Below are 52,123 nucleotides of genomic sequence, written 5' to 3' on the forward strand. Positions count from 1 at the left end.
CTGCTATTCTTCTCCTATGACAGCCAAAGAAAAAGAACCTAAAGAAGGGAGCTATACAGCAGAAAATATTCAGGTTTTAGAAGGGCTTGAGCCGGTTCGAAAGCGTCCGGGTATGTATATCGGTGGTACAGGTTTAGATGGTCTGCATCATCTTGTTTGGGAAGTGGTTGATAACTCTATCGACGAAGCGATGGCGGGTTATTGTAATGAAATTACTGTTCATATGCTTCCGGAAAACGCCGTATGTGTTATCGATAATGGGCGGGGTATTCCGGTGGAAATTCATAAGCAAACGAAGAAATCTACGTTAGAAACTGTTTTAACAATCTTGCATGCCGGTGGAATGTTCGGCGGTGGTGGATACAAAGTTTCCGGTGGTTTGCACGGCGTCGGTGTTTCTGTTGTTAATGCGCTTTCCACAACCCTTATCGCGGAAGTGGAACGTGATGGTGGCGCCTTTAGACAAGAGTTCCAACGTGGCAAGCCAAAACATAACGTAAAGAAAATCGGCAGTTCAAAAGGCCATGGCACAACAATTACCTTTACACCTGATCCGGAAATTTTCCCGGAAATTAAGTTTGATGCTGAACGCATCATGCAACGTTTGCGACAACAGGCGTATTTGGCGCCCGGCGTCAGGATTAATTTTTATGACGAACGTGAGCTCGGAAAAGTAACGCGTTATGGTTTCTTTTTTGAAGGTGGAATTAAGTCTTACGTCGAGCACTTAAATTATGGAAAAGATGTAAAGAACGAAGAACCTTTTTATGTTGGCAAACAGACGGGTGATTCTTCTGTGGAAATTTCTTTGCAGTACACCGATGCCTATACCGAACACATGTTGGCATTCGTAAACACGATTCACACGCCGGAGGGTGGAACGCACGTAGCCGGTTTTAGGCAGTCACTCACGCGCGCTATTAATGATTACGCCCGTAAACACAGTCTTTTGAAAGAAAAAGATGAAAATATGACGGCCGATGACGTGCAAGAAGGTCTAACCGTCGTTATTTCTGTAAAGATTCCCAATCCGCAATTTGAGGGTCAAACAAAAGCCAAATTAGGTAATCCGGAAGTGCGTGGTGCCGTTGCGGAAGTGATGTATGACGGTTTTCAAACTTATATGGAAGAGCACCCGCAAGACGCGCGTGGGATTGTGGGGAAAGTTGTTTTGGCGGCACGGGCAAGGGCGGCGGCAAGAGCGGCGCGTGAAACTGTGTTGCGTAAGGGTGTTTTGGACGGCTTTGCTCTGCCTGGTAAGTTGGCTGATTGCAGTGAAAAAGACCCTAAGAACAGCGAAATTTTTATAGTGGAAGGAGATTCCGCCGGAGGTAGCGCAAAACAGGGACGTGATCGTAAAACGCAGGCTATTTTGCCCTTACGTGGCAAAATTTTGAATGTTGAAAGGGCTCGTTTAGATAGGATGCTAACATCCGAAGAAATTAAAATATTAATTATTGCTTTGGGTACCGGGATTGGTGAAGGGTTTGAACTGGAAAAATTACGTTATCATAAAGTGGTGATTATGACGGATGCTGATGTTGACGGTAGTCATATCCGTACACTTTTGCTGACGCTTTTTTATCGGCATTTTCGTCCGATGATCGATGCCGGGTATGTTTACATCGCGCAACCGCCCTTATTTAAACTGTCGCGGGGAAGCGAACAACGTTATGCCTATTCCGATGAAGAAAGAGATAAAATTATGGCGGAGTTTGCTAAGAAAAAAGCAGACAAAAAGAAAGAAAAAGAAGAAGTGAAAGAGGATGTTGAAGTTGAAGAATCTTTGGAACCGTTGGAAGGCGATGCACCGGTAGAGGGGCAGTTGGCGATGGCCAAAACCGGCGTGAATATTCAGCGTTATAAGGGTCTCGGTGAAATGAATCCAACACAGCTTTGGGACACGACAATGGATCCTTCGGTTCGCGTGATGCGTCGCGTCACGGTTGATGACGCCGAAAAAGCCGACAACACCTTTGAAACTTTAATGGGTAGTGAGGTGGCCCCACGTAAAAAGTTTATCCAAACGCACGCCAAGACGGTAAAAAATCTGGATATTTAGAGGTTTTTGTGGATCACACGCGATAATGGGTCATTTGAGGTAGGCGTAGCGATTCCTCCCTTTTTCAAAGGTTGCACACGCATCGGCGGTGTTACCCTGATGGGTTAAAGGCGGGGAGGGATTGTGAAGATAAGCACAGTCTAAGCTTCTTATCTTAATCCACCCTCGCCCTCCTTTAAATAAAGGAGGGAAACGACGGCGTCTTCTTTTTTAATTTGACGTAATTCTGCGTGTACTGCTATCCCGCTATTGCGTGTGATCCGTTTTTGTGTTGTTTATCGTAAAAACTTTGTTTTGTTGTGTTATCATATACGGATGAATGACCAACAAGATAAAAATCTAATAAGTGAACCTATTAAACCGCCAGTTGTGAATAATCCTATTCCTCAAACAAAGGTAGTTTCTGACATTATTCCGGAAGTTGATAAAAGTCTTTTGATAAAACCGAATGACCAGCTTTTGAATATAGATCTTCAGTCCAAAGAAAAGATTGCGGAAGTGAAGCAAAAAAACGACTTTAAAGTGCTAACAGCTGTGCCATTGGTTGTCGATAATAATGCCAGCTCGATACTACTGGGGATTGAAGAGAAAAAACCGTTTAATCGGTTGTTTATCATTACTCCTTTTTTTCTATTGGTACTTGCCGGTTTTGCCGTGGCTTTCTATAGCGGAGTTCTGCCGTTGCCATTTTGGGGTTTGACGCATGAACAAGTCATAGAAAAAATGTTTGACGCTATCCCCAATATTCGTTCCGGTCGTTTTGGGATGGAAATCAATTTTAAATCCTCGGCAAGACAAGCGGGAATGCAAGGATATGATTTATCTCCAATGTTGGGTGGGGCGGGAAACGGCGCGTCGGTTGATGGTGCCGGCGAAAGAGATCGTGTACGGCTTAACGCAACTAGTGATATTGCGACCGCCTTGGAAGCTTATAAAAAACAGAATGGTAAATATCCGCAATTTCTTAATGATATAAAAATCGTCACTCCTGATATTATCCTTGATCCGGCTTCAAAAAACCAATTTGGTTATCGACAAGAAAAGGGCGGAATGGATTTCACACTGCATATACAGATGGAGACCGATCAAGGAATCAATAATTTTCGAAATGCCGTGTTGGTAATTCCTTCCGCATCTCTGCAAACTGTCGAGGATAAGTTGGCGGTGGTGCATGCTGATACGCCAAAACTTAAGAAACAAAACGTATCGTCTGTTTCAGCAAATACAACACCGGCATATGACCCAACGGTTGTTCTTCAAAATTTACCGTCCGAAATTGACGCAAATCTTCGTTTTTCCGGTTTAGCTAAACAAGGTATCGCTGGTAGTGACGCGCTTTTGAATATTGACGGTAGTTTAAAATTGAGTGGAATGAGTTTTTCCGCCGGTTTGGGATTGATAAAAAAAGGCGATATTGTTTATGGGAAAGTTAAAGAGGTTCCAACGTTGGGTTTCTTTGATCTTGCTGTGCTTAGAGATAAATGGGTCAAGTTGGAGAAGGCCGATTTAAGCAAATTAGGGTTTAAAGACGCGGATCAGCAGTTACAACAGGAAAATATGGCAAAGTATCTTGTGTTGGCGAAAACATACTTGCAAATTCTAAAAGAAGAAAAAGTCTTTTCAGTTGTTAAAGAGTTGCCGAAGACGAAAGATAAAAATGACACTTATTATCATTACGCGGTGAATATTAATAGTGATAAAATAGCGGTTATTTACGAAAGATTAAACGCCGAAATAAAGAAGCAATTTGGCGGTAAAGGTGACTATATCAGCGCTGATTTGATCGCTTATCTTCGTGGTTCGGAATACGCCAAAATCAATAAAATTTCTCAACAAAACACGCAAATAGAGATCTGGATCGATACAAAGAATTTTTGGCCGCATAAATTCACTTCAAACTCGGTCTTTGTACCACCGGATAATATTCAAAAATTGAAAGACAAACAGTACCTTGCGCAGGTGACCTTTGATCTATTTGACGTAAATAAGCCAATTGTTGTCGACGCGCCCACAGAATTTATTTCTCTCGATGATGCGCAGAAACTGGTGACGGGGAAATAGGGTGGTAGATCAGTTGTTGAAGTCTTGATTAGCCCTCTTCGTTATTGATTTTATTTTTTGATCCAGATTTGTATATAGTATTTGGTATGTTGTATATGGGGAAGATGGGCTTGCTACGCTCCATATACTATATACCATATACTATATACAAAAGGTCATATCATTTTGGGGTGGGTTACAAGAAAAGGTTCTAAATGCGTGTTGACACCATAAGATATGCCTGTTATTATCCTCATGAGGTCTCACCGACGCGCAATGCTAATTTTTACCCCGGTGAGCCGAGCACACTATGAATTACATATCCAATATCACCAAACTCCCCCAAGGAGTTGTGTCCTATATTCGTGATTCACGAACGGAATTAAAGAACGTCCAATGGCCCACTAGGGCCGAGACGATTCGTTATACGATCCTGATTTTGGCTGTTTCGCTGGCTGTGGCTATTGCCACTGGTGCAGTTGATGCCGGTCTCACCTATGTTATCCAAAAATTCGTCCTTAAATAACAAACGATGCCTAAACAGATATCTAGCGGAGAAAAATCTTGGTTCGTCCTTCACACCTATTCAGGTTACGAAGATAATGTTGCGCGCAATTTAAAGCAACGTATTGAGTCGATGGGAATGGAAGATAAGATTTTCAATGTTTTGGTGCCACGCGAAAAGAAAATCAAGATCAAGAACGGCAAACGTCGCACGGTTGAGGAACGTCTTTTCCCCGGTTATGTGATGGTCGAAATGATTGTGACGGACGATTCTTGGTATGTTGTGCGCAATACGCCAAATGTCACCGGTTTCGTTGGTTCCGGTACCACGCCGACTCCCGTTTCTGAAGACGAAATGAAGCATTTAATGGAGCGAATGGGCCAAGACGAACCGAAGTACACGATGGACATCAAGATTGGCGAAACCGTCAAAATTATTGATGGGCACTTCAAAGAATTCGATGGTAAAATCTCCGAAGTTAACGAGCAAAAGGGCAAAATCAAGGTTTTGATCAATATGTTTGGTCGCGAAACGCCACTAGAATTGGACTTTTTGCAGGTTAAGAAAGTATGAGATAGTAGTCTTTGCGAGGCACATCAGTGCCGACCCTGCGAGGGTTACCGATAAAGCAATCTCCTTTCTAGTAAAGCCACTCGCAATGACGGTCGACATTGGACAAAATTAAGCAAATAATATATCTTTTAAACTCATCATGGCTAAAGAAATAATAAAAAATATAAAGTTGCAAATTCCCGGTGGTCGGGCAAACCCGGCTCCACCTGTGGCTACTGCGCTCGGGCCCCACGGTATTAATATGCAGGATTTCTGCGCGAAGTTTAACGAGAAGACAAAGGAAAAGAATGGGGAAGTAACGCCTGTTATCGTTACTATTTATAAAGATCGTACTTTCACTTTTGTTCTTAAATCGCCACCGGCTGCGGAACTTTTAAAGAAGGCCGCTAGGGTTGAAAAAGGTTCCAGTGAACCTAATAAGAATAAGGTTGGTACAGTCACAAAAGAACAAATTCGTGCCATTGCCGAACAAAAAATGGAAGACTTGAATGCTTTCGATGTTGATCAAGCAATGAAAATGGTGGAAGGAACAGCACGCTCAATGGGAATTTTAGTTAAATAATTTTTGAATCAATCTTATGACAGGAAAGCGAACAGCGGAAATTGAAAAGACTAAACCGGCGACAACTGTTTCTATTAAAGAAGCGGCGGCGTTTGTAAAAGAACACGCCAAAGCCAAGTTTGACGAAACGGTAGAAATTCATATGCACCTCGGTGTTGATCCAAAGCAATCCGATCAAACAGTCCGTGGCACGGTTTCGTTGCCACATGGTTCACCTCGATCAATTAAGGTTGCTGTTTTTACTGACAATACCGCCTTACAAGAAAAAGCTAAAGAAGCTGGCGCCGACATTGTTGGTGGTGTTGAATTGGTCAATGAAATTGCGGCTAAGAAATCTTTTGCCGCCGACGTTGCAGTGACTACTCCGGACATGATGAAGGAATTGGCGAAGATTGCGAAAGTATTAGGTCCACGCGGATTAATGCCAAATCCAAAGACCAGCACAATTGGTCCTGATCCGGCTGTCCTCGTAAAATCATTAAAGGCCGGCAAAGTGAGCTTCAAAATGGACGAATCCGCCAACATTCACGTTGGTGTGGCCAAAGCGTCTTGGGACGCGGATAAAATTGCCGATAACGCACGCGCAGTAGTAGATGCCGTCCGCCAGGCCCGCCCGCAAACAGCGAAAGGGGAATATATTTTGTCAGGGACTCTTACTTCAACTATGGGAGTAGGTCTGAAAGTCCAACTGTAACGGTATTTGAAACTTGGGCGACAGAATGCCCAATACCCAATTTCCAATAACCAATGAAATGTTCGAATGTTCAATTCGGGCATTTTTGTAAAGGAGGGCAGTCTTTGCGAGCCATCGCTCGAAGCGAGGCGAAGCAATCTCTCGCGTTTCCTCCCTTTATTCAAAGGGAGGAGGGGAGGGATTTTAGGCGAGTGTAAGGCAAAAACAACCAACACATATATTATAGTAAGCGCTCACAGGTTGAGGAAATAGCCGTAGTGGCCACATCGAAGGTGGTGCTTCAGCACTTCCTCGGGAGTGGATGCAGGTTAGCGACGAACGAACCCACACCACCTTCGAGGAAGCCGTGAGCGGCCACCTCGAAGGTGGTCACTTATCAAAATATTTTGTAACATAAACTCATGCATAAAGGTCTACTCCTCGTCAACGAAGGTCCGGATGGTTCCGGCAAAGAAACGCAGACACGACTACTTTGCGACTATTTGGAAGGAGAAGGGTATAATCTCGTAAAATTTTCGTTTCCTACATACAAGCAAGATCCGGTGGCGGACTTGATTCGGTTTATGTTGCACGAGGCCAAGGATGATTGGAACACACGCGATTGGCGTTCTAAAGCGGTTTTATATGCATCGAACAGGTTACGCTTCGCGCCAGAGATGCGCGCAGCATTAGAAGTTCCGGGGAACGTTGTTATATGTGATCGGTTTGTTTCCAGTAACCAAGGCCATATGGGCGCGTTGGCGGAAGATCCGACCGAGCGCTTACAACGCTACGCCTGGATTGATCATTTGGAATTTGAAATGATGGGCCTGCCAAGACCGGACGTTGTTTTATTACACACGATGCCGAGTGAAATGCGGGCTCAGCTTCTAATGAAACGCGAAAACGGAAATCCGGACGCGCACGAAGGAAATTCCGCATATCTAGACCTTGTCGAACAAAGTTACTACGAACTGATGGATTTTTACCCGGAAGTTTGGCGACACATTCCGGCGGACATGGACGGAAGGTTGCAGACGCCGGATGAAGTGCACGGACGTGTGAAGCAAGCACTTCTGGGACATCAAAATTGGATTGAATTTGTAGAACAACGAGAGCCGGCTGGCATTCAATTTGAAATTTGAAATTTTTAATTTGAAATCAATTTTTAATATTTAAATTTGAAATAACGACGCGCGGTTTTCAAATTAAGATATTTAACTATTTCAAATTGATTAAAAATTTCAAATTTCAAATTAAAAATTGGCAGTCAACTAGGTGACAAACCACACGTTTTCTTTTAATCTGAGCTTATGGAACTAGAACCAGTAATAGGCTTAGAGATCCACGTTCATCTCAACACCCAATCGAAAATGTTCTGCGGGTGTAAAAACGTATCTGAAGCAGAAGAACCCAACCGTTTTGTCTGTCCGATCTGTATGGGTTTTCCGGGGCAGCTGCCCGTTTTGAATGCCAAGGCGGTGGAGTGGGCAATCAAAGTTGGCTTGGCTCTAAACTGCAAAATTGCCTCGCATACGACATTTTCCCGCAAAAGCTACTTCTATCCCGATTTGCCAAAGGGTTATCAGATTTCGCAATACGACGAACCGATTTGTTATGAAGGAAAAGTAAAAGTATTCGTAAATAACGAAGAAAAAGAAATTGGAATTACACGTGCGCACATGGAAGAAGACGCTGCAAAAAACATTCATGACGGTGGAACGCTTGTTGATTACACCCGTTCAGGGACTCCACTGGTAGAAATTGTGACCGAGCCGGACATCAAAACTCCACAAGAGGCCAAGATATTTTTGGAAGATTTACAGCGCACGATTCGCTACATTGGCGTATCTAATGCGGATATGGAAAATGGCGACTTGCGGGTTGATGCCAATATTTCGATGCGCGAAAAAGGTGGCAAATTAAATCCAAAAACGGAATGTAAAAATCTGAATTCATTCAAAGCCGTGGAACGCGCACTGACTTATGAAATTGCACGTCAGACAGAACTCTGGAAACAGGGCAATCCGCCAATGAAACAAAGCACGCGTGGTTGGAATGATGCAACCCAAGAAACAGTTGAACAGCGTGTGAAAGAAGATGAAGCGGATTATCGTTATTTTCCGGAACCGGATGTACCGCCACTAAGAATTGATGAAGAGTTGATTCAACGGATGCGTGAGGCATTGCCGGAATTACCTCATGACAAAGAAGCTCGTTTCATTAGTCAGTTTCAACTTCCTGATGAGCAGGTGCGGATTATGGTGGAAGATCGAATGTTGGCCGCTTATACCGAGGATGTATTCTCAGAGATTTTGGCATGGAACGAACAACGTTCAGACGTTGAAAAGAGAGACAGTGTCCGCTTGTATAAATTGGCATCAAACTATTTACTCGGTGATTTTCGTAATATTCTTGCCGAAGAAAAAACGGATTTTAGTCATACAAAAGTAAGTCCGGAGAATTTTGCCGAATTGATTGTAATGTTGCATCGCGAGGAAGTGAATCGCAACGCGATGCCGGAAGTTTTGCGAATTATGCAACAAACAGGCGGTGACCCATCAAACATCGTTGCCGATAAAGGATTGGGGCAGGTGAGTGATGATGATCAGTTGCGTCGGATTGTTCAAGACATGTTGAACGCTAATCCTGCCGAGGTGGATAAGGCGCGAGCCGGAAAAGTCCAAGTAATTCAATTCTTGATGGGCAAAGTAATGGCAGAAACGAAAGGTCGTGCCAATCCGCAAAAAGTGCAGGAGATGATTCGCGATGAATTAGGATTGACGAATAATGAATGATGAATCGACTACGCGATACGTTCATTATTCATTAATCATAAATCATTATTCATGTCCTGAATCCAATTAAGGACTTTAGTAGTAGCGTCTTCTTCACTATCAACCCAAACCACATTTGGCTCCTTCCGTAGCCACGTCAGTTGTCGTCTTGAGTATTGCCAGTTGGCGTTGATAATTTTTTGTCGTTCCTCTTCAAGAGATTCTTCACCTCTAAGAAACGGAAACAGTTCTCGATAAGCAATTGCTTGAAGGCCCGGCGCCTGTTCGCCGTATTTTTTGATCAACTCTCGGACTTCTTCGATGAGGCCTTGTTGAAGTTGTTTATCAACACGCTTAGTGATCAATTCGCGCAAATTGTCCGGTTGCCGGCGAATGGCGAGTTTGAGAATGTTGTAATTATTTGTATTCGCAACACGTTCGTCTTTGCGAGGTGCTTCAGCGCCGAAACAATTTCCGTTCGGCAACGACGGGAGATTGCTTCGCTTTGCTCGCAATGACTCGGCGATTTCTAGTGCCCGAATGACCCGTCTTGGATTTTTCAAATCAACACGCGTGGCTAACACGGGATCTTTTTTTAATAAATCATTGGCTAAAATTTCCACCGGTTGTTGGTCTGCCCAATCACGAAATGCAAAATCCGGTGGAACTGACGCAAAATTTTTCTTTTCGGTTAACGCACGAATGTAAAATCCGGTACCGCCAATTACAATCGGCAAATGATTGTTCTCATGAATTTTTGTAATTACTTTTGTAGCGTCGTTTACGAAGTCTGCTGCTGAATAGGGTTGGTTCGGAGTAATTGTGTCGATTAGGTAGTGGGGAATTGAATTGTATTTAATCGACTCAAGTGGTGAATCTGCAATTTTTTTTCGCGAAACGATTTTATCCGTGCCAATATTCATACCAAAATAAACCTGGCGGGAATCGGCAGAGATAATTTCTCCGTTAAATTGCTTTGCCAATTTTAACGACAATTGAGTCTTTCCCGAGGCGGTGGGGCCCATGATGGCGAGGAGGGGGTTGGAAGGCATAATGAAATTTTGGTTTATCTGTGACCGACCCTGGCGTACAGGGACGGTCCCAGATATAAAGTAATTGATGTGATAGAATATGCAATATGAGGATAATTCGTTTGTTGATGTCACTTGTTGTTCTGTTTTTCCTTGTTTGGGTCATGCTTATTTGGGGGTTGCCTACGATAGTGGCCAATAGCACCTTTTTTTGTGAGCGGTGGAAAATGACCACTGGCATTTGTGCTCCTGACGCATTAAGTAAGGCGCAAGGAATAAGCAATTGGACAAAGAAGAATGTGCCACTATCGACGGATAATTTTGCGGGGAAAACTTTGAGTGATGCCTATGTCGGTTTGAATGTATTGGAGAATGCGGCACGTGACAAGCTAGGCAATGATAAAGTTAATCTGGCCTTGGATAATGTGGACAAAGGAATTAAAAGCACGGAAATTGTGTTAAATAAACAGGGCTTTGGCAGTAAACTGCAAGATATTCCAAAAAACGCGCAAAATTTACTGACTGAAGCGCGCAAGGCACTTGAGCAACTGCGCGGTATATTTGATAAAACACAACGTCGCACCGAGGATGTTACGAATGCGGTAAATAATACCAAGAAAGCACTGGATGCTTTGTCGAGTGTTTTGCCGAGCGTGGTGCCGAGTCCGGGGAAGTAGAGTACGGAAGATAATGGATCACACGCAATAGTGGGTCATTTGTAGAAACCGCAACGTTTCCTCCCTTTTTCAAAGGGAGGCGGGGAGGGATTGTGATTATAAGGACATCGTAGCTTCTTAATTTAATCCACCCTCGCCCTTTAGCCCATCAGGGCAACACCGCCGAAGCGTGTGCAACTTTGAATAAAGGAGGGTAACGGGGCGTCATTTATTTATCGGTTACTCAAACGTGATTTTCTTCTCGGCGATATTTTTGGAAAGCAGAGAAATTGTATCTTCGATCGATAACACTCCGCCGTCTTTTTTGCCGTGCATGCGTAGGGCGATTGTTTTGGCTTGCATTTCGCGGTCACCGACCACGGCAATCACCGGAACTTTTTTCATTTCATTGTCGCGAATTTTCTTGCCGATTTTTTCGTTACGTTCGTCGACCTGGGAGCGAATTCCTTGTTTTTTTAATTCAACAGCCACTTGTTTTGCGTAATCCAATTGTGCTTCACCGATTGGAAGAACTGAAACTTGTACCGGGGCGAGCCAGAGAGGGAAATTACCGGCCAAATGTTCGATGAGAATGGAAAGGAAACGCTCAATCGATCCCATGATCGCGGCATGAATCATGACGATACGTTCTTCTTTGCCCTCTTCGTTGTGGCAGAAAAGATTAAAGCGTTCCGGCATATTAAGATCTAATTGGATTGTTGCTACTTGCCATTGGCGTCCCAAAGAATCCTGGGCCATGAAGTCTAATTTTGGTCCATAAAAAGCGGCTTCGCCCAAACCCTCAAACCAGTCTATTTTTTTCTCGGTGACGATTTCACGTAAAACCGTTTCGGCATATTCCCAGCGCTTTGCATCGCCAAGGTATTTTTCGGGATGTTTTGGATCATGAATGGAAAGACGGACACGTAGGTCAAAACCGAAGACGCCGTAAAATTCATGAACGATGTCCCAAATCTTGAGAAATTCCTCTTTGGCTTGCGATGAGCGACAGAAAACGTGCGCATCGTCTTGAGTAAAACTGCGGGCACGGGAAAGACCGGAAAGTTCGCCGGATTGTTCGTCGCGATAGCACATTGTGGTATTGGCGTAACGCTGTGGCAGTTCGCGGTAGCTCCAGGCCTTGCGAGCGTAGATTTGTGTGTGGTGCGGGCAGTTCATCGGCTTCATCGCAAACTCGTGTCCTTCACGCGTGGTAATGCGAAAAAGTTCGTCCTTGAATTTATCCCAGTGACCGCTCACTTCGTACAATTCTTTTTTGGTAATGTGGGGGATTTCTACTTTTTCATATCCGCGCGCGTCGCGCAACTTCCAAACGAAATTATCAAGGAGAGTGCGTACCATCATGCCGTTTGGTGTCCAGAGGGGTAGACCACTCCCAACCAAATCGGAGAAAACAAACAAGTCCAATTCACGGCCAAGTTTTTTATGGTCGCGTTTTTCCGCTTCTTCGAGCATCGTCAAGTACGTGTCCAATTCTTCTTTTGTTGCAAAAGCCACGCCGTAAATACGCGTGAGCATTTTATTCTTTTCATCACCGCGCCAATATGCGCCGGCGGTCTTAAGTAGTTTGAACGCGTCGGGATTGATTTCCTTGGTGGATTTTACGTGTGGACCACCACAAAGATTATCAAATGTACCGGAAAGATAGAAACTGACATTTTTTTCACCTTTTTCTTTTAATCCATTGATGAGCTCTGTTTTGTACGGATCGTTTTTGTAAGCTTTTAGTGCTTCATCAAATTCGACGTTGTGTTGTTTGAATTCAATGTTTTCCGCGATCATTTCGCGCATTCTTTTTTCCAGTTTTGGAAAAATGTCTTGATTAATTGTTTCAGGAAGGTCGTAGTCTTGATAAAAACCGTTTTCGATTACAGGGCCAACACCCAAACCGACGGTTGGGTAAAGCTCTTGCACTGCCATGCTCATCAAGTGAGAGAGGGAGTGGCGAATAGGTTCGATTGGATTGGTTTCGTTTGGGTTGGATTGTTTGGAAGACATATAGGAGACTATAGCAAGTGGGAGACGATTAGAAAAGACGGACGGGTAAGGTCGGACTGCCGGGCGGTCCGACCTTAACTGGTCGCGTCGCCGTCCAATGAGGGTCGGACCCCTCGAGGAGTCCGACCCTTTCTAGACAAAATATCGTTTTGGGGGTACAAAGTGGGGTGGCGTTGGTTCTTTTCTGAAACTTTTACTTACAGGGTGACTTATGGAAACGGACAACGATTTGTGCGAGTGGCGTGAGGAGGGATTGGGACAGAACAGACGAAACGGAACGAATCGTCGTGTGGTGTTGTGGGGACTAACGGCGGTCGGGCTTAAGAACCTAGTCTGTTACGTGTTTTTGGTCGCTCTCGCCCTTTCAAGTGTGTTTGCTACCATTGCTGTGAGCAAGATGCCCTCGTCCGATTTTTGCGAAAGAGTTACGAGCGTTTTGTGTGTTGTTGGTCTAGGGCAATTTGTTTTGTCCCTACTGTCCATTATTGCTGTATTCCATTTACCAACAAGGCGTTAGTACCGCCGCTCGTCGTCTGACGCGCGGTTTTTTTTAATTCATTTTTCTTGAAAGAAAAATGAATTAATCCCTCGAAGCTCGTCTCGCGAGACGAGCGAAGTGGGATATCTCCAACTTTAAGGGTCACCCCTAAAGTAAGCGCTACTTTAGGGGTGACCCTTAAAGTTCTTCCTGTGCGGGTTCAAACTTGTGTTGAATTACCGGTTTCGCTTCTTCGACTTTGATGCAATTTGGTCCGAGAATGTTGCCAAATAGATTTTGCAGGAATGGCGTGTAAGTAATTAAATAGGATGTTTTGACGAGATCTTTTTGATTTTCCTTCTGGATTTCCAAGAAGACTGCGGTGCGGCCCTTGCCGACCTTTTCCAGAATTGCTTTCAAATCCATGAAGGTGCGTTTCGTCGCATTTACCGGAACACTGATTGTGATGCTAATCGGAGGTTTTTCGTCAAAAATAGCTTTGTTTTTTAGGGCCTTTGGTGGATTGGCCGGGTCGTATTCCGACGCGGAGTCGGCTAAAATTTTCGGTACGCCGTCCTTGTCGCTGACGCGTCCTTCAATAATTAAGACTTTATCTTCCAGCCACAGGTTTTGGGTGGTTTCCAGCAATTTTGCGAACACTAAAACCTCCAACGAACCGGAGCGGTCTTCAACAGTGGCGAAGGCCATGGCTTTTTGTGTGCGAGTGATAATTTTTTTGATGGTGGTAATTATACCGCCGATTTTCACTTTTTCGTTCGCATTATGAATGGTGATGTCGGCAATTGGGGTTGTGGCTTCCGCGAGCGCTGGGGCGATATCCATCAATGGATGACCGGAAATAAATAATCCCAACAATTCTTTTTCCCAACTAAGGCGTTGCTTTTGCGTGGCCGGTTCAACGGCTTTTAGGGTTACTTTTGGTCGCGCCACTTCGGCGGGCATCATACCAAAAAGATTGGCCTGATTAGTTAGCAATTGTTTGCCAATATCGCGGTTGAAATTCAAAAGTGTGTCGGTGTTTTCCAAAATTTGGTTGCGTTCGGCAAGTGTGTCAAAAGCGCCGGCCTTAGCTAGACTTTCGACAGACTTTTTATTCAGATCACGCGAATGCACGCGGGAGAAGAAATCTATGAGATCTTTGGACGAGCCGGCCTTCTCGCGTTCAGCGATAATTGCTTCTACAATATGTTCGCCGACATTTTTTACCGTGTGCAGTCCAAAACGGATTTCGTCTTTCGGAATTGAATCATTGGCTTTCAAGACTGTAAAACCTTTATGTGAAAAATTTACATCCGGCGGTAACACGGGAATTTCCATCCGTTTACATTCGTTGATGATGATGGCAATTTTTTCGATATCGCCGGATTCGGCGGAAAGGACGGCGCACATATACTCGGCAGGGAAGTTGGCCTTCATGTAGGCAGTTTGGTAGGCAACACGTCCGTAACACGCGGCGTGTGCTTTGTTGAAACCGTAACCTTGGAAGGGTTCGAACAAATTCCAAATCGCTTCGGCTTGGTCTTTGGTTAAGTTGCTGTTTTTTTGACACCCATCAACGAAAATAATATGTTGCTTTGCCATTTCTGCCGGAATCTTTTTTCCGATGGCTTTTCTAAACTTATCGACTGTTTCCCAGTTGTAGCCGGCTAGTTCCAGAGCGGTAAACATTAGGTCATCTTGATAAACTAAAATACCATAAGATTTGGCCAAGAAATTTTGTGCCTTCGGGTGGAAATATTTGATTGGACTGCGTCCAAGTTTACGTGCGATATATTCCGGAATGTTATTCATTGGTCCCGGGCGATAGAGGGCCACCATGGCGTTGATGTCATGTATCGTAGTTGGCTTCAGATCCATTAAATGTTTTGTCATACCTTCGCCGTTTAGTTGAAACAATCCTTCCGTTTCGCCATTCGCCAACATTTCAAAAGTTTTTTTGTCATCGAACGGAATCCGTTCGATGTCTATTTTAATATTGTGGTGAAGTTTCACTAGGCGCACCGCGTCTTCCAGTATGGCCAAATTACGGATCCCTAAAAAGTCGAGTTTGGTTAGGCCGACGCCATCTTCGCCAACGGTGTACATGTCGTACTGGGTAATGCGTCGGTTGCCGTCTTTCGGATCAAGCTGAATTGGGACGTAATTAACAAGTGGTTGGGGAGCAATAACTACGCCGGCCGCGTGCACCGAAACATGGCGCATCGTGCCCTCCAGTTTGCGAGAAATATCCAGAATGTGTTTTATTTCCGGGTCAGTGTCATATATTTTTTTCAATTCCGGTTCAATTTCCATGGCGTGGTCGATAGTCATCGGAAAGCCTTGCGAGCCCATTGGGATCAGTTTGGCCACGCGGTCACCCAGTTCATATGGTTTATTTAACGCTCTGGCCACGTCACGCACCGCACCACGCGCCATCATCGTACCGAATGTGCCGATCTGGGCCACTTTATCATCGCCGTATTTTAGTTTGGCATAGTCAATTACTTCGCCTCGGCGATTATCCGCAAAATCCATATCGATATCGGGCGCGGACGGGCGGAAAGGATTTAAGAACCGTTCAAAAGGAAGTTGGAATTCGATTGGATTAACATTTGTGATTCCGGAAAGATAAGCAACCAGTGATCCGGCGGCGGATCCACGCACGGTGGTGTAAATATCCGATTTACGGGCGAAGCGTAATAAGTCGGCAACCACTAGAAAATAGGGGGCGTAGTTTTTTTGTTTGATAACATCCAGTTCGTATTTGCGTCTTTCTTCGGAAACCTTATCTTCCGTTAGGCCATGGAAGTTCATCCCTTTTTGCGTAAGTTCGTCGAGCATTTGATCGGCGGTTTTTCCTTCTTCTAGCGCAAAGTCGGGGAAGATAAATTTGCCTAGAGTCAGTTCGATGTTGCAACGATCCGCAATAACTTTTGTATTAGTGACAGCCTCGGGAATATCGGAAAACCATTCCATCGCTTCCTCGGTGGAAATAAAATGGTATTGGCCGGTGCCGGCAAAAATGCCGGTGTCGCCCACGTCGGTGTTGGTGGAAATGGCAACGAGTGTTTTGTGCGCTTCCGCATCGTCGGGGCGCAAGTAATGAGAGTCTTGGGTGGCGACTAGCGGGATATTCAGTTCGCGCGAAAGTTCGATCAACATAAAGCGCCACTTTTCAAAATTGTCGACGTCCGGGTGGTGCATTATTTCCAGGTAATAATTTTCGGCGCCGAAAATGTCTTGATATTCACGGATGACTTCAATCGCTTTTTCTTTGCCACTGCCGGTGATGGCGCGCCCCACTTCACTTCCGATACAACCGGATAAAGCAATGATGCCCTCGTGATTTTCACGAAGCAGTTCTTTGTCGACGCGCGGTTTATAGTAATAACCTTCGAGGTGAGCCGAGGTGATTAATTTAATTAAATTTTTATAACCGGTCATGTTTTTGGCCAGTAGCGTTAGGTGGTAACGGCGATTATCAATACCGGTTTCTTTTTGTTTGTGACTACGAACGGCGACATAAGTTTCTACACCAATTATCGGCTTAATCCCGTTTTTTTTGCAGGCGGAATAAAAATCAATGATGCCGTACATCGCGCCGTGGTCGGTGAGACCGATGGCGGACATATTAAGTTCCTTGGCGCGTTTAACCATGTCGTCCACTTTCGAAAGACCATCCAGGAGGGAATAGTGGGAGTGGGTATGGAGGTGGATGAATTCTGCCATGGTCAGTAGATAGAAAATATATTTTGAAAAACAGTGTTCTGTGAAATCAATCGACACCACAAAATCCCAAATCCCAAATCCCAAATCCCAAATAATGCTCTAAATCCCAATTTCCAAAACGACACTTCGGTAATTAGTCCAATGAAATGTCGAAATGACAAAAGATCAGGGACCGTCCCTGCACGCCAGGGTCGGTCACTGATAGTAGTGTTTTTTTGTTGGTTTCTCATGAATTTTCATCTTACCAAGCCACCCAAAAATGCACTATTGACAATTTGGGTGGTTTGGAGTATAATTATGGGTTGTTCTTGGAAAACTTGTGCGTTCTGTGGTCGCTTTTTGTGAAGGAGAATGTCATGCAAGTTCGATTGTTGCAGGTTGTGATCGTGGTTCTGTGTCTGATTTCTCTTAGTCTTTGTGTTCTCAATCATAATTCGTCTGTTGCTCGCAAGAAACAGGAACAGGCGCGGCATGTTGTTGGGGTCACCAAAGAACGTATTTTGCGTGAAAACCTCGGACTCGTGACGGATCTCACTCAAAAATATGCCTCGCGAGGCGAGTATGAGTGTTTGACTTCCGAACGAGATCTTGCTCGCGATGATGTAGACTGCGCGATCGTCTATCGGGAGTGCTTGCGGATTATTTCCGACGTCAACAAGGGACCGGCGACGGACGCGAAGTACGGAGCCTTGAGACAGGAGAACAAAGATTTTGGTTTTTGCTTCAGCGTCCTTGAAGTTAAGAAAGATTTGGAAAATTTCTTGGACGGCTTGGACGAAGGTTCTCTCAGCGCCGATTTTGTCCTGAAGCATGCCGACAAGATTGAGGTGTCAATTCGCGTCAAAGCGACGGAACTCAGGAAGGGGTTTTACGAGAGTCCGTTTGATCGACCGTAACAAAATAGAGTTCGTCATTCGGTAAACTGAATGGCCACCCACCCGGGCAACGTGTCGCGGGTGGTTTTTTAATTTTCTTCGCAAAGAAAATTATCCCCCATAGCTCCGCCAGCTGGCGGAAGCGACGGGGGATACTGTTTCCATATATTGAAACAAAAACGACTTGTGTGGTGACACACAATCGGTGACCGACCCCGGCGTCCCCACTTCGCTAAAGCTACGCGGGGCAGGTCGGGGACGGTCCCCGATTGCAGTGCAAGTTCATCTTTCCCCCAATATTTGCTAAGCTGTATCTAATGCTTCTCAAACACCGCACAGTAAAACAAATAGTCATCGCTTGTATCTTTTTTGGTTTCTGGATTTCGCTGGGCGGTCTTATTTATTGGGCGACCTACACTCCACCGGACGCATTACCACCACCACCGAAAACCGCTTTGCCTTTGCAAGTGATTGCGACAAAAATTATTGCCACTACTCCCGGAAAAGGAGATTTGGTTGGAACACTGCGTAACCCAAATCCGAATGCCGGCGCGGTGCGCTTTAAATACAAGTTCACAATTTCTGCTACTAATCAAAATCCGCAAGTTGTAACGGGTGAGTCGTTTGTTTTGCCGAGTGACCAAAAATATCTGACGGCGTTCAATAATGATATTCCGACAGGTGCAACGGCAAGTTTGGAAATAAGTAGTACGGAGTGGGCGTTTGTGGATAGCGGTTTCGCACCGCCGGAAATTGTGTTGATCAACAAGCCGACGAATATTATTTCGGGTCCGACGATCGATACTTTTCAGTTGAAGGGTCTGCTCGCTAATCAAAGTAATGTTGACTATACACGTGTAGAAGTAACGGTGGTCGGCTTGGATGCGCAGGGCGAAATGATTGGTGTGAGTAAGACTTTTATGGGCTCATTCTTGTCGGCGGAACGGCGCGAGTTTACCGCGCAGTGGCCGTTGAATAAGGGCGAAATTGTTTCTGATTTCAAAGTTGTACCGGAGGTGAATGTGTTTTTGCCGGACGCGATTCAGCGGAGGCAGGGGATTCAGGATATTCGCGATTTGCAGTCGGTCGCAACACCGGCGGGGAATTAATAGCATTCCTCCCTTTATTTAAAGGGAGGCGGGGAGGGATTAAGTCAATAATCCTTTGATTGCCCAATAGACATAACCCATCCCCGCCTTCCCTTGAATAAGGGAAGGAATGCGACGTCCGCGACCCTGACGTCCTGTTCCCTGTACCCTGATTTCTTTCGCGGTTGGTCACAACCAAATTTGTGCGCTATTAATAGGGAGTGATTATTAGAGATGTTTTTCGACGAAGTGACCCCGTACTTTGGGGGAGCGCGTTACTTTTGGTGGTAATTAGTTTGGTTCTATTGGGAACGGGAAGTGATTCCGCCAATCTTGGCTATTTTATGCGCCAGGGGGTGGCAGCCGGGTTAGGAATTTTGGTTATGTTTATTATTGCGCGCACGCATTATACTTTTGCGCGTTCGTTTTCTTCCGTATTGTTTGTTGTGCTGATTTTCTTACTTTTGATTGTTTTGCAAGCAAGGATTATCAGAGGCGCCGCGTCGTGGTTGGTTTTTGGCGGGTTTCATCTACAGCCGGGCGAATTAGCAAAAGCAATTTTGGTTGTGGTATTGGCAAAAATTTTAGGTGAGAGTAAACAAGGCGTGGCATTAACACGGGTACTGTTTCGCACAATTCTCTATGCCGGTATTCCAATTATCTTGGTGATTTTACAGCCGGATTTCGGTACGGCGATGCTTTTGACGGCAATTTGGTTTGGTATGATTGCGGTGGCTGGGCTTACGCGCAAGCAGTTTTTGAGTTTGGCCGTGATTGCTGTTGTAGTTTTCGCCAGCGGTTGGGTATTTTTTCTTAAGCCTTACCAAAAGGATCGTGTCTTGGTTTTTTTAAATCCCGGTTCCGATCCGTTGGGACGTGGTTACACTGTTCTGCAGTCGGTCACGGCTTTTGGTTCCGGTGGTTTTTGGGGAAGAGGTCTTGGTTATGGTCCGCAGAGTCGTTTAAATTTTTTGCCGGAAAATAGGACCGATTTTATCTTTGCCCGTATTGGCGAGGAATTGGGGTTGGTGGGTGTTTTGGGTGTGTTGTCTTTGTACGGGGTAATTCTTTGGCGCACATTGGTCGCAGCGTCAAAGACGACGGATTCGTTTGGACGGGCGATTGCGGTTGGGGCATTTGTGGCCTTGCTAAGTGGGATTGTAGTTAACGCGGGTATGAATATCGGTCTTTTGCCTGTCACCGGCGTGCCCTTACCATTCATTTCATACGGCGGGAGTAGCCTTTTGACAATGTTTATCATCATTGGTTTGGTGGAGAGTGTGATTATTCACGGCGAAGCGTGGGAAGTTGATGATACAAGTGATGTAACGACGTTGTCGTTGGGAGGGTGAGGAAGTGTGTGGGGAAGCACAAGCAATTTTTCACTTTCAAGCGTACACTCCGGTTAATGGCGAACTGCGCCATTAACCTCGCTCTGCACGCTTTTTGTTGCGACAAAAAGTCGTGAGGCCGCTTGAAAGCGAAAAATTACTTGTGCTTCCGGTGGTAGAATAGTGCCGTTTGACAAAAAGCCACCTCTTAATTATTATCTACTCATAAACAAAGAATATGTTTGACGAAGCGAATCAATTAATCTCCCGTTGTCCGTTATGTAACGCGGGCTATCGGGTTGAGGACGCGCAAATCATCGAAACTACCGATGAATCTTCTAGCGTTTATGTAGAATGTCCGCGTTGCAAAAGTTCAATTATGGCCGTTGTGGCCATGAGTGGTATGGGTATGATTTCTCTCGGTATGGTAACGGATATGACCAGAGAAGATATAGAAAAGTTTCGCCTTACTCCAAGCGTGAGCGGAAATGAATTATTGGAGATGATCCAACTGTTGAAGCGTCAAGATAGATCCGTTGTTCGAGAATTAACTAAAGAAACCGATGTCTACTAACAAAATCCATCAAATCGAAGCGCAACCCCGTGTCAAAGCGGGGCGTAAAGCAAAAAATGTCCGCATTGGCGGAGCTATTCCCGGTATTCTTTATGGCAACGGCGTTGCCAATGTTCAAATTGCAATTAATCAAAAAGCGTTCGAAAAGATATTACCGGAGTTGACGCATAGCACGCTTATTAATCTTGTTATTGAAGGTGAAAAAGACGGTCGAGCGGTTTTGGTTTCGGAAGTACAACGCAACCCAATGACCGGCTTGCCACAACATATTGATTTTCATCAAGTTAACTTGAAAGAAGAAATTGAAGCAACCGTGCCGTTGGTTTTTCATGGGGAATCATTCGCGGTGAAAGATTTGGCCGGAACTTTGGTCAAGAGTTTGAGCAATATCAAAGTGCAAGCATTACCGCAAGATTTGCCGGAAAACATTATTGTTGATATTGGTGCGTTGAAAGATTTTGAAGCCCGTATCACAATTGCCGACTTGAATATCTCCGATAAAGTTAAAGTTTTGGATAATATGGAAGAAATTGTCGCGGTTGTCACGCCTCCTCGCTCGGAAGCCGAAATGGAAGAATTGAATAAGGAAGTGGAAGAAAATGCCGGTGAAGTAAAGACCGAAGCGGACGAAAAGAAAGCCGCCAAGGAAGCCGAAGCGGTTGCGGAAGGTACGCCGGCTGAAGGAGAGAAGGGCGAGAAGAAGGAAGTCAAGAAAGAAACGAAGAAAGAAGAGAAGAAATAATAGTTTTACCGAAATATTGAACCAATTAATCCCCGCATAAGCGGGGATTTTGGTAAAGAAAAAACCAATCTTGGGTCGGTTGGGTTTAATCTCTGGAGTGGAACTAGTTTGCAACCAGGGACGGCCCCTTTTTCGGGGCCGTCCCTGGTTGGTTTAAAGCAACGTCCATTTGCTCACAAACGGCGTTACTTCTTTCGGTTTGAATTCGGGGATAAATTCGTGCGCAAGTTCCCATAGGGCACGGCGTTGTTTTGGGTTATGCTCGAGTAAAAGATATTGTAGAGAATTTTTTGTTTGTTCAAACCGCGCGATCTGGGCAAAAAAACGGCGGAAAACGGCGAGGCCGTCTGGGCCTCCATCAAGGGCTCCTTGTGGCTCAAAAGTGAGACCGATTGTGTCTGGTTTTGTGTGTGCTTCTTGTAATTCTTTCACTGGCACGTAGGGAAGATTAGAAACAATAATATTCGGTGAAAGTTCCGAAGGAATTTCATTGAGCAAGTCGCTGGCAAAAAAAGTAACGCGTTTGGCAACGCGATATCTTCGTGCGTTGCGCGTAGCGACTTTTAAGGCGGTGCCTGATTTATCCGTGGCGACAATTTTTGCTTTCGGGATTTCAAGGGCGAGAGAAACGGCGATGACTCCTGATCCTGTTCCGATGTCGGCAATAACCGGCGCGAGGGTATGACGTGACGGATTCCTGCTCTCGGGCAGGAATGACACGACGGTTGATTGTTTAACAATTCTAATACATTCCTCAACCAATGCTTCGGTTTCGGGGCGGGGGACTAAAACACTTTTGTTGATGATAAATTTTCTCCCATAAAAATACTGGCTACCCGTTAGGTATGGAATCGGAACACCTTTGATGCGTTGCATCAGCCAGTGTCGATATTTCGCCGCCTGATTAAAGGTTAGCTTCTCTTCATTGTGAGCAATCAAAAACTCACGTGGTTTTTTAATCACTTCAGCCAACAATATTTCCGCATCCACGCCAAAACTAGGCGAGCTGGTACGCAGGTAAACAATTCCTTCGCGGAGGGCTTCTTTGATGGTTAATGATTTGGTAATTGGTTTCATGTGTGGTCGTGCGACTTTAAGGATACTCCCTAAAGTCGCAACTTTAGGGAGTATCCTTAAAGTGCTTCCCCGAGAGCTTTGTTTTCATTGGCGTCGCGAATAGTATCTATGATATCAATAATGTTTCCATCCATGATTTGGTTTAATCCGTGCCAGGATTCTTTGATGCGGTGATCGGTGAGGCGGTCTTGCGGAAAGTTGTAGGTACGAATTTTCTCACTGCGATCGCCAGTGCCAATTTGGGTACGGCGGGCCGTGCCTTCTTTGTTTTGTTGATCTTCAATTTGTTTGGCCAAAATGCGGGAACGCAGTACTTCCATTGCCGATTCTTTGTTCTGGGCTTGCCCACGTTCATTTTGACTTTGCGCGACAGTGCCCGTTGGAATATGGGTAATACGCACAGCCGAGCTGGTTTTTTGGACGTTTTGACCGCCGTGACCGCCGGCGCGATAAGTCTCAACACGTAAATCTTCAGGGCGAATTTCAACGTCTACCTGCTCTGCTTTTGGCAACACAACAACCGTCGCGGTTGAGGTGTGAATACGTCCAAGTTTTTCAGTGACGGGAGTTCTTTGGACACGGTGAACGCCACTTTCAAAACGCAACGCACCGTATGCACCTTTACCAACCATTTCGAAAATAATTTCTTTGTAACCGCCGGCTTCGTTGTGGTTTTCGTCGACCAGGTGGGTTTTCCATGCTTGGGTTTCTGCGAAACGCATGTACATTTTTAGGAGGTCGGCGGCAAACAACGAGGCTTCGTCGCCACCGGCACCGGCGCGAATTTCTACCACAACGTTTTTGTCCGCGTATTCATCTTTGGGGAGCAGGGAATGGCGCAGTTCTTTTTCGGCCAGAGTAAGTTCTTCTTGGGCTTTGGGCAGTTCTTCCAGGGCAAGAATTTTTAATTCATTATCTTCTTCCTGTAAGATGTTTTGATTTTCCTGTACGGTGGTTTTTAGATTATCCACCCGATGTTTAATATCCATGATTTTTTGGAGTTCCGAATGTCGCGATGACACGGTAGCAATTTCGGCGTGCGAAAGCCCGTTGAGATTACTCAACTTTTCAGTTAACTGCAGGTATTCTTTTTCGATATCCGATAATGATGGCATGAGTAATTAATAGCTTGAAATTACATATAATGCGAGAGGGGATAAATATAACTTCAGGTTTTAGCGTTTTTGTTAAGTTATGAATTTTCAATTATCAATTCCCAATTTTCAATTAATTATCAATGGCTCAATTATCAATTACGACGTCAAATTGAAAATTGAAGCTTGAAAATTAATTGATAATTGGTCTTTGAAAATTGATAATTAAAACTTTATAAATATGCAACAACCTCTCTTGTGGAGAGATTGTCTTGATTTTGTTCAGTTAGCTACCCTATCTTTTTAGACTTGCTTGCCTTGCTCTCGCGGAGTTTCTTTGGGGCGCCCTTGGCGATGATCTTGGCTTCCTTTTGTTTCTTGGTTTTTTCAACCAATTTCGCAAAGCGCTCGACGCGACCGGCGGTGTCCATAATTTTCTTTGTGCCAGTGTAGAAAGGATGACAGGCGGAACAGGCTTCTGTGAAGATTTCGGCTTTTGTTGAGCCAACATTAAAAGTATTGCCACAAGCACAGGTAACTTTGGCCTCTTGGTAATCCGGGTGAATTTCAGGTTTCATAACGAAATGAGTATAAAAGAACCAATGAAATTGTCAAACAGATCGAGAACAGACGTAAGGTCGGACTGCCGAGCGGTCCGACCTTGATTGGTAGCGTCGTATCGTTGTTGGCCAATGAGGGTCGGACCCCCTTGGGGAGTCCGACCCTTTCGCTTCTTGCCTAAAAAGGCGTTCTTTGTTAGATTGTCACTACTAGTTTATTAGCTAATTTATCTCACATTCGCTTGGCTCCCCTTGGGGGAGGCCCCTCATTCCTTGCCGGTTTAATCTGAGCTTGTCGAAGATTTACTGGTATTTGAGGGGACAGCGAAGAGGAAGAAAGGATCAATTTATGTCGTTACCAAGTTTAGTAGACCTATTAGAGGCCGGTGTCCACTTTGGACACGAAACATCCAAGTGGAATCCGAAAATGAAGCCATATATTTTCACGGAACGTAATCACGTCCACGTGTTAGATTTGCAACAAACATTAACTTCGTTGGAAAAAGCAGCCACTTTTGCGCGCAACATCGCGGGTAAGGGCGGAGTAGTGCTTTTTGTCGGTACAAAACGCCAGGCGCGTGCCATCGTCAAGGCCGAGGCCGAGCGTTGCGGAATGCCATTCATCACCACACGTTGGTTGGGTGGTACATTTACCAACTTTGAAACAATCTTGAAAAGCATTAACAAATTGGAAAATTTCCGTGTTACCTTAGAATCTCCGGAAGCCGAGATGCTTACCAAGAAAGAACGCGCGGTGCTGAAGAATGAAATCAAGCGTTTGGACGATGTTTTGCAAGGTTTGAAAGAGCTACGCAAAATGCCGAATGCTGTGTTTTTGGTTGGAGCGCACAATGAAAAAATTGCCGTGAAAGAAGCGGTGCGTCGTAAAGTGCCAATGATTGCTTTAGTAGATACCAATGCCGATCCTTCCGTGATTGATTATCCAATTCCGGCCAATGATGACGCGGTGAGATCCCTTGAAATTATTGTCAAAACCATTGCCGATGCTGTATTGGAAGGCAAAAGTGGGATCAAGACGGTAGATGTGGCCACTACGGCCGTTAAGGGGTAATATTATTAATAAAGGAGAAAATTATCCCAGTAATACAACTTCCAATTTGGAATATTTTAACAACTTATTTATTCAAAAATATGAATATCAATAAAACCTCATTTGTAATACTTGCCAGTTTTGAACAAACCGAGTTTGTTCAATTTGGAAGTTGATATACTGGGTATGACAACAACAATTACGACGGAAAATATTCGTCAGCTTCGGGCTCGAACAGGTGCCGGAATAATGGATGTAAGAGAAGCACTTCAGGTTTCCGAAGGCGACGAAGAAAAAGCAATTAAATTTTTGCGTGAAAAAGGCAAGATTAAACAAGCTAAGAAAGCGGACCGTTCGGCTGTCGAAGGAATGATCGGTTGTTATGTTCATAGCAATAAAAAGCTGGTGGCGTTGGTGGCTTTGCGTTGCGAGACGGACTTTGTGGCAATGAATCCTGTTTTTCAAGAACTGGCTAAAGATATCGCGATGCATGTTGCCGCGTGCGACCCGTTGGCGGTGAGCGCCGACGCTATTCCGGCGGAATTAATCGCGCGAGAACAAGAAGCGGTAGAAAAAGAAGTGAGTGGGCTTGGTAAGCCGGAAAACATCGCGCAGGGAATTATCAAAGGGAAAATGGATAAATTTAAAGCGGAACGTGCGTTGCTTTCACAACCGTTTGTAAAAAATCCCGAGATTACTGTTGGTGATCTTTTGGGACAAAAAGTTGGAGAAATAGGCGAAAATATTTTTGTTGAGCGTTTTCAAAGAATGGAACTTTAACCTATCTAAAGCATTTTGTCCGCTATTTTTCTACCAATCCTTCTCATTATCGGCGCTTTAAGCGCGATTTTGGTTGTGTTTGGGCGACATTTGCCGGCCATGGCGCGTAGCTTCCGGGAACGAAAAGAACAAAAAGAATTATCCGAATTATCCGATCAACAAATAACGGAGTTGCCGGTAAATCCGCATACTCATCAGTTAACGCAACCGCAAGAAAATACTTTTGGTTTCACTGTTTCTAAAGTGAGACAACAGGGAAAATTTATTTTGGTTAAGTTTATTTGGGTGATGATGCATTTGTGGCGGGTAGTAAAATTTTCCGGACAATTGGTTGCAAAGCTTTTCCACCGTGTACCGCGTATCAAGCCTTCTTTGGCAGTTTTTAGTCGCGGAAAGAAAGAAACTGACGCGGATGTAGATTACAAAAATATCGAAGAGTTTACCCAACCGATTATGACGACATCCGATATTAAGTCAGTGAAAAAGAATCCATTGCGTTATCCAGAACCAATATCAGATGAATTGTCCGAGTTGACGCAATCAAAGAAGTCAAAAACTACGGAAAAGCCAAAAGAGGAAATTTCGGCAAGCGTTGAGTCTCAAGTTGAGGCGATAATCGAAGAAGTTAAAGCAGAACAGCCAAAGGTGGAAGCGAAAAAAGTGGAAGCGGAAGTTGTTGTTGAAAAGCCGGCGTTTTCAGTGGAAAAAACCAAAGAAACACGCACTCCCAATCGTCGTCGAATTGTTGGTAAGATGGCGCCGAAACCAACTCCACTGCAGGAATTGGAAAAAACAATTATGGCGGAAGAACCGGAAGCGAAAGAAGTTTTTACTGTAAGGGATGTTGAGGAGGTTGCCGTGGAACCGGTTGCGCCGATTGAAGAAAAGAAAATGTCTTTTATTGACCGTGAGGCATACGCGTTGACCGATGCTACGCAAGAAATTAGCAATCAAATTTTGGAAGGGAAATATAATGTCGCGGAGTCCGCGCTCATCGATATTTTAAGTAAAAATCCTCGTAATACCGAGGCCTATCGGTTGTTGGGTATTGTCTATCTGAAACGGAAGGATTTTGAGCAAGCACGTGAGGTCTTTGAAGAAGCGTTGCGACGCGATCCTGATCATGGTGGTTTGCAAGGACCATTAGGCTATTGTTATATGTCGGTGGGAGAATACGGAAAAGCGCTTTCGATGTATCAACAGGCGCACAATATGGACGAAACAAATATCGAATATTTGGAGCAATTGCTCATAATTTCTTCGCGCATGGATCGCCGTCCACTTGTGAACATGACAGCCAAAAAAATTCTCGCGTTGAATCCCAATCACGTCGAAGCCAAAAAATATCTCGCACGAGTGGCGGTGAGATAAACAAACAGTCTCTGTAGTGTAGGGGCAATTCATGAATTGCCCTGTAATAGATCCGAAAAAACTCCTTTTGACGAAAATATTCTTGTTTCCGCTGTTCACGAATACATTTTCACCAAACGTGAAAATGTATTCGTGAACATTTTGCTTTGCGGACGGTTGAGGGTTCCTCGTGTGAGTTGCTCCGAAACTTCGCACCTCTTGGTGCAAAGATTTCGGAGTTCATTGATTCTTGTGTAAAACATCCCCACAGGGCGTGGAGATGTTTTATGTACATTTGGTTTGTTTTGCTTCGCAGGTAACCAGAGGTAGCTCCGAAATCACGCATCTTCGGATGCGTATTTTCGGAGTTCTTCGATTCTTGTGCAAAACAACTCAACAGGATGTTGAGTTGTTTTGTGTACATTGTATAGTTTCGCTAAGCGAAACAAATCTCGAGAGCCGGCGGTCGGATTCGAACCGACGGTCTTCTGTTTACAAAACAGTTGCTCTGCCTCTGAGCTACACCGGCATTATTTCGATTCTGTAATCATAAAGTTACCTTTTTTTTGGTATATGTCAAAGACGCGAAAAAGTTGTCGCGGTCACCTCCAAGGTGGCCACACACGGCTTCCTTGGAGGTGGTGTGGGTTAGTCATCGGCGCGATGCGCGAACTAACAACACCTCCGAGGAGATACTGTTCCCACTTCACCAAGGTTTCGTGGGACCAGAAGTACCATCTCGGAGGTGTCCACTGTTCTATTTTTCCGTCATCGCAATCTTTATTCCTAAGATAAGTAATAATCCGCCGAAGGTTTTATTGAAGACGTTTTGGAATCTTTCGAACACCGTGCGGATGCGTTTGTGAGAAAGTAAAACAGCCACTAATGAAAACCAAAGAATCGTATTGATAATCATTATCCCGCCGATAATCAGCATTATCATAAATGGCGTGGTGGGGGAGATGACGAATGTGAATAAGCTCAAGAAAAACAGGGTTGCTTTTGGATTAAGTACATTTGTTAGAAAACCTGTTTTGATGGCCGAAAGGGCTGAGATGTCCTTCCTTGGTTTGTACTCGCCGACATCCAATTTGGAAGATTTGGCGTAAAAAGATTTGAGGCCGATGTAAATTAAATATCCAGCGCCTAAAAGTTTGATAGTGTTGAAGATCAGGATTGATTGAGAAATGACAACAGCAAGACCGGCCAAGCAATAAAAAATATGCACGGCGATGCCGAGCCCAAAACCGACGGCCGTCCAAAGGCCGGTCTTTTTGGAGTAGACCAAGGAGTTGCGCACGGCCATGTTTAGGGCTTGGTAATTAATAAACGCCTTATCTTATGTCCACTGCATCTCCAAATACAACTGCTTCTCAATCAAAAATCTTTCAACGTACTTATAGTACGTTTCAAGATTTTGTTCAATCAAAGACAGTCGTCTTTGAAGCGCATTGAACATAATATTAAAGCGTTTATAATTACCAAGCCCTAAAAATCCGGCCCGGGGCTGATGAGGGCTAAGAGATGGACGAGCGTGGCGGTGGCAATAAGAGCGAGATAGGGCATGGGTGGAATTTAGATTATATCGTAGGGGGGAGAATCTGGAAAGACTGATAGGCGGGTGGAGTGTATTTTTTGAACAAGTGCCATAATACTGAAATTATTATACCCTGTACTCACGGAAACAATCCTTCCCTTGGGGTTGTTAATCTACCGTGAACAATTAATAATCTTCACTCTTAAAAGTACAAGTGTTAACATATTATTATGACCGTTCATGGTAGAACAACAAAGCTTGTTGAGGTGTATGAGAAATATATCAAAGGAACACCAGAAAAGGGATTAGTAGAAGAGAAAAAATTTCTTGTTTGTTTTCTTACGCAGGCTGTTTGCAAAGGAATGAATTTTAACTCAAATAAGGTTTATATTAGTACGCGGGTTTTAAAGCATATGTATGATAAAAAACCAGCAGAGGAGTTTAATTTTCTGTTGGTAAATCTGAATAAAATTGTTAGGTATCCTGATCATATATACGCCAACAAGCTTGGTAAAAGAGGAGACATCTGTTTACAAAAATGCGTCGCCGGTAACCAATATCTATGTTCTATTGAATTTGTTGGCACCGAAGAAGAACAAAAAGAAATACAAATAACAACGGCTTTCCGAATAAGAAAGTCTAATTATTTACTCGGTTATAAACTACTGTGGAGCTGGAAGGGCGACATTCCTTCATCGTAATACTTTCGTTGCCACTATTGGACTACTTGTACCCCGCAGTAGAGCCTTTCTGCGTTTCAGCCCCACAATAGTTAATAACCTAGTTTTAAATGAACCTTTTATATAAAAAGGGCGACTGTTTATACTAACTTAATTTGTTGTATGTGTCAACATATGACCATTAATACCACAGTACTACTTTGCTTGATGTATGTAAAATTACGCCAGCGGGCAAAATCTCTTGCTCCGTCATTTTGTTTATTGCGAATAAACCAAATGACGGAGTTCTTCGGTTTTTGTGTAAACACGTTTTCACGAAACGTGAAAACGTGTTTATGTACATTAGAATCTGTTTCGCAAGGCGAAACTTACCTCGAGAGTTCTTCGATTCTTGTGCCCCGCCGGTGGCGGGGTGTACAACATCTGATTAGTTTTGCTTCGCAAAACATATTCAATGAGTGGGCAGGGAAGGATTCGGCTTCAACAATTGCGACTGATGTCGCAATTGTCTAGCCACCGGCTCGTGGTTTCGCATTGGCGAAACATCACGAGCCGTTCGAATCCTCACATAACACAAGCAGTTGTGTTACTCCTGCCCGTAACAAAAAACACCAGGCGCAAGGCCTGGCATTTTTTGTTATGTGGGCAGGGAAGGATTCGAACCTTCGAAGGCAGAGCCGCGGCATTTACAGTGCCGTCCATTTGACCAACTTTGGTACCTGCCCGAAAATATTAATTTGTTAATTGTTCTGCTTCTTCCTTAATCCATTCTCTAATTTGATTCAGAAGCTTTTTGTCATAATATCTAATGTGAACCAGTCCGTGGGGCATCTTATCAATTTTATTTGGATCAAAGTCGGTGCGAATATATGGCTTTGTAAAATGGTCTATTGGGATGCCGGTTAGATTAGACCAAAAATTTGTAATTTTTGCAACATCTTGGTTTTTGTGACAATAAATCATCGCCCGAAGTTTTGTTTCGTTTATTCCGCAAATCTTTCGTAAATACATTGTGAACAATTTGATCATTTCCGGTTTACTGTTAGTAAAATCGACGTTTGTTGCTTTTTCAGATGTGGTACCTTCGCACCAATACATAATAGTGCCGGCAGTTTTAAGTTTTTTAAGTTGCATTGTCCGCTGGTTCGGGGCCAGAACGTATGAAGCAGGTTTTTTATTGAACGCCAATTTTGATAATTCCTTGTGCGTTCTCCTTTGAATTTTGTGTCTTCGCATAAATCGATAGACAGTTGTAATGCTAACATTGATTCGAGTTGCTATTTCGTTGGCGGACAATTTCTCTTTGTAATACAGATTTTCGATAGTTACTTTTTCTGAAGTTGGAATGACATATGTTCTATTCATGTGATAATTATAACAAGTACATAGAATAACCGGCAATAGTCAAAAGTCTCTAAGAAAAAACCGACTACTTGGTCGGTTTGTCGGGCTCGGTGGTGGAGATAAGGAAGATTCCTTTTTCGAAACCACCTCGTTCGTCTCTTATTCTTTTTTGTTCCGCGGTGATATCTTCCCATGAGATTCTCTGAAGTCGGGTGATTGCTTCTAAGACTTCCAGTACATCTGCGAGTTCATGGGTGAGTTTAGCCGGCTTTGCTCTGGCGGTCTCGCGCGCTTCTTCGACGAGCTTGGAAAGTAAGTGGGGAAGTCGAGCGTCGAGCGGAACTGTTTTCGTTTCACAATCGACCCCGATGCCTTTCAGGTATTTTGGAATACCATCACGGACAAGTTTGTTGTAAGTAACAGTTTTCATTTTTTGTTCCTTTCTGTGATTTTACGGTACAACAGATAACAATTAAATCAAATGGTTGTTTTGAGTATTTTTTACATGTTTCGTTTTCGCACTAAAGGTAGCTCCGAAAATACGTGTCTGTTGACGCGTATTTTCGGAGTTCTTTGACACTTGTGCAAAATAACCCAGTTGGTAATTGAAGGGCTCCGAAACTTTGCGCATCCGAGCACAAAGATTTCGGAGTTCTTCGATTCTTGTGCAAAACGACTCAACAGGATGTTGAGTCGTTTTGTGTACATTTTATAGTTTCGCAGAGCGAAACGGATAAGGAAGGTCGCTCCGAGACTCGGCGCTTTCGAGCGCCTAGAGTCTCGGAGTTCATTGATTCTTGTGTAAAACATCTCCACGGGGTGTGGAGATGTTTTATGTACATCTGATTAGTTTTGCTTCGCAAAACTTATTCAATGAGCCGGAGGTGGGAATCGGACCCACGACCTCTTCATTACCAATGAAGTGCTCTACCACTGAGCTACGCCGGCAGGTGTTTATGTTCGCTAGCATGCCTTATTTTTTGCGAATCGTCTAGAACCTTGCTTGGGGTTATACTGGGAATGTAAATTATGCGCAGATTCTTTTTGGGGATAATTGGTGGAATAATCGTTGTGGCGATTGCTTATTTTTATGGTGCGGATATTTTGCGTCAAATATCGCTCGGAGGTGAAAGTGGGACGCCGAGGCCCACGGCGACATCCTTGGTGGATGAGGCGCAATCGGTTAATCAAAATAGAACGATAAAAACGACTGGCGTTAAAAAAACGAATGATGATATTTTAATGGCGAAATATGTTGTCTCCGAACGTCCCAAAGAAGGAACAGAACAGTGGACGGACTTGTATTTGTCTTCGGACGGTATCATGCGCACTATCACACCACCCGATAACGTGGATCGGACGGTAAAACCGGTAACAGATGGTAGTAATATATATTATTTAATCGAAAATAAAAATATTCGGGAACAAGGAAGAAGTTTAGTTAGTGTGGGGATTGAAGATAATAAACAAACGCTGATTTCTGATTCAACTCCGCTTGTTGAACCGCGCTCCGTTTTTTCGGCCAATGATGGTAAGACGATTGCTTTTTATTTGGACGGTACGCAAAAGAAAATGACCGAGCTTTGGACATATTCCGCGGAAAAAGCGCGGAAGCGAGTTTCCGTGGAAAGATTGACGCAGAACGCGCAGGGTCCTTTTTGGGACGCCAACGGGGGCTTTCTGTTGCGTGACGGAGCAACTGTTTTGCGTGGATCGCCAAATAGAACCGGTGCCGATATTTTGCCGATAAAATTGGATTGGAAAAATATTTTATCGGGAAGGTCGATGATTCCATCACCGGGTGGAACGCAGATTGTATATTTGATTGGTGAAAAAAAAGGAAAAGATGTTTCTGCGGTACTGCTGGTTTGGGATTTGAAAGAAAATCAGGAGCGAGAAATTGCTTCTTTTACGACGGATAAAGTAGAAATACTTGGCTGGAGCAATAGTGGGGCATTGGTTGTAAGAGAAGGGGAAGGTGACGTAAAAATTTGGAATATTACCAAAGACGCAAAAGAAAATTATGGTCTTGAGGCCAACGCGCGTTCGGTAATATTGGCAGGGGACGGTTCGGAAATTTCATATATCTTACCGGGATCGACGGGGGAAAAGATGGTTTCACGGGTTGCGAAAACCGGCGATGTCGTAGCGCGAGAGGTTTTGCCGGCTCTCAATGATGTTTCAATTACGGGGGTTACCAGCAGGACGGATATTATCCAATTTCTACGTTTAAATGTTGTTGTGGAAGGTTATTCTCAAGCAGCAGAGTTTCCGCTTGCAAAAGAAGTGATAGTGGGTTATGTTATGCATCATATCCGAGAGATTGCCGCGGTGGGCGAAGGGGAAGCGGCTATCGCGCAACGGGTTTGGTTTACGCATGTTCCCGGCGCAATTTATGTCGATTACTTGGTCGGCTCAACGCTTTGGCGCCGTTTGATCCAAGTTGACGGAGCGGGCGGTCAGGCTTCAAAATATACGCTTATCGGGGTTTATGCGCCGGCTTCAGGGGAATGGGTGTTGGCCAAGGGGCGCAACCTGACAGACCCGAGTACAACCGAACTTTACGAATTTGATCCCGAGTCCGAGAAATGGCTTAAAAAAGATATAACGAATATTCATCCATAATTTTTAGAGAAAACCATGGCAACGAGTGACTTCAAAAAAATCAATTGCACAGTTTGTAAGCAACAAAATTATATGCGTCGCAAGCCCAATAAGAAGGGTGTGCAAGCGGAAAAACTGGAGACGTCAAAATTCTGCAAGCACTGTCGCGCGCACACGGCGCACAAAGAGTCGAAATAATATTGCTATTTAGCAATTTCATCCCCGAGCGCCATCGGGGATCCAAAACGCTGGTTGTAAAACATCCCCAATTCTAGCCACTTTTTGTTTTGGTTGTTTTTGGGTAGGATAATTCAATGACTAAAAAATTCGTTGTCGGAATTCTACTGAAAGATGGAAAATATCTGGCTGAGAAAAGACACGAACACGAGCGCTATTATCCGGGGAAAACTATATTTCCAGGTGGGCATATTGAGTTGAACGAATCATCAGAAAAAGCATTGGCAAGAGAAATGGAAGAAGAGCTGGGTATCTTTATTGAGAAGTGTGATTTTGTTGGGGAGTTTTATTATGAAGATGGTACTTCTTCAAAAGTCTATGTAATAAATCAATGGAGGGGTAATCCTGAACCCAAGGAGGCGAAAGGTCTTATGTGGATTGAGAAAGAGGATCAATTATCAAACGAGATTGATAAGCAAATGCTTAAAAAGATAAAAGATCGGTCGTCATAATTCGTTCATAATCCTGTATTATTTTAGCTCAACAACTTGTATGATTGTAGAATCGATTCGCAAATAAACGACTCAAGGAAAATTGATTCGTTTTTGGTTTGAGCTCGTTCTAGATAAGTGTAATATGCTTGTTTCTTATCACGTTTGATTGAAATTGGTGGTAAGCCGTGTCGGATAGCGATGCTGTGCATCAGTAACCGCCCAACGCGGCCATTGCCGTCCGAGAACGGATGGATATGCTCAAATTGCGCGTGGTTTTCGGCCAAGTGTGAAAAGACATTGGCAGGTTTTTTATTAGTATTCTTGATAAAATCATTCATCAGTTCTTCAATTTTCAAGTGATTGGCCGTGACAACACGGGAGCCCGCAATTCTAACGGCATGATTGCGATAATGTCCGGCATTTGGATAAATACCGTTCATTAAAATTGAATGGAGTTTTTTAATATCATTTTCCATTGTTGGTTCCTCGTAGCTATTATTTAGGCGCTGAAATAAGTTTGCCAGGGCGGCTTGATGATTTTTAGCTTCTTGGTGTTCAACAACGGTTTTATCGGGAATGACCGCATTGTCAAAAAGCACGGCTTTAACTTCCGGCTCGCTGAAAGTGCTACCTTCAATACTGTTGGTATGATAGGTCAGTTCCAGCACAAATGAGTCGTATAAGTCTTTTCGGCTCATGATTAATTTTAGCGGGTTGGGGAACGTTTTTTGCAACTGTGCTATTTGCTGCTTTTTTTGAGCAAGTTCCGAATCGTCGATTTTTTCTGCGCCGGTATATTCTTGGTAGAGAAGGTCAATTTTTTCACCGTGTTGTTTTCGTGGCGTACTTTTTGCGTTTAGCCAGCTGTTCAGAGTGGGGAAAGATACGCCCAAAAGACCGGCCAGTTCCGTCTGGGTTTTTTCTGTAACTTTCTGTAGAACTTTTAGTTTATCTGCGTAGGTCATAATGATAGTGGCATTCTAACAAACTTTATAAAGTTAGTCAAGTCTTATAAAGTTAGGAAAAACTACCAAATTCTGCCTATTAAGTTAGTTACCAATCAAGTTATCGAAATCATTCAGCTTTAATACGTTAATAGAAAATGAAATAAACTTCAGTCCATCTTCGGGCTTATTTGTATTTGCTAGAAACCATTCGATAATCCAAAAAAGCTGATAAAGCATGTATCCCTTAAAAGCAACTCGAAGAAGCTGATTTTCGGCTGATAAATCGTATTCACTTTTTCCGTAAGTTTTTCGATAAGTCTCCAATGCAAGTTTGATTTTCTGTGCATTGTACAGGGCTCTGTTTTTTCCACGATAGGAGTAGCAAGACTGTCCAATCGTGCACGCGAGATCTGTTAATCGACAATCCCATCTTGCCCAATCAAAATCAAAGAGGCCCGACACTCGATCTCCAATATAATTCATGTTGCCCGGATGAATATCAAAGTGAACGACTTGTTTAGGCTGTTCATCATATTTACTCATCTTCATTTCCGCAAAGAGATTGTTAATAAGTTCCTCTAAAAATGTTTGATTTTCCTCTAGTAATTCCTTGACTGGGCCGGTACGAACCTTGTTTGTGAGTGAGTGTAGTATCGTGATTCCATTTGTCACGTAGAAATAGAGCGTTTTATTATTGTGTGGTATTTCTCCCTTAAAATCCTGGACGGTTTTTGTAAAATTCGCTGAAGTCTGAAAGAAACTCACGAGCTTTGCGTCATTAAATCTTATTAGATTACTGACACTTTCTTTTACTTCTCCGGGCAAAAACTCTTGAAGACTATAATATTTATTTTCGAAAGTAGTGATAAGATCCCCATCCGTGTTCTCAAACAGGTGCGGAGTCAAATTAAATTTGTTTTTTGTAAGATAATCCAGTATGTCTGCCTCGAAATAGAGATGAGAAGTGGTTGTGGTTGGGTTCGATTCCCGAAGAATATATTTGTTTGAATGGGTTTTAACGAGGAAGATCTTATTTACGTTCGCGAGGGTGTTTTGTGTGATAGAGTATTCCTTGGTTTTGAAGTCGTAACATTTTAAGACTCTTATTATTTGTTCTAAATCCTTTGCTGGAACTTGCTTGTAAACCATAAAATACAGGATAACATACAGAAAATCTAGTGAATATGTTGGAACTCTGCGGAAGGGTCGGCCTCGCAATTTTCGTTGATACGGAAATTTCTGGCCACCGGTTCGCGGTCCTGCTGGACATCGCTCACCGTTCGATTCCCCTATGGTCAAAGGTAGCTCCGAGACTCGGCGCTTTCGAGCGCCTAGAGTCTCTTGGCTCTGCCGCTCGGTTTATCGCGGATAAACCTCACGCCAGAGTTCTTCGGTCTTTGTGTAAATATGTTTTCACGGTTTCGTGAAAACATATTTATGTACGTTAGGATTTGTTTCGCAAAGCGAAACTCACCTCGAGAGTTCTTCGATTCTTGTGCCCCGCCGGTGGCGGGGTGTACAACATTTGAATGTTTCGCTAAGCGAAACAAATCTCGAGCAGGCGAGGAGGGAATCCCGCTCATCCACAAAATTGCGCTCGCTGTTGCTCGATGCAATTTTGCTCCTTCGTGGCCAGGGTTTTTAAAAACAAGAAGCAGTTCTTGTTTTTAAAATACCCTTCGATTCCCTCGGGCTCAATTAAAATAGCCGCTCGAAAGCGGCATTTTAATTGAGCAGGCGAGGAGGGAATCGAACCCCCAGTTCAGCTTTTGGAGAGCTGTGGTTTACCATTAACCGACTCGCCCAAGTGATTACGATTGTATTGGTAAAATATACCTTTGTCTATCACGCATTAAGGTCCGACCTTTGCAAAGGTCGGACCTTAATCGCTAATCATTATCGTGGAACCTGGTATAATAATTCTTATGGACGAAAATAAAATCTGGGCGGTCACAATTAAGGGTCTCGTATTTAACGAAGAGGGTAAGTTGTTACTTCTTCAGGAACCTGATGGAATGTGGGAATTGCCCGGTGGGCGTGTTGAACACGGCGAAGAATTCGCGCAAACACTTACGCGAGAAATTATGGAAGAAATGGGTGTTGAGTGTGAGATTATTGATCAACAACCTCATTGGGCTTGGCCTGAACACCTGGTTAATCTTCAGAGGTGGAGAGTTGTGCTTGGGTTTCGAATTAATTTGAAATCGTTCGAATTTATTAAATCTGATGAATGTGCAGGCTCGGCCTACTTTGATAAACAGGGTCTTATTGATTTGGGTGATAAGTTGTGGGCGAAGGGAATTATTAGGTTTCTTTAGGGTATGTGTTAAAGTATTTTTTATTTAGCTCCGACCTACAAAGGTTGGATCTAAATCTTTCGACGGATATTTATCAGTGACCGACCTTGACTGCAGGGACGGTCCCTGATTCTGTGTTAGAATACCGTTAACACACAAAATGAACAGAACATTAAGAGCTTACGCGATTTATACCGGCGGAATGATCGGGGTGGGAATTTTCGGAATTCCTTTTGCTTTGATGCGGTCGGGCGCTTGGCCGACGCTGATCACCGGTGCTGTCGTGATTGTCGTGACATTTATGATTCACTTGTTTGCCGTCGAGGTGATTTTGATGGCAAAAGGGCGACGACAACTGCCCGGTTATATTGGTTTGTATCTTGGAAAAAAAGGAAAAGTTTTGGAAACAATCGCTAGCGTTGGCGGTTCCGTGGGCGCGCTTTTAGCCTACTTGATTGTGGGCGGTTCGTTTTTGGTATTGTTCTTGTCGCATTTCGTAGTGATCACGCCCATTACGGCTACATTGATATATTTTGTCTGTGCTGCTTCGATTGTGCTTTGGGGTAAGCAGGGTCATCCGGTAGTGCATATGGTTATTTACGGCCTATTCGTGGTCGTGTTGCTGTTGTTGATTTGGTTTTCCGTCAGTTTGTTTTCCGTTCAGAATATTCCGATTTTTGGTAATGGACAGCTTACGCCATTTCTTTTACCATATGGTGTTTTACTCTTTGCGTTTTGGGGCGTGGCGCTGACGCCAGAGTTGGTGGAAATAACGCAAGGTAACAGAACAATTATTCGGCGGGCGCTAGTTTATGGGTTTGCGACGGCGTTAATCAGTTACGTTATTTTTTCAACGTTGATTGTTGGGATCGGTGGCGTAAATACGACCGAAGATGCAATCGGCGGGTTGCGGAATTTTGGCGCGGTGGGCGAAGTAGTGATTTTGTTTGGCGCTTTATTCGGCGTTTTAACCACTTTTTCTTCATTCTTGGCGGTGGGGAGAACCTTGAAACGCACAATGATTTATGATTTCAAATTTTCCAATTTGGGCGCTTGGGCGATTGCGATGGGATTACCACTGTTTCTTTTTGTCGCCGGCGTAAACAGTTTTGTGAAAGTATTGGGCGTGACGGGTGCGGTGTTCTTGGGTCTGGAAGGAATTTTGGTGATCGCTGCGTATTGGGTGGCAAATTTTAGTTCTTCAAAAAGGAGTAATACTTTTGCGAGCCGAAAATTATTGTTTATATTTGGGTTGTTGTTGGCTGTTGGAGTGGTGGTGGAAATACTGCGAGTGTTACGGATATTTTAAATGAATGATGAATTTCGATTGATGATATATGAGTACTCGACGCGGGTCGCTATCATCATTCATTTATCATAAATCATTATTCGTCATTAATTTTTCGATCAACTTGCTATATTTCCCTCAAGTGTTAAAGTAATCACACATTGTCAACACTTATTGGCATCCCACAATTAATTGTCTTCTTTTTGGCCTTTTCGGGTGTATTCTTATTCCTGTATGAGCAACGCGGAAATTAAGTCAACAGAGCAAGAAATAATACTTCCGCGTCACGTGGCAATTACCCCTGACGGAAATCGTCGTTGGGCGAAAAATAACGGAAAAAGTAATATTGAAGGTCACGAAGAGGGTACTAGGGTTTTCAAAAAGATCCTCAAGCACGCATCAGCGCGCAATGTTGAGTATGTTTCGATGTGGGGGATGTCTCTAGATAATTTTGTAAAACGGAACCCCGCGGAAGTGGCGGGTTTGTTGAATCTGTTTCGCAAAGAATTTAAGGATTTGGCGAATGATGAAGATATTCATCGTAATAAAGTGCATGTCAACGTGCTTGGACGTTGGCAGGAAAAGTTTCCTTTTCCGGTGCGGGGCGCAGTGCAGGAAGCAATTGATGCAACAAAAGATTACAGTAAATTGTTTTTGAATATCTTTCTGGCTTATAGTGGCACCGATGAAATGTTGCAAGCGGTTCGTACTATCGCTGAAAAAGCGAAGGATGCCAAGTCGAAACTATTAATCACGCCGGAACTTTTAAAACAAAGTTTATTTACCAAAGATTTGCCACCGGTGGATTTGTTGATTCGCACGGGCGGGGAACCGCATTTGTCGGCCGGTTTTATGATGTGGGATTGCGCAGATTCCCAACTTTTCTTTACGGAAAAATATTGGCCGGATTTTACCACGGGTGATTTTGACGAAGCGCTGGCCGAGTACGCGACCCGCGGTCGTCGGTTTGGAAAATGAAAATTGTCGAAACAATTTTCATCCCCATGAAAATGGGGATCCATTGAGTTGTGGTGAAATAAAAAAAGACACACGGGGTGTCCGGTGTCCTATCACACCTCATACGGGCAGGTTTCCCATGCGTGGAGGAAGTTTTCGAGCAAGCGTCTCAAGATGGGGTAGATTGCGTCACCTGGTCCCTTGAGGATACGGACGATGGAATCCCGATTTTGCGTACCCTTATTTTTGAGTTGTTCGAAGTACTCGATCATGTAGATCAACATTTGACATAAAGCTTCGAGAGTTTTTCGCGGGTTTTCATCGTAAAGCTCGTTGATTGTTAAATCGAAGTCATAAAGTTGGCCGCTGAAGTGGTAAAAACCCATTTCGAATGTAGAACTTGTCAGAAGCTCCACAAGTGAATCTTTCGGCTCAAAATTTTCATGTGGACTCGAATCATTCGCGTATTCAAGGTGCCACTTTCCACCTGTTCTTCGTAGGTGGTATTTACCGTCGCGACGAAGAATGAGTTGGGAAAAATCGCGCATTTTCGTGCTCCTGTGAGAAGTTGAAAAACAACAATCCAACGGCTGTATTGTAGTTTATTATGTAATTTTGTCAATAGACGCGTAAGGTGTCAGGTACTTTTTTCGCACTAAAAAGTACCTGACACTCTCTGAAAATCATGTTATCAAAAACAGGAGCGTTATCATTGCAATAACCAGTAACGCGTGGATGATTAGGTCTAAGTGTTGGATGCGGATGTGGATGAGAATATTGACGGCAAGCAGTAAGGCCAGGACATAAACAAGCATAATTGAAAGTTCTCGTGCTCTTTCGGCAAAAGCGTTTATTTTTGCCTGCGCCGTTTTTTCTTCCGCGGTGGGCGGGCTAATTTGGTATTTCTGTAATGGAGAAACAACGGATGATTTAACTCGTCCATAACTATCCTCGGCGCGGACCGTAAAGCGACTTGTCGAGCTGGCCGTGGAAATCTTGCCTGTCGCAACCGAACCGGTAACCGATAATGGTGTTTCTTTACCGTCAATAATCACACTGGCGCTTTTTGTGGCGCCAAAAATTGGAATAACCAACATTATTGATGTCACATCGCCGTTTGGATCAGGAAGCAAAATAGCACTGTCCGGACTGATACTGGGGCCACGGGTGTCGATTTTTACGTGTCTCTCGGGCGATAATTTGCTCACTCGGTCCTCCATGCGCGCAAACACGGTAAGCTTGGCTTCTTTTTGTATTTCGCCGGGTAGTTTGAAATTTCCGCTAAATATGCCATTGGCTGTAAAATAGGAACCGGCTTTTTTACCATCCAAGGCTAATTCAACAGTTGTTCCGTCGGCTGATTTACCCCTGACTGTTGCCGCGCCACTGGGCAGAAGCTGTCCTTCGGTCGGTTCAAGGATTTCCGGAATTGGTAATGGTGTATTGATAGCCGATGCCGGTGGAATAATGGCTGGGGTCTTCGTCGGTTGCGGTTTGATCAGTTTATCAACCGGCCCAGGTGTTGCCGTGTTTATTGGTAATGTTGCGGTGGGTGCCTTTGATATTTCAGTAGTGAGAGAACCAAAATGTTGGACAATAATGGTTGTCGTTCTTCCTTGAAATTCTCCACTTACAACTGCAATACCAATATCGCGGTATCGAGGATTGAGAATGTTGGCGCGGTGGCCGGGACTATTCATCCATGCTTCATGGACACCTTCGGCGGTACTAAAATCGATTGCTAAATTCTCTCCAGCGTATACGTAATCGTAGCCAGCAACATCAAACCATTTCCATGGCGTTGCGCCCGCTGGACTTGTGTGCGCAAAGTAATCATTTTTTAACATATCCTCACCTTTTTTTTGGGCGGATCGTTGTAAGAGCCCATTGGGTGTTAGGGAAGGAATACTGGCATCGCGACGTGCGTTATTGGTGAGTTCGATTAGAAATGGTGATGTAATTGTGGAAAGATATGCTGTTTCCGGGGTGAGGGCAAAAATTCCAATGGTGGCAACCTTTGTGGCGATCAGTAAAAAACTTAAAGTTGCCAGTACGGGGTGGCGTAATAAGTAAGGGCGATATTTATTGTGTTTGACAGGGACGACTAAACCAACGGAATGCAGACAGGCCTTTTGCACAATCGATTGGGACATGAGAATAGTTTACCATTAAACACTAATGACCAAACCCCAAATCCCAACAAAATCCTAAATCACTAATGACCAAATGCCTCATTTTGGGTTTTAATTATTTAGGATTTTGTTGGACATTGGGGTTTGAAGTTTGGGATTTATAAGCCTGTTTTATCATCTGTGTCCGCAAATTAGGCAAATTGGTGTACCATATACTTACCGGAGGGTGAGGTTTATTGTTCGTTATTCTTCATTCATAATTCATCATTCTCAATCATGAATATCGTTATTATGGCGGGTGGCGGGGGAACACGGCTTTGGCCACTTTCACGCGATAGTTATCCCAAACAATTTACGCAATTATTTGGCAAGAAAACATTGCTTCAGCACACTTTTGATCGGGCGTTGAAAATTGCGGGAAAACCGGAGAACATTGTGATCGCGACGAGAGAGGATTTTGCTCCTGAAGTTAGAAAGCAATTAAAGCGTTTGCCAAAAGGGAATATTATTATTGAGAGTGTTAAAAGAGATACGGCACCGGCGATTGGACTGGCCGCCGCATATTTTGCGTCTAAGGGGAAGCATGACGAAGTTATGGTTTCCATGCCATCTGATTCGTATTTTACAAATGTCATACCGTATATTAAGGCGATTAAGTCATCTCAAGACATCATTGCAAAGAATTCGGACGCGCTTGTGTTAATCGGCAGTAAGCCAACTTATCCGGAGACGGGGTATGGATATATAGAAATGGGAGAAGCGCATTCAGGAAGTGACCACGTCGAGTATCGATCGGTCTTGCAATTCAAGGAAAAACCGGATCTAAAACGAGCAGAAGAATTTGTCAGAGCGGGCATCTTTGCGTGGAATATGTCTGTTTTTGCTGTCAGGATAGGAACAATTTTGGAATTATTTCATAAACATGCTCCAGAAATTGCCCAAAAACTTGATTTGATTGAGAAGTGTTTTATTGGTGGAAAGTTGTCTCAAATCGGAAAATTGTATAAGACGATGCCTAAGATTTCACTTGATTTTGCCGTTATTGAACACATTGACGCAAAAAATCTTTTTGTAATTAGTGCTGACTACGGGTGGAGTGACGTTGGTCATTGGGGCTCACTTCAAGAGTTGATGGCAAGTGAAGAAGGATTGGAAATGAAAAAAGGTATCGCTGTTCTTGTAAATTCTTCCAATAATTTCGTCTATAATACTGCCGAAAAAGCAATCGGTTTGGCAGGAGTAAAAGATTTGATTGTTGTCTCGACCCCAGACGCATTGCTTATTTGCCACAAAGGGAATGTGCAAGACGTTAAAAAGGTAGTAGAGGAATTGGCAACTAAGAACAAGGGTAAGAAGTTTATTTGATAATGAAAAACTATGTCATTGGTATTGTCGGAGTTTTAGTTCTGCTTCTGCTGGCCAATTTTACTTATCGACATTTCACCAACGCACCGCTGAATAAAAAAACGACTGAACAATTTGAAATAACCATTCCTTCTGGGACGGGGGCGAAACAAATTGCTAAGATAATGCGTGAAAAGGGATTAATTCGAAGTGAGTGGGGTTTTTTGATGCAGGAGTATTTGTTGGGCGCGAAAGGGAAGTTAAAAGCGGGAATTTATCGTTTTTCGCAATCTGAATCAGGCACCAAAATTATTTCTCGTTTGAAGGCGGGAGATATATTACCGCAGGACAACAAAGTTACCATTCCCGAAGGGCTAACACTTAAAGAAATTGCGCAACGTTTGGAAAAAGCGGGAATCGCATCTGCCGACGATTTTATTTTTGACGCAAAGGTGGAAAAATTTCGCGACAAATTTGAATTTTTAGCAGACGTGCCAAACGGAAGTTTGGAGGGCTATCTTTTTCCCGATACTTACAAATTTTTCAAAAAGACGCCGGTGGATGAAGTAGTTAGTCGGATGTTGGAGCGTTTTGATGAGCAGTTTAAAATTGCTTCGAAAGAAACGCCCGGGCTGGGAATACATAAATTGCATGAGGTTGTAACGATGGCGAGTATTATTGAAAGAGAAGTTATTACTCCGGAAGATCGTCGGATTGTGTCGGGAATATTGTGGAGCAGAATCGGTCACGGAGTGGCGATGGCGGCAGATGCCACGATCCGTTACGCGCTAAATAATTGGGACAAACCGCTGACTGTTTTGGATCTAAAAACCAATTCTCCATATAACTCGCGGTCTAACGCAGGACTTCCACCTGGCCCAATTGGAAATCCGGGGCTAGATACACTGAAAGCCGCAATGGACCCAAAAGAAACGGACTATTTCTATTATCTTTCTGCGCCGGATGGGACAACGATATTTTCGAAAACATTGGAAGAGCATAACGCAAACGTTCAGAAGTATTTGAAATAAAAAATAGTCGTCTTTGCGAGCCATCGACCATTTTCAAATGGGCGAGGCGCGGCAATCTCTAATTAATCTGGGTTTTCTGGGAATTGCTTCGGGACTGATGTCTCTCGCAAAGACGGGAACCATGATTGTGCCTATATTTGACAAGATGTAGTATTTATCATATACTACATCGTTCCGGTTATATATTGTATTTACCGGACACGCCTGTAGAACGGGGGCGAATTCAAAACCCGTTTAGGTGGCCGTGATGAACGGTTGCCGAATGTCCTTTGACAATCCGGCGATGAGTCGGAGAAAGAGGTGTAAGATGTTGCGTCAAGGTTTGTTTAATGCCAAGGTGTCCAAAGGTCCCGCAAAGAGGACGATCTCGTTGGGGAGTCCACAGGGGAATATTACACTTATTGGCTCGAGTTTACCGGTGAGTTGTCGGCCTGGTGATGAAGTTTCATCTTTGACGATTAGGCCTGATCCGGAAGCGGTGGGGGTTATTGCTGTTTCCGTTTATGATCGTGGTCGGACCAAGGAGGCGTCAGAGCGAATCGCTTGTTTGTTTGCGGTTGGTCATACAACTGACGGCGAGTCGCGGATCAACCTTGAAAACGCCTTTGAATGTGATGGTGAGCGTTTGGGCGAGGCGCACTGGGAAGGATTTGTTGAGGTGTGGGTTGGTGTTGAGTCGTATCATTCTTTCAACACCGATAAATTTCCTCAATACAAGCGTTCCGGCCGCTACGTCCCCGATCCGAACTTGCTCTGCCGTTATCTGGTCGGCACGGCCAGCGCGGACGAAGTCAAAGCCGCGGCGCTGAAGGTTGAAGAGGATCAGACGGAGCTGGAAGAATTGCGTGCGAAAGTCTCTAGACTTACGGAATTGGGGATACATGACTTGACCAAGTTGTCTGGACTCAATCGGCAATTGGAAGAAGAACGAAACCGCTCGGAGGCGATTTTGGAAACCGCAAAGTTCTGGCGAGGGGTTGCGTTCGCGCTGTGGGCCGTTCTGCGGAAGTTTGGTCCACTGTTTCAGGGTTTCGCTCGTAAGCTTTGTGATTCCCCAAGGTTTAAAAGAGCATATGCTAACTTTTCTTCCTGGACATATCCAACGGAAGCATTTGATCGAATGGATAAGGAAGATTTTCGGTTGGGGGATTGGGGCGAAATTTGATTTCTACCGATTTCTACCACAGAAGCACTATAGGTAAAAGCGAAGTTGTTTCGGCGAGGACGATGTCCCCGCCGTTTTTTTATTTTATTTTTTCGGGAAAAATGAAATAACCCTGAGCTTGTCGAAGGGTTTACTCCGAGTAGGGTCGAAGGGTACAGGGTGTTTTGTATCGATATATCGATACAACGGGAGATTGCTTCGGCATTGAAATGCCTCGCAAAGACAGGGATATTGCATAAAACAGAGGGATATTATAAGCTGTTCATGCACGCTTCTATAGACCTCTGGCTCAGCTGAAGCCGCGTGATTGCAAAGCAATTTTACGCGGTAAATCGCTGAATAAGCCCAGACGAGGAAGTATTACCAGTGCTATAGCAGAATTCCGTTTGTTTCAGTGAAATGATCGGCGGGCTCCCATCTTTGCCAAGGCTACGGTGGGCAGGCGCAAAGACTGCTATAACTCATGGTTTGGTCTTAGGATGACGCGTCGCGTCTCATTTTTTAATTTAGATTGAATGGCACTAACGAAAGGCGAGAAGAAAGTCCTCGCGTCTGATATTGCTGTAAAGATCAATGATGCCAAAGGTGCCGCCGTGTTTTCTTTTAAGAAACTCACGGTGTCCGAGAGCGCCAAATTGCGTCGCGAATTGCGAAAAACCGGTGGCCGAGTACAGGTCATCAAAAAAAGAGTTTTTCGTGCCGCGGCACAAAGCGTGGGTATCACCGCGGATTTTGCCAAAGTGCAAGGTTCGGTAGCGGTAACCTGGAGCGATACCGATATGGTGTCGCCGGCCAAGGCCAGCTTCGATTTCGTGAAAACGCACGAGGGAGCAAGCTTGGTGGCAGGTTTACTTGAAGGAACAGCAATTACGCGCGAGCAAGTGGAGAGTTTGGCTTTGCTTCCGGGCAAGGATCAACTAAGAGCGCAATTGGTGGGAACACTGATCGCGCCGGTAAGAGCTTTCGCAGGAGTTCTCTCTGGTACCCTTCGGGGATTACCTGTAGTTTTGCAGGCAATTGCCGATAAGCAGGGCGCATAATCTAAATCATTAATTATTACAAAATATATGTCAGACGAAGTAAAAGACGAAGCGGTAGCAGTACCGGAAAAGTTTAAAGATATGGTCGCCACTATTGAAAAAATGTCCGTTTTGGACTTGGCGGAATTAGTCAAAGTTTTGGAAAAGAAATTCGGCGTATCGGCCGCTGCTCCAATGGCGATGGCTGCTCCGGCCGCCGCAGGGGCAGGCGCCGCTGTTGTTGAAGAAAAGACCGAATTCAATGTTGAATTGACCGCTTGTGGCGTAAACAAAATTGCCGTGATTAAGATCGTACGCGAAATTACCGGCAAAGGTTTGAAGGAAGCCAAAGATATGGTCGATAAGGCTCCGCAAGTAGTTAAAGAAGGCGCGGATAAAGCAACGGCCGAAGATATCAAGAAAAAGTTAGAAGAAGCAGGAGCGACTGTAGTACTAAAGTAGATAATATAAAACAAGCCCCGCGGGGCTTGTTTTATATTATCTACTTAATTTCAAATATCTAATTCCTAATTTCTAATGAAATTACATAATGACAAAAAACGCGCGTCATTAGAAATTACCTGTCGGCCATAGCTTTAGCGACGGCTGAGATATTAGTAATTAGAAATTACTGCTTAATTTGTCGCTACTGGAGTGGGGGTTATTATGGGGGCTTTCAGTTGCACAGAATATACTCTCGTCTCATCCAAAACATACAAAGTTTCTTCTTTACTGCTGATGGCGATGTCGCGTAATTCTTTCGTGTTTGGGAAGACAAATTGGTTAGTGAGATTGCCAACTGTGTCATAAACTAATACGCGTTTTTGGGCTTGATCTAAGACATACAAATGTTTGATTCCGTCATAGATTAAAAGACGAGATGGTTTTACGACCGGTGTGGTCATGTTTTCTTGTTTGAATTCTACAGGCTTTCCTTTTAGCATTTTAACAATTTTTCCATCATCCATGAGCAAGTAAATATAACCATCTACACCCATTCCCGTGGCGCGTTCAACGGAAACAGACTTATCGGTAAGCCAAGCATTGCCACCATCATAACCGGACAGTGTCTTACTAAACCCGTAGATTATCTTTTGAGCAGTTGAAAGCAGATAGAGACGACTTCCAAAAATGCTGGAGGCATCGATACTTTTTAATCCGGTGGGTAATTTTACTTCTTGTTTCAAAAGTTCCGAGCGTTGTGTATCGAACATCGCCAGGCCCGGCGTGTCAGTGGTGAAAAGAATGGATTTTTCGGCAAATAGGGGAGTGGCACCGCGGAAATAGCCAATGCCTTGCGATGTTTGTGAGGCAACCTTTGTTTCTTTGGTGTCTAGATTGAGACTATAAATGGCGTTCGTGACAGGATCGAAAGTAAAGACATTGCGTTCAATATTGACCATCGCCGGGGTTTTAAGTGTTCCCGCGATACTGGCAAAATCGCCCGCCAGGTTTGGTGTGTTAATCCGGGTTACTTTTTCCATTCGGTCTTGAATTTCTTGGATTGAAACGATGAGTTTGTCGGATTCGTCTTTATAGTAGCCACTTTTATTAATTTGATTTGCTAAATTGAGGGCTTCCTGCAGGTCGATTTTTGCTTTCTGTTGATTATTGTAGATCAAAGCAGAATCGGCATTGTCTTTTTTGGCGCGTGCCTGCTCGAGTTGTTGGGCAACTCCATTGATCGCGGTATCCACCTTCTTCTTTTGTGAGAGAGCGCGGACGCCAAAAATGAATATAATAATGAAAACAATTACCACCGCCAAGAGAATTTTGGTTGTTTTTGGCGCGTTTTTGAAACTAAACAACGGCTTTAAAAATTTGCGCGTGAAATTAAGTAGGGGGAAGACAAAACGTTTTACCAAACTTTCTTTGGGTGCCTTTTCACCGGTTTCTTCTGAATAACTAACGGTATCGGAAATAAATTCATCATCAGAATCAGAATCAGAAAATTCGTTTTGGTTTTCTAGGGCGATTTCATCAACGTGGTCTTCTTCCGCGTTTTCAATTTCGGTTGCTTCTTCGGGACTCGGTGATTTACGAGATTTTATCATCTGTTTTGTACCTCTAGCCGTGGCACTGGCGAGTGAACCAGTCTTTTTTGCCGTCCAAACGGCGACTGCGGAAATAGCGGGAAAAAATTTCTCACGCGTGAATTTCCATCCAAGCGACGATATTTGTTTAATAATTCTTAGTAACGTGCCCCAGAATGATCGTTTGAGTGGTATTGGGCGACGCGAACGAATCGCACTCTGCTGAATTGGTTCGTGGTGGGTAAGGTTAACTTTTTTAGGCATATTCAGTGGCACGGCGGGCGCGGGAAGCCGTTCCGGTAATTTTGAAAACTGTAATAATAAAAGCGCGAAAGTAGTGCTTTCTTTTGAATCGTCTAAGAGGGATTGTAATAATGTTATCACCTCGCTTGGCGTTTTACTTGAAACCATGTGGTTTAGACGGTCATTCGGGATCAGGTGTGATAGTTGTGGTGTGGCTAACAATAGAACATCGTTTTCCGCGACGGTGCCACTGGCAACGCTGGTAAAAGCATGGTGGGGGCGTCTTAAATTTGGATCCGAAAGTCCTTCGCCGATATCGGTGAGACGGCCCTTTCTAACCAACAGTAACTCGGCGTCGCCGACACGGCTAATGTGAACATTTTGTCCCAAGAAAGCACAGGCGGCGGCGTGAAAATTTTCTACCCAATCAAGTTCACCTTGTTCCACGTAATCGCTTAAGACATGATTTGCTTGTTTTAGGGCCTCTTCAAGACTGTCGTACATATTGCGATTGGGATCTCGGAAGTATTCTTTGCGGATCGCGATTGAAACAGCGTCGGTTACTTCGGACGCGCGTTCTGAAGAATTTACCGTTTCCAAAACAAGATAAAGAGACCCGAGCTTGGCTTCAGATTCATCCGGGTCGTAAATATAGGTATCACATAAAATTGCACTTGCTTCTTTGTCGCAGGTAACTAGTTCCGCGGCATCAACAGATAGCAGTTTTATTTTGGCTTGTGGGCGTTGCGGGATCTTTTCAATATCCGCTTCGTCCGGGCCGTAATCCTCAGTATTGGATTCCATACGGTAAAGTATACATTTCTTGGCAAGGATGTGCCATATCTGGAATTTAGAGACGAAGACAAAAGGATATGAGCCCCATTGGGTACAGATACTATTCAATTTTTAATCAATTTGAAATATCTAAATATTTTAATTTGAAAACGCTGTTTTAGATATTTCAAATTTAATCTTTTCAAATTGATTTCAAATTAAAAATTAAAAATTTCAAATTATTATAGAATCTGGGTCAGTTTGGGGGCTTCAGTTTTTGGAAAATTGGCTTACTTTACTTTCCTCGAATCTCATCCTAATATCAGATATATGTCTCTTCCTCTCGAACGTCTTTTTGGGTCCAGAACACGGGTAAAGCTACTTTTCCTCTTTACTAATGGTATTCGTCGTCCCTACTACGTGCGGGAGCTTACGCGTCTCACAAAAGAAAGAGTAAATTCCATTCGCCGTGAGGTTGAAAATCTGCGTCGGATAGGACTATTGACCACGCATGTCCGAAAAAGCAAGAAATATTACGCCGTAAATCCGAAATTTCCCATTTTGGAAGATTTGGCGAAAATGATGCACAAAACAGGTAAACCGCTTCAAGACCGGTTGTTTGAGGGGATCAAGCGGGTGGGAAACATCAAATTAGTTTTACTGACCGGTCTTTTTTCACAGAGCAAGACGGCACCAACGGATTTGTTGATTGTTGGAGATGTTCAGGAGGAAGTTTTGAAAAATTTTGTTTTGGGGATTGAAGAAGAACTGGGTTCGGAAATAAACTACACTTTAATGACCGAAACCGAGTATGAATATCGTAAAAATATGAACGATAATTTTTTGAAAGAAGTTTACGCGAGCAAGAATGTCGAACTTCTTAATACGCTCGCTCCTAATTTGCGGGTAAAGAATACTAAGTAAACCTCTTTTGAACGAGAACCAAATTTTTCCCTTCGGCAACCTCGCACAAGAGTCTTATAAAATTTGTATCACGTCTTTTTTAGCTCGTTTTTTGCGTGTCGTCGGCTTTTTTGTTGATCACAAAAAAGCCGTCGAGCTCTCAAAATTAACAGGGAAAAATGTTGAGATATTTCTACCGTTTTTTAATTGGTTCAACGTAAAATCGGAAATCAGACAAGAAGTGGTGAAAGAATTTAAAGAAACACTGACGGGTTATGGAATGACGGATTTGAGGTCTTTTCACGCCCCTTATGCCGGTCAAGGTTTTTTGTTGTCACGGTTTTTTATGAATCCGGGTGATCCGCGGATCCTCAAACAAAATATTCGAAATATGCGAAGAGAAATTAAATTACTGGGTGTTTTACGGCAGACATTTAAAATCGACCACCCGCTTATTTATGTTTTGCATTGTGGCCGTAAGGAAAAGGGGATTGGTAGGGGCGAGTCAATTCAGGCAACCGTTTCTTCAATTAAGGCGGTGATGGAGGATGCTTTTTCGGCGGGAGTATGTATTTCCCTGGAAAATACTTATTCGCATCCCGGGGAAGAAGAAATTGGGACTTTTTTTGGGGGTTTGAAAGATGTTCTCACACAAATTGGCACAGAATGGATTGAACGCGGTGTACTCGGTTGTACACTTGATCCCGCGCACGCCTTGCTGACTTATAGTGGAAACTATGATGCTCTGGAAAAAGATTTGGCGGATTTATTGCCTTGGTTTGTCCATATCCACGTTAATCATCCGCGAACGGCGAGAAACAAGACCGGGGAGCTTTTTTCGGAGTGGAGTTTGGGAGATGATAACCACAACGCGCCGGTAAAAATACCTTTGAGAACGCGGTATTGGTCGCTACTGGGAAAAGTCATTACGAATAGTAAAATTGCGCAGTGGCGCACGATTACTTATGAGGTAAATTGGGCAGTGCCGGTGTTGCAAACGATCTTTGGAGGGAGTCCGTTGAATGAAGTTAGGGTGGGTTGGGAAGCATTAGAAAGGTTCTGTAATCACCCCGAGGAGAAGTTTGACGTACCCGCCATCGAACGCTATATTGACGCGGAGTTAGCCGCGTGATCGCGAAGCGATTTTACGCGGTTGGGTGGGAAGTTGTTCCGACATCTGATCTCCCGCCCTTCAGGGCGAGGCTCGCCCAGACGGGCGGCCGACATCCGATTTCTGAATTAGGGCAGTTAGCTCCACCCTCCGCTCCCGCCAGCTGGCGGAGCTACAGGGTGGCAGGCAGCGGTAGGTTTGCCGGCAGAGCGCTGCCGGATTGGGGCAAACCTTCGGTGTAAGGTGCCGGCTCCGCCGAATCGTTTAGAATGGCATGGTAGAGCGTTGCATTCACATTGCAAAGGTCGAAGGTTTCCGCCTTCAGGCGGACCCGCCGATGTGGCGGGCGATACCAATGAGATGCAAATTTAAAAAGCGAATAGTACAATAATAACTAAGGGCGCATAGCTCAGTGG

Annotated in this window: 45 protein-coding genes and 4 tRNA genes; 31 read left to right on the forward strand and 18 right to left on the reverse strand. The window is 44.0% G+C overall.

Going from position 1 to position 52,123, the window contains the following annotated elements:
- The first annotated feature begins 16 nt into the window (after positions 1–16).
- The 8 genes from gyrB to gatB all read left to right on the forward strand — a co-directional run bounded on the left by gyrB (position 17) and on the right by gatB (position 9,213).
- Positions 17–2,062, forward strand: a complete 2,046-nt coding sequence (gene gyrB, locus Q7S57_05645) for a DNA topoisomerase (ATP-hydrolyzing) subunit B (GenBank protein MDO8512730.1) — start codon at positions 17–19, stop codon at positions 2,060–2,062.
- 315 nt (positions 2,063–2,377) lie between these two features.
- Positions 2,378–4,123: a hypothetical protein gene (locus Q7S57_05650; protein ID MDO8512731.1), complete on the forward strand. Its 1,746-nt coding sequence runs from the start codon at positions 2,378–2,380 to the stop codon at positions 4,121–4,123.
- 289 nt (positions 4,124–4,412) lie between these two features.
- Positions 4,413–4,628, forward strand: coding sequence for a preprotein translocase subunit SecE (gene secE / locus Q7S57_05655; GenBank protein MDO8512732.1), 216 nt, complete (start codon positions 4,413–4,415; stop codon positions 4,626–4,628).
- A 6-nt stretch (positions 4,629–4,634) separates the two neighbouring features.
- Positions 4,635–5,180, forward strand: coding sequence for a transcription termination/antitermination protein NusG (nusG, locus tag Q7S57_05660; protein ID MDO8512733.1), 546 nt, complete (start codon positions 4,635–4,637; stop codon positions 5,178–5,180).
- A 139-nt stretch (positions 5,181–5,319) separates the two neighbouring features.
- Complete coding sequence (gene rplK, locus Q7S57_05665; GenBank protein ID MDO8512734.1) at positions 5,320–5,742, forward strand: 50S ribosomal protein L11; 423 nt, start codon at positions 5,320–5,322, stop codon at positions 5,740–5,742.
- Between the two features lie 16 nt (positions 5,743–5,758).
- On the forward strand, positions 5,759–6,436 hold the full coding sequence (gene rplA / locus Q7S57_05670; GenBank protein ID MDO8512735.1) for a 50S ribosomal protein L1: 678 nt from the start codon (positions 5,759–5,761) through the stop codon (positions 6,434–6,436).
- Between the two features lie 401 nt (positions 6,437–6,837).
- Positions 6,838–7,560, forward strand: coding sequence for a hypothetical protein (locus Q7S57_05675; GenBank protein MDO8512736.1), 723 nt, complete (start codon positions 6,838–6,840; stop codon positions 7,558–7,560).
- Between the two features lie 168 nt (positions 7,561–7,728).
- Positions 7,729–9,213 (forward strand): Asp-tRNA(Asn)/Glu-tRNA(Gln) amidotransferase subunit GatB, encoded by a 1,485-nt coding sequence (gene gatB / locus Q7S57_05680; GenBank protein ID MDO8512737.1) that lies wholly within the window; start codon positions 7,729–7,731, stop codon positions 9,211–9,213.
- Between the two features lie 35 nt (positions 9,214–9,248).
- Here the strand turns inward: gatB and Q7S57_05685 are convergent, their stop codons facing one another.
- The gene (locus tag Q7S57_05685) at positions 9,249–10,244 is read right to left on the reverse strand and encodes a tRNA (adenosine(37)-N6)-dimethylallyltransferase MiaA (GenBank protein MDO8512738.1); all 996 of its coding nucleotides are present in this window, start codon (positions 10,242–10,244) and stop codon (positions 9,249–9,251) included.
- Positions 10,245–10,450: 206 nt separating this feature from the next.
- On the opposite strand from Q7S57_05685, the gene Q7S57_05690 reads away from it, so the two are divergent.
- Entirely contained in the window at positions 10,451–10,900 is a 450-nt protein-coding gene (locus Q7S57_05690; protein ID MDO8512739.1) for a hypothetical protein, read from the forward strand.
- Positions 10,901–11,119: 219 nt separating this feature from the next.
- On the opposite strand, the gene thrS is transcribed toward Q7S57_05690, so the two are convergent.
- Positions 11,120–12,898: a threonine--tRNA ligase gene (gene thrS / locus Q7S57_05695; protein MDO8512740.1), complete on the reverse strand. Its 1,779-nt coding sequence runs from the start codon at positions 12,896–12,898 to the stop codon at positions 11,120–11,122.
- A gap of 676 nt (positions 12,899–13,574) precedes the next feature.
- Positions 13,575–17,105 carry a DNA polymerase III subunit alpha gene (dnaE, locus tag Q7S57_05700; protein MDO8512741.1) on the reverse strand — a complete coding sequence of 1,177 codons (3,531 nt, stop codon included), beginning with the start codon at positions 17,103–17,105 and terminating at the stop codon, positions 13,575–13,577.
- Positions 17,106–17,461: 356 nt separating this feature from the next.
- Between dnaE and Q7S57_05705 the strand changes: the two genes are divergently transcribed.
- The 5 genes from Q7S57_05705 (at position 17,462) to Q7S57_05725 (ending at position 21,715) form a co-directional block, all read left to right on the forward strand.
- Positions 17,462–18,001 carry a hypothetical protein gene (locus tag Q7S57_05705; GenBank protein MDO8512742.1) on the forward strand — a complete coding sequence of 180 codons (540 nt, stop codon included), beginning with the start codon at positions 17,462–17,464 and terminating at the stop codon, positions 17,999–18,001.
- Between the two features lie 296 nt (positions 18,002–18,297).
- Positions 18,298–19,089 carry a hypothetical protein gene (locus Q7S57_05710; GenBank protein ID MDO8512743.1) on the forward strand — a complete coding sequence of 264 codons (792 nt, stop codon included), beginning with the start codon at positions 18,298–18,300 and terminating at the stop codon, positions 19,087–19,089.
- A 200-nt stretch (positions 19,090–19,289) separates the two neighbouring features.
- The gene (gene rodA, locus Q7S57_05715) at positions 19,290–20,420 is read left to right on the forward strand and encodes a rod shape-determining protein RodA (protein MDO8512744.1); all 1,131 of its coding nucleotides are present in this window, start codon (positions 19,290–19,292) and stop codon (positions 20,418–20,420) included.
- A 217-nt stretch (positions 20,421–20,637) separates the two neighbouring features.
- Complete coding sequence (locus Q7S57_05720; GenBank protein MDO8512745.1) at positions 20,638–20,973, forward strand: hypothetical protein; 336 nt, start codon at positions 20,638–20,640, stop codon at positions 20,971–20,973.
- A complete protein-coding gene (locus Q7S57_05725; protein MDO8512746.1) occupies positions 20,963–21,715 on the forward strand; it encodes a 50S ribosomal protein L25 in 753 nt (250 codons plus the stop codon). The genes Q7S57_05720 and Q7S57_05725 overlap by 11 nt, the downstream gene beginning before the upstream one ends.
- Before the next feature lie 153 nt (positions 21,716–21,868).
- Here Q7S57_05725 and prmC read toward each other — a convergent pair whose 3' ends face one another.
- The 3 genes from prmC to rpmE form a co-directional block, all read right to left on the reverse strand.
- Complete coding sequence (gene prmC / locus Q7S57_05730; GenBank protein MDO8512747.1) at positions 21,869–22,792, reverse strand: peptide chain release factor N(5)-glutamine methyltransferase; 924 nt, start codon at positions 22,790–22,792, stop codon at positions 21,869–21,871.
- 56 nt (positions 22,793–22,848) lie between these two features.
- Entirely contained in the window at positions 22,849–23,907 is a 1,059-nt protein-coding gene (gene prfA / locus Q7S57_05735; protein ID MDO8512748.1) for a peptide chain release factor 1, read from the reverse strand.
- 269 nt (positions 23,908–24,176) lie between these two features.
- The gene (rpmE, locus tag Q7S57_05740) at positions 24,177–24,464 is read right to left on the reverse strand and encodes a 50S ribosomal protein L31 (protein ID MDO8512749.1); all 288 of its coding nucleotides are present in this window, start codon (positions 24,462–24,464) and stop codon (positions 24,177–24,179) included.
- A 331-nt stretch (positions 24,465–24,795) separates the two neighbouring features.
- Between rpmE and rpsB the strand changes: the two genes are divergently transcribed.
- The 3 genes from rpsB to Q7S57_05755 all read left to right on the forward strand — a co-directional run bounded on the left by rpsB (position 24,796) and on the right by Q7S57_05755 (position 27,648).
- Positions 24,796–25,518: a 30S ribosomal protein S2 gene (gene rpsB, locus Q7S57_05745; GenBank protein ID MDO8512750.1), complete on the forward strand. Its 723-nt coding sequence runs from the start codon at positions 24,796–24,798 to the stop codon at positions 25,516–25,518.
- 165 nt (positions 25,519–25,683) lie between these two features.
- Positions 25,684–26,277, forward strand: coding sequence for an elongation factor Ts (gene tsf / locus Q7S57_05750; GenBank protein MDO8512751.1), 594 nt, complete (start codon positions 25,684–25,686; stop codon positions 26,275–26,277).
- A 15-nt stretch (positions 26,278–26,292) separates the two neighbouring features.
- Entirely contained in the window at positions 26,293–27,648 is a 1,356-nt protein-coding gene (locus tag Q7S57_05755) for a tetratricopeptide repeat protein (protein ID MDO8512752.1), read from the forward strand.
- A 436-nt stretch (positions 27,649–28,084) separates the two neighbouring features.
- On the opposite strand, the gene Q7S57_05760 is transcribed toward Q7S57_05755, so the two are convergent.
- Both Q7S57_05760 and Q7S57_05765 read right to left on the reverse strand, forming a co-directional pair.
- Positions 28,085–28,156, reverse strand: a tRNA-Thr gene (locus tag Q7S57_05760).
- Positions 28,157–28,384: 228 nt separating this feature from the next.
- Positions 28,385–28,933: a LysE family transporter gene (locus tag Q7S57_05765; protein MDO8512753.1), complete on the reverse strand. Its 549-nt coding sequence runs from the start codon at positions 28,931–28,933 to the stop codon at positions 28,385–28,387.
- Positions 28,934–29,394: 461 nt separating this feature from the next.
- Between Q7S57_05765 and Q7S57_05770 the strand changes: the two genes are divergently transcribed.
- The gene (locus tag Q7S57_05770; protein ID MDO8512754.1) at positions 29,395–29,865 is read left to right on the forward strand and encodes a hypothetical protein; all 471 of its coding nucleotides are present in this window, start codon (positions 29,395–29,397) and stop codon (positions 29,863–29,865) included.
- Positions 29,866–30,486: 621 nt separating this feature from the next.
- On the opposite strand, the gene Q7S57_05775 is transcribed toward Q7S57_05770, so the two are convergent.
- The 4 genes from Q7S57_05775 to Q7S57_05790 form a co-directional block, all read right to left on the reverse strand.
- A tRNA-Tyr gene (locus tag Q7S57_05775) sits at positions 30,487–30,569 on the reverse strand.
- 7 nt (positions 30,570–30,576) lie between these two features.
- On the reverse strand, positions 30,577–31,209 hold the full coding sequence (locus Q7S57_05780; GenBank protein MDO8512755.1) for a helix-turn-helix domain-containing protein: 633 nt from the start codon (positions 31,207–31,209) through the stop codon (positions 30,577–30,579).
- A 64-nt stretch (positions 31,210–31,273) separates the two neighbouring features.
- Positions 31,274–31,618 carry a nucleoside triphosphate pyrophosphohydrolase gene (locus Q7S57_05785; GenBank protein MDO8512756.1) on the reverse strand — a complete coding sequence of 115 codons (345 nt, stop codon included), beginning with the start codon at positions 31,616–31,618 and terminating at the stop codon, positions 31,274–31,276.
- Between the two features lie 446 nt (positions 31,619–32,064).
- Positions 32,065–32,136 (reverse strand) — tRNA-Thr (locus Q7S57_05790).
- An 81-nt stretch (positions 32,137–32,217) separates the two neighbouring features.
- Between Q7S57_05790 and Q7S57_05795 the strand changes: the two genes are divergently transcribed.
- From Q7S57_05795 to Q7S57_05805, 3 genes are all read left to right on the forward strand, one after another.
- On the forward strand, positions 32,218–33,813 hold the full coding sequence (locus Q7S57_05795) for a hypothetical protein (protein MDO8512757.1): 1,596 nt from the start codon (positions 32,218–32,220) through the stop codon (positions 33,811–33,813).
- A gap of 15 nt (positions 33,814–33,828) precedes the next feature.
- Positions 33,829–33,990, forward strand: a complete 162-nt coding sequence (gene rpmG / locus Q7S57_05800) for a 50S ribosomal protein L33 (GenBank protein ID MDO8512758.1) — start codon at positions 33,829–33,831, stop codon at positions 33,988–33,990.
- 116 nt (positions 33,991–34,106) lie between these two features.
- Complete coding sequence (locus tag Q7S57_05805) at positions 34,107–34,481, forward strand: NUDIX domain-containing protein (protein MDO8512759.1); 375 nt, start codon at positions 34,107–34,109, stop codon at positions 34,479–34,481.
- Positions 34,482–34,504: 23 nt separating this feature from the next.
- Here Q7S57_05805 and Q7S57_05810 read toward each other — a convergent pair whose 3' ends face one another.
- The 3 genes from Q7S57_05810 to Q7S57_05820 form a co-directional block, all read right to left on the reverse strand.
- Entirely contained in the window at positions 34,505–35,428 is a 924-nt protein-coding gene (locus Q7S57_05810; protein MDO8512760.1) for a Fic family protein, read from the reverse strand.
- A gap of 84 nt (positions 35,429–35,512) precedes the next feature.
- Positions 35,513–36,559: a phosphotransferase gene (locus tag Q7S57_05815; protein ID MDO8512761.1), complete on the reverse strand. Its 1,047-nt coding sequence runs from the start codon at positions 36,557–36,559 to the stop codon at positions 35,513–35,515.
- Positions 36,560–37,144: 585 nt separating this feature from the next.
- Positions 37,145–37,215, reverse strand: a tRNA-Trp gene (locus Q7S57_05820).
- Between the two features lie 120 nt (positions 37,216–37,335).
- Here Q7S57_05820 and Q7S57_05825 point away from each other — a divergent pair.
- The 3 genes from Q7S57_05825 to uppS all read left to right on the forward strand — a co-directional run bounded on the left by Q7S57_05825 (position 37,336) and on the right by uppS (position 39,973).
- Positions 37,336–37,728 carry an NUDIX hydrolase gene (locus tag Q7S57_05825; GenBank protein MDO8512762.1) on the forward strand — a complete coding sequence of 131 codons (393 nt, stop codon included), beginning with the start codon at positions 37,336–37,338 and terminating at the stop codon, positions 37,726–37,728.
- 139 nt (positions 37,729–37,867) lie between these two features.
- Entirely contained in the window at positions 37,868–39,016 is a 1,149-nt protein-coding gene (locus Q7S57_05830; GenBank protein MDO8512763.1) for an aromatic amino acid transport family protein, read from the forward strand.
- Between the two features lie 213 nt (positions 39,017–39,229).
- The gene (uppS, locus tag Q7S57_05835) at positions 39,230–39,973 is read left to right on the forward strand and encodes a polyprenyl diphosphate synthase (protein ID MDO8512764.1); all 744 of its coding nucleotides are present in this window, start codon (positions 39,230–39,232) and stop codon (positions 39,971–39,973) included.
- Between the two features lie 92 nt (positions 39,974–40,065).
- On the opposite strand, the gene Q7S57_05840 is transcribed toward uppS, so the two are convergent.
- Together Q7S57_05840 and Q7S57_05845 are read right to left on the reverse strand one after the other, a co-directional pair.
- Entirely contained in the window at positions 40,066–40,500 is a 435-nt protein-coding gene (locus tag Q7S57_05840) for a hypothetical protein (GenBank protein ID MDO8512765.1), read from the reverse strand.
- Positions 40,501–40,635: 135 nt separating this feature from the next.
- Positions 40,636–42,105, reverse strand: coding sequence for a CAP domain-containing protein (locus Q7S57_05845; GenBank protein MDO8512766.1), 1,470 nt, complete (start codon positions 42,103–42,105; stop codon positions 40,636–40,638).
- A gap of 255 nt (positions 42,106–42,360) precedes the next feature.
- Between Q7S57_05845 and Q7S57_05850 the strand changes: the two genes are divergently transcribed.
- From Q7S57_05850 to rplL, 5 genes are all read left to right on the forward strand, one after another.
- Entirely contained in the window at positions 42,361–43,449 is a 1,089-nt protein-coding gene (locus Q7S57_05850; GenBank protein ID MDO8512767.1) for a sugar phosphate nucleotidyltransferase, read from the forward strand.
- A 2-nt stretch (positions 43,450–43,451) separates the two neighbouring features.
- Positions 43,452–44,459: an endolytic transglycosylase MltG gene (mltG, locus tag Q7S57_05855; GenBank protein ID MDO8512768.1), complete on the forward strand. Its 1,008-nt coding sequence runs from the start codon at positions 43,452–43,454 to the stop codon at positions 44,457–44,459.
- Positions 44,460–44,766: 307 nt separating this feature from the next.
- Positions 44,767–45,624, forward strand: coding sequence for a hypothetical protein (locus Q7S57_05860; GenBank protein ID MDO8512769.1), 858 nt, complete (start codon positions 44,767–44,769; stop codon positions 45,622–45,624).
- Positions 45,625–46,139: 515 nt separating this feature from the next.
- Complete coding sequence (rplJ, locus tag Q7S57_05865) at positions 46,140–46,664, forward strand: 50S ribosomal protein L10 (GenBank protein MDO8512770.1); 525 nt, start codon at positions 46,140–46,142, stop codon at positions 46,662–46,664.
- Positions 46,665–46,691: 27 nt separating this feature from the next.
- On the forward strand, positions 46,692–47,105 hold the full coding sequence (gene rplL / locus Q7S57_05870; protein ID MDO8512771.1) for a 50S ribosomal protein L7/L12: 414 nt from the start codon (positions 46,692–46,694) through the stop codon (positions 47,103–47,105).
- Between the two features lie 173 nt (positions 47,106–47,278).
- On the opposite strand, the gene Q7S57_05875 is transcribed toward rplL, so the two are convergent.
- Positions 47,279–49,723: a hypothetical protein gene (locus Q7S57_05875; GenBank protein MDO8512772.1), complete on the reverse strand. Its 2,445-nt coding sequence runs from the start codon at positions 49,721–49,723 to the stop codon at positions 47,279–47,281.
- A 300-nt stretch (positions 49,724–50,023) separates the two neighbouring features.
- Between Q7S57_05875 and Q7S57_05880 the strand changes: the two genes are divergently transcribed.
- Together Q7S57_05880 and Q7S57_05885 are read left to right on the forward strand one after the other, a co-directional pair.
- Entirely contained in the window at positions 50,024–50,617 is a 594-nt protein-coding gene (locus Q7S57_05880; protein MDO8512773.1) for a winged helix-turn-helix domain-containing protein, read from the forward strand.
- 7 nt (positions 50,618–50,624) lie between these two features.
- Positions 50,625–51,728, forward strand: coding sequence for a TIM barrel protein (locus Q7S57_05885; GenBank protein MDO8512774.1), 1,104 nt, complete (start codon positions 50,625–50,627; stop codon positions 51,726–51,728).
- Positions 51,729–52,123: the final 395 nt, after the last annotated feature.

The organism is bacterium, from assembly GCA_030647555.1.
Classification (GTDB): Bacteria; Patescibacteriota; Andersenbacteria; order UBA10190; family CAIZMI01; genus CAIZMI01.

What these genes read in the sequence shown, in the direction of transcription:
- gyrB (MDO8512730.1), top strand. Translation starts at nt 17, where the DNA reads ATGACAGCCAAAGAAAAAGAACCTAAAGAAGGGAGCTATACAGCAGAA.
- Q7S57_05650 (MDO8512731.1), top strand. Translation starts at nt 2,378, where the DNA reads ATGAATGACCAACAAGATAAAAATCTAATAAGTGAACCTATTAAACCG.
- secE (MDO8512732.1), top strand. Translation starts at nt 4,413, where the DNA reads ATGAATTACATATCCAATATCACCAAACTCCCCCAAGGAGTTGTGTCC.
- nusG (MDO8512733.1), top strand. Translation starts at nt 4,635, where the DNA reads ATGCCTAAACAGATATCTAGCGGAGAAAAATCTTGGTTCGTCCTTCAC.
- rplK (MDO8512734.1), top strand. Translation starts at nt 5,320, where the DNA reads ATGGCTAAAGAAATAATAAAAAATATAAAGTTGCAAATTCCCGGTGGT.
- rplA (MDO8512735.1), top strand. Translation starts at nt 5,759, where the DNA reads ATGACAGGAAAGCGAACAGCGGAAATTGAAAAGACTAAACCGGCGACA.
- Q7S57_05675 (MDO8512736.1), top strand. Translation starts at nt 6,838, where the DNA reads ATGCATAAAGGTCTACTCCTCGTCAACGAAGGTCCGGATGGTTCCGGC.
- gatB (MDO8512737.1), top strand. Translation starts at nt 7,729, where the DNA reads ATGGAACTAGAACCAGTAATAGGCTTAGAGATCCACGTTCATCTCAAC.
- Q7S57_05685 (MDO8512738.1), bottom strand. Translation starts at nt 10,244, where the DNA reads ATGCCTTCCAACCCCCTCCTCGCCATCATGGGCCCCACCGCCTCGGGA.
- Q7S57_05690 (MDO8512739.1), top strand. Translation starts at nt 10,451, where the DNA reads ATGACCACTGGCATTTGTGCTCCTGACGCATTAAGTAAGGCGCAAGGA.
- thrS (MDO8512740.1), bottom strand. Translation starts at nt 12,898, where the DNA reads ATGTCTTCCAAACAATCCAACCCAAACGAAACCAATCCAATCGAACCT.
- dnaE (MDO8512741.1), bottom strand. Translation starts at nt 17,105, where the DNA reads ATGGCAGAATTCATCCACCTCCATACCCACTCCCACTATTCCCTCCTG.
- Q7S57_05705 (MDO8512742.1), top strand. Translation starts at nt 17,462, where the DNA reads ATGCAAGTTCGATTGTTGCAGGTTGTGATCGTGGTTCTGTGTCTGATT.
- Q7S57_05710 (MDO8512743.1), top strand. Translation starts at nt 18,298, where the DNA reads ATGCTTCTCAAACACCGCACAGTAAAACAAATAGTCATCGCTTGTATC.
- Q7S57_05720 (MDO8512745.1), top strand. Translation starts at nt 20,638, where the DNA reads ATGTTTGACGAAGCGAATCAATTAATCTCCCGTTGTCCGTTATGTAAC.
- Q7S57_05725 (MDO8512746.1), top strand. Translation starts at nt 20,963, where the DNA reads ATGTCTACTAACAAAATCCATCAAATCGAAGCGCAACCCCGTGTCAAA.
- prmC (MDO8512747.1), bottom strand. Translation starts at nt 22,792, where the DNA reads ATGAAACCAATTACCAAATCATTAACCATCAAAGAAGCCCTCCGCGAA.
- prfA (MDO8512748.1), bottom strand. Translation starts at nt 23,907, where the DNA reads ATGCCATCATTATCGGATATCGAAAAAGAATACCTGCAGTTAACTGAA.
- rpmE (MDO8512749.1), bottom strand. Translation starts at nt 24,464, where the DNA reads ATGAAACCTGAAATTCACCCGGATTACCAAGAGGCCAAAGTTACCTGT.
- rpsB (MDO8512750.1), top strand. Translation starts at nt 24,796, where the DNA reads ATGTCGTTACCAAGTTTAGTAGACCTATTAGAGGCCGGTGTCCACTTT.
- tsf (MDO8512751.1), top strand. Translation starts at nt 25,684, where the DNA reads ATGACAACAACAATTACGACGGAAAATATTCGTCAGCTTCGGGCTCGA.
- Q7S57_05765 (MDO8512753.1), bottom strand. Translation starts at nt 28,933, where the DNA reads ATGGCCGTGCGCAACTCCTTGGTCTACTCCAAAAAGACCGGCCTTTGG.
- Q7S57_05770 (MDO8512754.1), top strand. Translation starts at nt 29,395, where the DNA reads ATGACCGTTCATGGTAGAACAACAAAGCTTGTTGAGGTGTATGAGAAA.
- Q7S57_05780 (MDO8512755.1), bottom strand. Translation starts at nt 31,209, where the DNA reads ATGAATAGAACATATGTCATTCCAACTTCAGAAAAAGTAACTATCGAA.
- Q7S57_05785 (MDO8512756.1), bottom strand. Translation starts at nt 31,618, where the DNA reads ATGAAAACTGTTACTTACAACAAACTTGTCCGTGATGGTATTCCAAAA.
- Q7S57_05795 (MDO8512757.1), top strand. Translation starts at nt 32,218, where the DNA reads ATGCGCAGATTCTTTTTGGGGATAATTGGTGGAATAATCGTTGTGGCG.
- rpmG (MDO8512758.1), top strand. Translation starts at nt 33,829, where the DNA reads ATGGCAACGAGTGACTTCAAAAAAATCAATTGCACAGTTTGTAAGCAA.
- Q7S57_05805 (MDO8512759.1), top strand. Translation starts at nt 34,107, where the DNA reads ATGACTAAAAAATTCGTTGTCGGAATTCTACTGAAAGATGGAAAATAT.
- Q7S57_05810 (MDO8512760.1), bottom strand. Translation starts at nt 35,428, where the DNA reads ATGACCTACGCAGATAAACTAAAAGTTCTACAGAAAGTTACAGAAAAA.
- Q7S57_05815 (MDO8512761.1), bottom strand. Translation starts at nt 36,559, where the DNA reads ATGGTTTACAAGCAAGTTCCAGCAAAGGATTTAGAACAAATAATAAGA.
- Q7S57_05825 (MDO8512762.1), top strand. Translation starts at nt 37,336, where the DNA reads ATGGACGAAAATAAAATCTGGGCGGTCACAATTAAGGGTCTCGTATTT.
- Q7S57_05830 (MDO8512763.1), top strand. Translation starts at nt 37,868, where the DNA reads ATGAACAGAACATTAAGAGCTTACGCGATTTATACCGGCGGAATGATC.
- uppS (MDO8512764.1), top strand. Translation starts at nt 39,230, where the DNA reads ATGAGCAACGCGGAAATTAAGTCAACAGAGCAAGAAATAATACTTCCG.
- Q7S57_05840 (MDO8512765.1), bottom strand. Translation starts at nt 40,500, where the DNA reads ATGCGCGATTTTTCCCAACTCATTCTTCGTCGCGACGGTAAATACCAC.
- Q7S57_05845 (MDO8512766.1), bottom strand. Translation starts at nt 42,105, where the DNA reads ATGTCCCAATCGATTGTGCAAAAGGCCTGTCTGCATTCCGTTGGTTTA.
- Q7S57_05850 (MDO8512767.1), top strand. Translation starts at nt 42,361, where the DNA reads ATGAATATCGTTATTATGGCGGGTGGCGGGGGAACACGGCTTTGGCCA.
- mltG (MDO8512768.1), top strand. Translation starts at nt 43,452, where the DNA reads ATGAAAAACTATGTCATTGGTATTGTCGGAGTTTTAGTTCTGCTTCTG.
- Q7S57_05860 (MDO8512769.1), top strand. Translation starts at nt 44,767, where the DNA reads ATGTTGCGTCAAGGTTTGTTTAATGCCAAGGTGTCCAAAGGTCCCGCA.
- rplJ (MDO8512770.1), top strand. Translation starts at nt 46,140, where the DNA reads ATGGCACTAACGAAAGGCGAGAAGAAAGTCCTCGCGTCTGATATTGCT.
- rplL (MDO8512771.1), top strand. Translation starts at nt 46,692, where the DNA reads ATGTCAGACGAAGTAAAAGACGAAGCGGTAGCAGTACCGGAAAAGTTT.
- Q7S57_05875 (MDO8512772.1), bottom strand. Translation starts at nt 49,723, where the DNA reads ATGGAATCCAATACTGAGGATTACGGCCCGGACGAAGCGGATATTGAA.
- Q7S57_05880 (MDO8512773.1), top strand. Translation starts at nt 50,024, where the DNA reads ATGTCTCTTCCTCTCGAACGTCTTTTTGGGTCCAGAACACGGGTAAAG.